Source organism: Streptomyces sp. NPDC029164 (assembly GCF_055563995.1).
The window spans coordinates 1-56,832 of record NZ_JBVHWW010000018.1 but is presented as its reverse complement, the minus strand read 5'-3'; the positions used below and the strand labels follow the sequence as shown (position 1 = coordinate 56,832).

Here is a 56,832-nt window from a genome sequence, read left to right as displayed (position 1 = left end):
GCCTACATAGTCGACGCGGTACGCACCCCCGTGGGGCGGCGCAAGGGCGGACTGTCCGCCGTCCACCCGGCCGACCTGGGCGCGCACGTCCTGAAGGCGCTGGTCGAGCGGTCCGGGGTGGACCCGGCCGCCGTGGAGGACGTGGTGTTCGGCTGCCTCGACACGGTGGGTCCGCAGGCCGGCGACATCGCGCGGACCGCCTGGCTGGCCGCGGGCCTCCCCGAGGAGGTGCCCGGGGTCACCGTCGACCGCCAGTGCGGGTCCTCGCAGCAGGCCGTGCACTTCGCGGCGCAGGGGGTGCTCTCCGGGACCCAGGACCTGGTGGTCGCGGGCGGCACCCAGAACATGTCGATGATCCCGATCGCCTTCGCCTCGCGGCAGGCGGCGGAGCCCCTGGGCCTCACGGAGGGCCCGTACGCGGGATCGGCGGGCTGGCGGGCCCGGTACGGCGACGCCCCGGTCAACCAGTTCCACGGAGCCCAGCTCATCGCGCAGAAGTGGGGGATCACCCGGCAGGACATGGAGGAGTTCGCCCTGCGCTCCCACCAGCGGGCGATCCGGGCCATCGACGAGGGGCGTTTCGCCCGCGAGACGGTGGCGTACGGGGACGTGAGCGTGGACGAGGGCCCGCGCCGGGACACGACGCTGGAGAAGATGGCGACCCTCAAGCCGGTGGTCGAGGGCGGCACCATCACCGCCGCGGTCTCCTCCCAGGTCTCGGACGGCGCGGCGGCCATGCTGATCGCCTCCGAGCGGGCCGTACGGGAACACGGGCTGCGGCCCCGCGCCCGCATCCACCACCTCTCGGTCCGCGGCGAGGATCCGATCCGCATGCTGTCCGCACCGATCCCGGCGACGGCGTACGCGCTGAAGAAGACCGGCATGTCGCCGGCCGACATCGACCTGGTGGAGATCAACGAGGCCTTCGCCCCGGTGGTGCTGGCCTGGCTCAAGGAGACCGGAGCCGACCCGGAGCGGGTCAACGTCAACGGCGGCGCGATCGCCCTGGGCCACCCCCTGGGGGCGACGGGGGTGAAGCTGATGACCACGCTCCTGCACGAGCTGGAGCGCACCGGGGGCCGCTACGGCCTCCAGACGATGTGCGAGGGCGGCGGCCAGGCCAACGTGACGATCATCGAGCGGCTCTGACCCCGGCCCCGGCGGGCCCCGACACCCCCGGCGGAACCGGGGCCCCGCCGGGACTTTTCACACGGACGACGCAGGTCACGCGGTCGCGGTCACACCGACGCACGGAGGTGTGCTAGCTTAGAGCTCGTTGCAGTTGTGGTACCCATGAACTTTATGTGCGCCTGACGGGAATGATCCTCAGGCGCTTTTATTGTTTTGCCGGACTCTCCGGATGGGGCCCTTTGCCGCCTATTCAGGAGATTTAAAATGGCACTTGGCACCGTGAAGTGGTTCAACTCGGAAAAGGGCTTCGGCTTCATCGAGCAGGACGGTGGCGGCCCGGACGTCTTCGCCCACTACTCGAACATCGCCACCCAGGGCTTCCGTGAGCTCCAGGAGGGCCAGCGCGTGTCCTTCGACGTCACCCAGGGCCAGAAGGGCCCCCAGGCGGAGAACATCATCCCCGCCTAATTCCTTCAGCATGCCGGGGTCCGCACCGTGAGGTGCGGACCCCGGCTTGTCTGCTGTTTCGACCTTGTTGTACCTGCCGGTTTCAGGAGGGCATTTCCGCATGACCAGCTCCAGCTCCGCACGACCCAGCCGCCGCCCCACCCGGGGCCGAGGCGCGGCCCAGGGACGTCCGAAGGCTGGTGCGGGACGGCAGAAGTCCGCCCCCGTTGCCAGGCCGCAGGAATTCACCATGCCCGAACCGCTGACCCCGGCCCTCCCGCCGGTGGCCGCGTTCGAGGACATGGACATGCCCGAGGCGCTGCTGAAGACCCTCGCCGCCCAGGGCGTCACCGAGCCGTTCCCGATCCAGGCCGCGACGCTGCCGAACTCGCTCGCCGGCCGTGACCTGCTCGGCCGCGGCCGCACCGGCTCCGGCAAGACGCTGGCCTTCGGCCTGGCGCTGCTGGCCCGTATCGCCGGACACCGCGCGCAGCCGAAGCAGCCGCTCGCGCTGGTCCTCGTACCGACCCGTGAGCTCGCGCAGCAGGTCACCGACGCCCTGGCCCCGTACGCCACGGCCGTCAACCTGCGCATCGCGACCGTCGTCGGCGGCATGTCGATCAACCGGCAGTCCGGCGCCCTGCGCCGCGGCGCCGAGGTGCTCGTCGCCACCCCCGGCCGTCTGAAGGACCTCATCGACCGCGGTGACGCCGACCTCTCGCAGGTGGGCATCACCGTCCTCGACGAGGCCGACCAGATGACCGACATGGGCTTCATGCCGCAGGTCACCGCGCTGCTCAAGCAGGTGCGGGCCGAGGGCCAGACCATGCTCTTCTCGGCGACGCTCGACAAGAACATCGACAAGCTCGTCAAGATGTTCCTGCACGACCCGGTCGCCTTCTCCGTCGACCCGTCCGCCGGCGCGGTCAGCACGATGGAACACCACGTCCTGTACGTCATGGACGAGACCGACAAGAAGGCCGTGGCGACGCGTATAGCCGCTCGCGACGGCCGGGTGATCATGTTCGTGGACACCAAGCGCGGGGTCGACCGCATGGTCAAGAAGCTCCTCGCGGACGGCGTCCGCGCCTCCGGCCTGCACGGCGGCCGCTCCCAGCCGCAGCGCAACCGCACCCTGGACTGGTTCAAGACGGGCGAGGTCACCGCGCTGGTGGCGACGAACGTCGCCGCGCGCGGCATCCACATCGACGACCTCGACCTCGTCGTCAACGTGGACCCGCCCACCGACCACAAGGACTACCTGCACCGCGGCGGCCGTACCGCCCGCGCCGGCGAGTCCGGCAGCGTGGTCACCCTGGTGCTGCCCGACCAGAAGCGGGACATGACCCGTCTGATGTCGGACGCCGGGATCTCCCCGCGCACCGCGCAGATCAAGTCCTCCGACGAGGAGCTGTCCCGGCTGACCGGCGCCAAGGAGCCCTCGGGCGTCCCGGTGGTGCTGGACGTGCCGCAGCCGACCGCGCCGAAGCCGCGCGGCGGCTCCGGATCCGGTTCGGGCTCCGGCTCGCGCCGCCGTTCGGGCGGGCCGCGCACCGGCTCCGCCACGGGCGGCGCCCAGCCGGCCGGCGGCCGTGGCCGCCGTTCCGGTGGCGGTACTTCCGGGCAGGCCCCGGCGGCGGCCGGATCGGGCCAGGCCCGCCGCGGCGGCCAGGGTGGCGGCGCGGCCGCCGGCTCCGGCGAGCGCGGCCGGCGCACCGGCGGCGGCGCGCCCTCCGGCGGTGCGGCCGCGGCTTCGGCGCGCAGCCGTGTCGGATCGGGTGGGCAGGGCCGCCGCCGCGCGGTCTGACCGTACGCAGTGACCACGACGCCGGGCAGTGCTTCTCGCACTGCCCGGCGTCGTGCTGTCCGCTAGCGGACCATCTTGTTCTGGAGCCTCGCCAGCGTCCACAGGTCCAGGCCGAGGCCCTCGGTCAGGTAGCCGTAGAAGCTGCCGTAGTCGGTCTCCATCCGAGCCGTCGCCGCGTCCAGGTAGTCCTGGCGGACCTCCTGGAGCGGGATCAGCAGGTCGGGGTTCTGCATGCGCCCCGACTGCTTGAGGCCCGCCCGCAGCCGGGCGTCGTAGGCGGCGCGGAAGGTGTTCGACGCCAGGTAGTCGCCCTCGGCGGTGTCCTCGGGCACGGCCAGCGCGCGCAGCAGGACGTAACTCATCCAGCCGGTCCGGTCCTTGCCGGACGTGCAGTGGTAGAGGACCGGACCCTGACCGCCGTCCGCGATCTCCCGGAGGGTCGCCGCGAACTGCGCCCGGTTCTCGGGGCTGGTCACGAACGTCCGGTAGATGTCGCGCATGTAGGCCTCGGCGCGGCCGCCGCCGAGCATCTGCTCCTGGGTGACGGGGTCGCCACTGGCGATCGCGCCGACGAGGGTTCCGTAGAGGCCCAGGTCGCTGACCGGGCGCGAGGTGGCGGTGAGCCCGGACGGCAGCCGGTCGGCGCCGTCGTACTGGAGCTCCATGGGGATGCGGAAATCGACGACCTTCGTGAGGCCGAGACCGGAGACGGTGGTGACGTCCGCGTCGGTCAGCTTGCTCAGTGCGTCGGAGCGGTAGACGAGCCCCTGGCGGACCTTGCCGCCGGTCCAGGTGCGGTAGCCGCCGAGGTCACGGACGTTGACGGCGCCCTGGAGGGGGATCTGGCGAATCGTTTCCGCTTGCGGTTGGGCCTGGTGGTGCCGGGCGCTGACCCCGGCTCCGGGCGCCGCCGCCGCATACGCGGAGGCGGGCAGGGTCCCGATGGCGAGAGCGGCGGCGGCCGCCGCGGTCGCCAGGCGGATTCGGGCACGGCTCATGGAGGCGACTCCTGTGACGGAGAAGGGGGATCACCCTGGTGGTGGCAGGGTGCGGAGCGAGTGCAGTGCTTCGAGTGCCTGTTGTGCCTCGGCCATGACGCGGGAGACGAGCTCCGCGCAGGACGGGAGATCGTCGATCACCCCCGCGACCTGGCCCGATGCCATGACGCCGAGGTCCGTACGGCCCTCGACCATGGACGCCTTGAGGAGCATGGGGGTGTTCGCGGCGAGCAGGACCTGGCTCCAGGACAGGTCCTTGCCGTGTTTCATCGCGAGGCCGTCGCGGACCATCTGCGGCCAGCTCAGCCCCGACAGCTTCCGGAAGCCCGCCGCGTGCCGGACCGCCCGGGCCAGTGCCCGGGTGCGGCCCGCCCGCTCCAGCGAGTCGACCAGCGCGGTGCGCAGCATCCGGTGCGGCAGCCCGTCCACGGCGGTGGTGACGGTGACGTCCTTGACCGTGGCCCTCAGGTACTCGGCCTTCACGGCGTCCGGGACGGTGGAGTCCGAGGTCAGCAGGAAACGGGTGCCCATGGCGATGCCCGCGGCCCCGTACGACAGGGCCGCGACCAGTCCGCGGCCGTCGCTGAAGCCGCCCGCCGCGACCACCGGGATGTCCACGGCGTCCACCACCTGGGGCAGCAGCACGGTCGTGGCCACCTCCCCGGTGTGCCCGCCGCCCTCGCCGCCCTGGACGATCACCGCGTCGGCGCCCCAGGCCGCGACCTTCTCGGCGTGCCGCCGGGCCCCGATGGACGGGATGACGACCACGCCCGCCTCCTTGAGCCGCCCGATCAGCTCCTCGGAGGGCGCGAGCGCGAAGGAGGCGACCCGCACCCCCTCGTCGATGATCAGCCGGGCGCGCTCGGCCGCGTCCCCGGCGTCCGCGCGCAGGTTGACCCCGAAGGGAGTTCCCTCCGGAACGCGGGACTTGACCTCGCGGACCGCCGACCGCAGCTGGTCCATGGTCATCGTCGCCGAGGCCAGGATCCCGAGCGCCCCCGCGTTCGCCGCGCCCGACACCAGGCGGGGGCCGGCGACCCAGCCCATGCCGGTCTGCACGATCGGGTGCTCGACGCCGACCAGCTTGGTGAAAGCCGTCTCCATCGGATCAGCCCCGCACTTCGCGCTCGCGCAGCCCCTTGGGGTCGATCACCTCGCGGATCAGCCGCAGCTCGTCGGGCGCCGGCTCCCGCGTGTACGGGACCTCCTCGGCGGCGGCCAGCTCGAACCCGGTGGCCGCCCTGACCTCCTCGACGGTGACCCCGGGGTGCACGGAGACCAGCCGCATCGCGTGGCCGGGGCCGCCGAAGTCGAAGACGCCGAGATCGCTGACCACCCGGGGGAGGCGGTGGAAGCGGGTCACCCCGGCCGCCTCGGCGCGGTCGTAGCCGACCCCGCTGACCATGTCCACCCGCTCGACGAAGACCCGGGTGGAGTGCTTGGGGACCCAGTAACTCACCGGATTGTTCAAGGTGTTGACGGGAGCCCCGCGCACTCCGAGGAGCTGGCGGGCCGGGCGCTCCCAGTCACCGATGCAGGAGATGTTCTGGTTGCCGAAGCGGTCGATCTGGCTGGCGCCCATCATCACGTGCCGCCTGCCGCCGGTGACCATCGTCAGGTGGCGCCGGTACGGGAGCCAGCCCTCGGCCGTGCCGTCGAGCCCGACGAGCAGGGCCTCGCCGTCGGTCAGGAGCAGGTCGGGGGAGAAGGTCCGCTTCGCGAGCCGGGCCCCGAAGGAGGGGATCAGGCCCATCGGGCTGGCGAGGACCTCGCCGTTGTCGCGCCAGGCCTCGGCGCAGGCGATCACGCAGTACTCGGCGCGGGTGACGGTCGCGGTGGTCGGCGTGGTGGTCACGGCTGCTGCTCCTCGTGCCAGGTCCGTACGGCGGACTGGTAGTCGTGCTCGCCCGCACCGGAGAGGAAGCGCTCGGCGAACTCGGGCCAGGGGGTGGCCGCGTAGAGCTTCTGGAAGGGCTCGTCGCGGCCGTAGTCGGGAACGCAGGAGGTGAAGTGCGCGCCGTTCGGGGTCTCCACGACCCCGGTGACGGAGTGGCGGCTGACGAGCAGCGACTGCGGGGGGCCTGCCTTGGCGAGCTCGGCGGTCTCGACGAGCTGTTCGCAGGAGACGTAGGCGGCGTCGGCGGCCTCGCAGAACAGGTCGTCGAAGTACGGGTCCGGGCCCAGGTACTGGGCGTTGCCGAGGCGGTCGGCCCGGTTCAGGTGGACCAGGGCGGCGTCCATGCGCAGGGCGGGGACGGCGACGAGCTCCTCGCCGTCGGCGTAGGGGGAGGTGACCGTGCGCAGCTCGGGGTTGACCCGCATCACGTCGGAGCCGAGGCCGGCGCGGACGGGGAGGAAGGGGAGCCGGTTGGCGGCGGCGTGCAGGCCCCACATGAACATGGCCTCGTCGAGCTCGGTGAGGGTGAAGGCGGCGCGCTCGCGGGCGGCCCGGAAGTGGGGCTCCAGCGGGATGGAGTCGAGGGTGGCGAAGGGGGCGACGAGCCGGCGGATGCGGCCGGCGGCGGCGAGCAGCCCGACGTCGGGGCCGCCGTACGAGATCACGGTGAGATCGGTGATCTCGGAACGGAGCAGTGCCCGCACCAGGGCCATGGGTTTGCGCCGGGATCCCCAGCCGCCGATGCCGACGGTCATCCCGCTGCGCAGCTGTCCGACCACCTCCTCGGGGGTCATCGACTTGTCGGTCATGAGCGCTCTCCCTTCCCGAAGGTGTCGCGGACCCGGTCGGCCACCCCGCTGAGGTTGGCCTCGAAGGTGAAGCCCTGCTCGAAGCGGTAGCTGCGGCGGACGTCCACGGGGTCGATGCCGTTGATGGCCGCCTTGGCCAGCCGGATCAGGTAGCCGTCCTTCCGGGCGATCTCGGCGGCCAGTTCCAGGGCGGCGGCGCGCAGTTCGCCCGGCGGGACCACCTTCCAGACCGAGCCGTGGGCGTGCAGTTCGGCGGCGGTGGCGGTGCGCGAGGTGTAGTACAGGGCCCGCATCAGGTGCTGCGGGACCAGGCGGGCCAGGTGGGTGGCGGCGCCGAGCGCGCCCCGGTCCAGCTCCGGCAGGCCGAAGGTGGCGTCGTCGGAGGCGACGATCGCGTCGGCGTTGCCGACGAGTCCGATGCCGCCGCCCAGGCAGAAGCCGTTCACGGCCGCGACGACCGGCACCTCGCACTCGTAGACGGCGGCGAAGGCCTCGTAACAGCCCCGGTTGGCGCCGATGAGGGCGGCGTGACCGCGGTCGCGCTGCATCTCCTTGATGTCGACCCCCGCGTTGAACCCGCGGCCCCCGGCGGCGAGGACGACGCACCGGACCTCGGGGTCGCGGCCGGCGGCGCGCAGGGCGTCGGCGAGGTCGTACCAGCCCTGCACGGGCAGCGCGTTGACGGGCGGGAAGTCGACTGTGACGCGTGCGATGCCCTTGTCCGGGCCGGAGGTGGAGACACCCATGAGTGGATCAGCTACCTTTCCACCAAACATTTGTTAGGCGAGGAAGGTAGCAGCCCATGGAGCTCGACGGGAGGGTTGTCGTCGTCACCGGAGGAACCCGGGGCGTCGGAGCCGGGATCGCCCGGTCGTTCCTCGCGGCCGGCGCGGAGGTCGTCGTCTGTGCCCGGCGGCCGCCGGAGCAACCGGTCGCGGCGGGTGGCCGGAAGGCCTCCTTCACCGCGGTCGACCTGCGCGATCCCGCCGCCGTGCAGGACTTCTTCGGCGCGGTCGCGGGCCGGTACGGGCGCCTCGACTGCCTGGTCAACAACGCCGGCGGCACCCCGTACCGGCTGCTGGGGGAGGGCGAGGCGGAACGCCACGCGCGGGTCGTCGAGCTGAACCTCATGGCGCCGATGACGGCCTCGCTGGCGGCGTACCCGTGGCTGCGCGAGGCCCGCGGCTCGGTGGTGATGATCGGCAGCGTCAGCGGCACCCGGCCCTCACCGGGGACGGCGGCGTACGGGGCGGCCAAGGCCGGCCTGGAGAACCTGGCCCGCTCCATGGCCGTGGAATGGGCGCCCGAGGTACGGGTGAACTCGCTGGTCCCGGGCATGGTGCGGACCGAGCTGACGCACCTGCACTACGGGGACGAGGCCGGGGTCGCGGCCGTGGCCGCGACCGTCCCGCTCGGGCGGCTGGCGCAGCCCTCGGACGTGGGGGAGGCGGCGGTGTTCCTGGCCTCCGGCCGGGCGGCGTACGTGAGCGGGGCGAGCCTGCTGGTGCACGGGGGCGGGGAGCGCCCGGCGTTTCTGGATGCGGCAACTGTGAACAAGGGGAGCTGAGATGACGGGACTGTGCGAGGGCCGGGTCGTGGTCGTGACGGGCGCGGGGCGGGGACTGGGCCGGGCCCATGCGCTGGCCTTCGCCGCCGAGGGGGCGCGGGTCGTCGTCAACGACCTGGGCGTGGGCCTGGACGGACTGCCCGGGCCGGACGGTCCGGCGGCACGGGTGGCCGCCGAGATCGAGGCACTCGGCGGGGAGGCGGTGGCGCACGGAGGGGACATCGCGACCTCCGGGGGCGCGGCCTCGCTCGTGGAGACGGCCCTCGGTGCGTTCGGGCGTCTGGACACCCTGGTCAACAACGCCGGGTTCCTGCGGGACCGGATGCTGGTCAACCTGGACGAGGACGACTGGGACGCGGTCATGCGGGTCCACCTGAAGGGGCACTTCCTGCCGCTGCGGGCGGCGGCCGCGTGGTGGCGGGCGGAGGCGAAGGCCGGCCGGCAGGTCGCGGCCCGGGTGGTCAACACCTCCTCGGGGGCCGGGCTGCTGGGCTCGGTCGGCCAGGGCAACTACAGCGCGGCCAAGGCCGGGATCCTCGGCCTCACCATGGTCGCGGCGGCGGAGATGGGCCGGTACGGGGTCCAGGTCAACGCGATCGCCCCGGCGGCCCGGACCCGGATGACGGAGCAGACCTTCGCGCAGACCATGGCCGCCCCGGAGGGGGGCGGCTTCGACGCGATGGCGCCGGAGAACGTGTCCCCGCTGGTGGTGTGGCTGGGCTCCGAGGCCTCGGCCGGGGTCACGGGCCGGGTCTTCGAGGCGGAGGGCGGCCGGATCACGGTCATGGAGGGCTGGCGGCCAGGCCCCACGGCCGACCGGGACTCCCGCTGGACCCCCGCCGAGGCGGGCGAGACCACGCTGAAACTCCTCGCCGCGGCGCAGGCTCCGCTGCCGGTGTACGGCGCGCGGTAACGGGGCCGGTCCGGCCCCGGCGGATAGGGTTCCTGGTCCGGGACAAGAGCCGAAGGGACACGATCCGACGATGGCCGTCACGCCGACCCCGCAGAAGATCACCACGTTTCTGATGTTCGAGGGGCGAGCCGAGGAAGCCATGGGCTTCTACCTCTCGCTCTTCGACGACGCGCAGGTGCTCTCCATCAGCCGTTACGGCCCCGACGAGACCGGACCCGGGGCCGGGCCCGAGGGAACGGTGCGGCACGCGACCTTCTCCCTGGCCGGCCAGCAGTTCATGTGCATCGACAGCCCCGCCCAGCACGCGTTCGGCTTCACGCCCGCGGTGTCGCTGTACGTCCAGTGCGAGGACGAGGCCGAGATCGACCGCCTCTACGGCGCGCTCGCCGAGCAGGGCCAGGAGCTGATGCCCCTGGGCTCGTACGGATTCAGCCACCGGTTCGGCTGGGTGAACGACCGCTTCGGCGTCTCCTGGCAGCTGAACGTCGCGGCCCCGCCCAGCGCGGGCGGGTGACGGGGCGGGCTCAGGCCCCCTTCTCGCTCGGCGCGGACGTCTTCAAGGCCGTTCCGGAGCCGACCGCGCCCCCGGCCGGCGCCGAGGCCCGGGCCACCGCCGAGGCGGAACTCGACGGGACCCGGCACACCGTGCCCTGGCCCGACGGGACCCGGCTGCTCGACGCGCTGCCCGCCGTGGGCCTGCCGGCCCCGTACTCCTGCCGGGCCGAGGGCCACGTCCTGGCCTGCCAGGCCCTCCCGCTCGGCCTGCCGTGCGGATCACGTACGGGTGAAGGGGGGTGTCGGGCAGGACGCGCGGCCGCTAGCTTCTGCGGGGAAAGCGCTTGCTGCGCACGGCAATCGGTTCGGGAAGCGGGGCTGGGCCCATGTCCGACACCATCACGCTCGCCGTCGTCGGGGCGGGGGACCGGGGGAGCGGCCACGCCGGATGGGCCCTGGCCCATCCGGACCGGGCCCGGGTCGTCGCGGTCGCCGAACCGCGCGCGCCCCGGCGGGAGCGGCTCGCCGCCGCCCACGGGATCGACGCCCACCACGTGCTCGGCGACTGGCGGGAGCTGGCCGCCCTCGGCCGGATCGCGGACGCGGTGCTCGTCTGCACCCTGGACCGCGACCACCTGGAGCCGGTCCTCGCGTTCGCCGCGCTCGGCTACCACATCATGCTGGAGAAGCCGATGGCCCTCACGGAGGACGAGTGCCGGCGCATCGTCGACGCCGTCGAGCGGGCCGGCGTCATCCTCTCCGTCGGGCACGTGCTGCGCTACACGCCCTACACGCGGACCCTCAAGGACGTCGTCGACTCCGGCCGGATCGGCGCCATCGTGAGCGTCCAGCACCTGGAGCCGGTGGGCTTCTGGCACCAGGCCCACTCGTTCGTACGGGGCAACTGGCGGCGCGCCGACGAGGCGACGACCATGCTGATGGCCAAGTCCTGCCACGACCTGGACTGGCTCCAGTACGTGCTGGGGCGCCCGCCCGTCCGGGTCTCCAGCTTCGGCCGCCTCTCGCACTTCCGGCCCGAGAACCGGCCGCCGGGTGCGGCGGACCGCTGCCTGGACTGCGCGGTCGAGCCGGACTGCCCGTACTCCGCGGCACGCGAGTACGGCGACCGGCTGGCCGACGGCCGCCACCGCTGGCCGCTGAGCGTGCTGATCGACGAGTTCACCCCGCGGGCCCTGGAGACCGCGCTGCGGGAGGGGCCCTACGGGCGGTGCGTGTACGCGTGCGACAACGACGTCGTCGACCACCAGGTGGTGGCGATGGAGTTCGACTCGGGGGCGACGGCCACCTTCACCATGACCGCCTTCACCGAGCCGGCGGACCGCCACACCCGGATCTTCGGAACCCGCGGCGAACTGCGGGGCGACGGCCGCACCCTCACGGTCTACGACTTCCTGACCCGCACCGAGGAGCAGGTCGCCATCGACCCGGGCGGGACGATGGACGCCGCGGGCGGCCACGGCGGCGGCGACGCCGGCCTCATGGACGCCTTCGTCGCCGCCATCGCCACCGGAGACCCGGGCCTGGTCAGGTCCGGCCCGCGGGAGTCGCTCACCAGCCACCTGACGGTCCTGGCCGCCGAACGGGCCCGCTGCTCCGGCACGGTGGAACCGGTGACGATCGCGCTCTAGGGGCCCAAACGAAGCGGGCCCGGCCCCCTGGCGAGGGGTCGGGACCGGGTCTTCGTTTCGTGCGGTGGGATATGACTACCCGCTACATCCACTCGCTGAACCGCAGCCGGCCCATCATGTTGTCCCTCGCCTGTTCCGAGACCGCCGGCTCAGGTCCCGCGGCCGTGCGGCGGCCGCCCGCCCGGCCCGCCCGGCGCGTACAGCTCGCGCCACACCGATCGCGCGCAGGCCGCCACCGCCGGTGCCGGCCGGGCCAGTTCACGCTCGCCCCGGCAGCGGGACACCGAGACCGCCGCGACCGCGCGGCCCGCGCCCCGCAGCGGCGCCGCCCCGGAAGCTCTCCTCCCGGTCGCAGGCCACCCCGCGCTCACGGGTGGCGGCCGCGACCTACCCGGGCCCGGGCGCCACGATCGGCCCGGCGATGGCCTTCGGCTGGGCGGCGGTCAACGCCATCGCCGCGGCGCTCGAACCCTCGGGCGGGAAACCCTCGGGTCAGGACAGCTTGCCGTTGTAGTCCGGCAGCTTGACGGTGCGTTCGGCGTGACCGCCGACGAGGTCGGTCGGGCTGTTGCCGATGTTGGCGATGATCGTGTAGCCGCGGGCCTCGATCTCCGCGCGCTTGCCCGTCTTGTAGGCGCTCACCTCGTCGAACAGGTCGGGCAGGTCACGGACGTAGAGCCCCGAGACCGGGTAGCCGACGGCCTTGAGGTTGCGCTCGGTGAGGGAGTGGATGATCCCCGGGCGGGCGGTGACGAAGAAGACGGCGACCCCGTGGGCGTTCGCGTACCGGGTCAGGTCGCGGACCTTGGCGATCGCCGGGGTCGGGAAGGTCCAGAACCAGTGGAAGTCCGTCTCCAGCGAGGTGTTGTCGATGTCGAGGACGAGGGCCGGCTTCTCGCCGGCGGGCGAGGCGGCGATGCGCTGCTCGATGCCGGGGCGGGCCGCGTCGACGGCGGCGGCCACGTCCCGCTGCCAGGTGGCGTAGTCGATGCCGAGGATCGCCGCGTTGCCACCGGGAGCGGAGGCGGACACGGAGACGGACGCGGGCGCCGGCGCCGGCGCGGCGGCGGGGGTCGCCTCGGCGGCGGCGGCCGGGACCAGCGTCATGACGGTGGCTGCTGCGGCCACGCCGGCGGCGGCGGTACGGGACATACGGGTGCGGCGGGTGCTGCGCATGTGGGGGCGCTCCTCGGTCACGAATTGACGTGTACGCGACCAGACTTGGCGAGATCCGCCCCCATGTCTACTGGCCGGTAAGAAACTTTTCGTGGCCGACCGGTGAATGAAGATCGTCCGGATGTCCCCTGGTGCTAGGTCTCGCAGTCGAGGACGGTGCGGCACAGGCCGCACCGGGCCCGGAGCCGCCCGCGCACCGGCAGCCGCAGCCGCTGCCCGCAGACCGGGCAGGGGAAGCTCACCCGCGGCCCGGGTCCGGAGTCATCGCGCTCGAAGCGGTACCCCGGTCCGTCCGCGGGTCCCTGCGCCGGGGCCATTCCGGTGCGCCGCGCCTTCGCGTACCGCCGCCGCGCCAGCGGGCCCGCGGCCGCCAGCGGAGGCCGCCGGTGGTCCCGCTCGGCCTGCGTGCGCCCGCGCACGTACGCCTCGTACGCCTGCGGGCTGGTGAACCAGGTGGACGGGTCCTCGCCGAACACGGCGGCCCGCTTGGCGAGGACGTAGCCGAACTCCTCCGGGGTGAGGTAGCCGAACTTCTGGTGGGTGAGCGCGTCCTCGCGGTAGGCGTCGAGCAGCAGCCAGCCCGCCCCGAGGTAGACGGCGGCGGTGTCGGTGAGGATCTCGTTCTCCTCGGCGCCGGGGAAGCGCAGGCCGAGCCGGTGCAGCAGGACGTGGGTGACCTCGTGGGACAGGGCCGCCGCCAGGTCCCGGCGGTGGATGCGGAAGCGGTCGCTGACCTCGACGAAGTACTCGGGGCCCGCGGCCAGTTCCACGGTGGCCGCCTGCTCCATCGGCCGGAAGGCGACCACCATGCGCGCGTCGGGCAGCCGGAGGGCGCGCACCATCGCCGAGGCCACCCGCTGCGCGCCCAGGTGCAGGTCGTCGGCGGCGTCGAAGGCGGCGTCGGCGGGCGCGACGCTCGCGGCGTAGGCGCCGATGCCGTCGGCCGACAGGCGCCGGAAGAGCGCGGTGATCGAGGCCCGCACCGTCGTCAGATGCGGAAATCCGTGCTTGATCGGACCTCCCGGCCCGCCGTTCTGCGTCATCGCGTCCCCTTCGCCGCAATCCCTGCCGTTCGAACGGATGATTGGCCGAAAATGCGTTCTTGATGGCGCCCATATCTCTGATGTGTCATGGACCCGTCATTCACCCGATGACACGCACGGCCCAACCCCCCACGAAAGGCAGTGTGTTGACTGTGACCACCCTTGTGCAGTTCATGAAGCGCAGCCTCGCCGTCGGAGCCGTCGCCCTCGCGGCCGTCAGCCTCCAGCCCGGCTCCGCCTCGGCCGGCACGGCCCCCGTCGTCGGCGGCACCCGCGCCGCGCAGGGCGAGTTCCCCTTCATGGTGCGCCTCTCCATGGGCTGCGGCGGCGCCCTCTACACCCAGCAGATCGTCCTCACCGCCGCCCACTGCGTGAACGGCTCCGGCAACAACACCTCCATCACCGCCACCGCCGGAGTCGTCGACCTCAACAGCTCCAGCGCCATCAAGGTCAAGTCCACCAAGGTCCTGCGCGCCCCCGGCTACAACGGCAGCGGCAAGGACTGGGCCCTGATCAAGCTCGCCAAGCCCATCAACCTGCCCACCCTCAAGATCGCCGAGACCAAGCAGTACGACAACGGCACCTTCACCGTCGCCGGCTGGGGCGCCACCCGCGAGGGCGGCGGCCAGCAGCGCTACCTCATGAAAGCCAACGTCCCCTTCGTCTCCGACGCCAGCTGCCAGGCCTCGTACGGCAGCTCCCTGATCCCCGGCGAGGAGATCTGCGCCGGCTTCGACCAGGGCGGCGTCGACACCTGTCAGGGCGACTCCGGCGGCCCGATGTTCCGCCGCGACAACACCAACGCCTGGATCCAGGTCGGCATAGTCAGCTGGGGCGAAGGCTGCGCCCGCCCCGACTACCCGGGCGTCTACACCGAGGTCTCCACCTTCGCCGCCGCGATCAAGAGCGCCGCGGCGAGCATGTAGCACCCCCTCGTCCTTTCGGCCGGGCGCGCACGGAGCGATCCGGCCGGAAGGACGAGGCGCCCCGCCCCGCCCGTCCGCAAGGTCGGTCGGAGCACCGCACGAGCCCCCCGGCGGTCCGCCGTGCGGTTGCGGGCCGGCGCCCGCACCGGCCCCATGGGGAGCAACCGGAGGCGGCAGCGGCGGACGAGAGCGGGGCAGGTGGCGCATGGCGATCAGAGGGGTCATCGCGGACGACCAGGACATGGCCAGAACCGGATTCCGGATGATCCTCGGAAGCCGGCCGGACATCGAGGTCGTCGCCGGGCACCGCCCCGACGTCCTCCTCCTCGACATCCGCATGCCGAAGACGGACGGCCTGGAAGTAATCCGGCGCCTGTCCGGCAGCGACACCCCGCACCTCGTCATCGTCACCACCTTCGACCTCGACGAGTACGCTCCACGGCGGAGCATCCGGCTTCCTCCTGAAGGACGCCGGCCCGGCCATGCTGGTTGAAGCGGTCCGCGCGGCGGCCGTCGGCGACTCCCTCGTCCCGCCCGCCAACACGGCGTGACGCCGCACCCGAGCAGCCCACCGCCCCCTCGGCCGAGGCCCGCCCAGCGCGCGCTCCGGGCGGGGCTTCTGGCGCCGGTGTGCTCGCTTCAGCGGCGCAAAGGCCTGCGTGCGGGCCCGCCAGCACCTTGGGCGCGTGAGGCGCGGAGCCCCTGGCACCCCGCCGGGCTCCGCCCGAACCCGCGCCTCAAACGCCGGCGAGGCTGGATGGTGTGGCGGCAAGGCCGAACGGTGCGGCTCAAAGATCGGGGCTCCGCCCCGGACCCCGCGCCTCAAACGCCGGCGAGGCTGAATTTGTGCGGCGAAGCTGGAAGGAGTAGCGGAGGCTGGAGTGGTGCGGCGGGGTTGGACGGTGCGGCCCAAGGATCGGGGCTCCGCCCCGGACCCCGCGCCTCAAACGCCGGCGGGGCTGAATTGGGTGCGGCGAGGCTGGATGGTGTGGCGGAGGCTGGAGTGGTGCGGCGGGGTTGGACGGTGCGGCCCAAGGATCGGGGCTCCGCCCCGCACCCCGCGCCTCAAACGCCGGCGGGGCTGAATTTGTGCGGCGAGCTGGATGGTGCCGAGGGGTCGCAGGGGCTGGGGTAGCAGCCGGGCCGGTTGGGACGGGGTCGGGTGTGTGTCGGGGTGTCCCCGCAGGGCGCCGAACACAACAAGGCCGATCTCTCCGACCCCTCGTCACGTTCGGCGCCCGAGGAGACACCCCGGCGCGCGCCCGGCCCCGGCACAACCGGCCCCCTCGTACCCCCGGCCCGAGCGGCGCAGCCAACCGGAGCCCGGCCCCGGCACAACCGGCCCCCACCGCACCCCGGCCCGAGCGGCGCAGCCGACCGGCCCCGGCGCAGTCGGCCCGAGGTCGGCGCCCAGCGAACGGGCCTAGCCCAGTGCGATCGCACGCAGCGCGGCGAGGTGGCGCTGGTAGACGGTCCGGCCCTCGGGGGTCAGCGAGAGCCAGGTGCGCGGGCGGCGCCCGACGCGCCCCTTGCGGACCGAGACCCAGCCCGCCTCCTCCAGCGCCGCGACCTGCTTGGACAGCGCCGAGTCCGTGACCTCGACCAGGTCCCGTACGAATCCGAACTCGGCCTTGTCCAGCGGCTCCAGGGCCGCCACCACCGACAGCCGTACGGGCGCGTTGAGCAGCGGCGCGAGGTCGTGCCGCGGATGACCGGCCCGCTTCGCCCCGGCCGCCCCGGCCGCCCCGGCCGCCCCGGCCGCCCCGGCCACCCCGGCGGCCCCGCCCGCCCCGGCGCTCGTCTCCTCGCCCGTCATGCCGCACCCCGCATCTCGGACCACGCCCCCAGCGCGAGCGGCAGCGCGCACGCCAGCGCGGCCCCCGCCGCGAACGGCACGCTGCGGCCGACCACCGTGGTGCCGAGCACGACCATCAGGGCGAAGACCACCGCCCAGGACCCCACCAGCACCCCGTGCTTCACCCCGAACCCCCGACGCACCACCCGCTGCCGCGCCGCGTACAGGCTCAGCCCGCTCACGAGCAGCACGTTGATCACCCCCATCAGTGTCACCGCGACCGGCCCGCGCCCCAGTACGGCCAGCGGTACGAGCACCAGCTGCCCGGCGGCGAAGGCCCACAGGTAACGCGCGTACCAGCCGCTCCGCGCCCGGGCCGCCTTCTCCATCCCGGCCGCCCGGCCCAGTGCCCCGGCCGCCTCCACTGCCTCGCCCATGACTCCCCCTTGATCGAACATCAGTCAATTTCCAATATGGCGACTACTTTCCACTTTGGCAAGTAACAGGCAGGCCCGGGCGCACCCGCCGCCCACCCCCGTCTCACAGACCGACTGCCCGGAGACTCACCGGCCGCCGCCACGTATTCTCGGGAACCATGAACATCAGCGACCTCGACAACGGCGCGGGCCCGGGCGCGGGCACCGGCAAGGGCGCCGCCGGCGGCATCGACGAGAGCGTCACCGCCGAACTCGCCCGCCTGCGGGACAGCATCGACAACATCGACGCGGCCGTGGTCCACATGCTCGCCGAACGCTTCAAGTGCACCCAGCAGGTCGGCCACCTCAAGGCCCGGCACCAGCTGCCGCCCGCCGACCCGGGCCGCGAGGCCAGCCAGATCGCCCGGCTGCGCCAGCTCGCCGAGAACGCCAAGCTCGACCCCGCCTTCGCCGAGAAGCTCCTCAACTTCATCATCGCCGAGGTCATCCGCCACCACGAGACGATCGCCGCAGGCGAGGAGTAGCCGCCCGGAAGCAGCGGCCGCGCAGCGGAAGGCGGAACCGGAGGACGGAACCAGAGGACGGAACCAGAGGACGGAACCGGAAGACGGAACCAGAGGACGGAACCGGAAGATCGAGCTCCGCCGCCCGCTGGGGCAGCATGGCCCCATGTCCGCACTGACGCGCACCGAAGCGCAGCTCCGAGCCCGCCTCCTCGACGTCCACCACTACGCCGTCACCCTCGACCTCACCGGCGACGACGACGAAACCTTCGACTCGACCACCGTCATCCGGTTCACCGCCCGCACCGCCGGTGACACCTTCGTCGAGCTGAAGCCGCAGGAGCTGCGCTCCGTCACCCTCGACGGAAGCCCCCTCGACCCGGCCGCCCTGGAGGACAACCGCCTCCCGCTCACCGGCCTCGCCCAGGGCCCCCACGAGCTGCGCCTCGACACCCGCATGCGCTACTCCCGCACCGGTGAGGGCCTGCACCGCTTCACCGACCCCGCGGACGGGGAGACGTACCTCTACAGCCAGATGTTCATGGACGACGTGCAGCGGGTCTTCCCGGCCTTCGACCAGCCCGACCTCAAGGCCGTCTTCGAGTTCACCGTCACCGCCCCCGCACACTGGACCGTCCTCGCCAACGGCCTCACCACCCGCCTCGCCGACCGCGACACGGACGGCGCCGGCATCTGGCAGTCCGCCCCCACGCCCGTCATCTCCACCTACCTCGCCGCCGTCGCCGCCGGCCCCTGGCACAGCGTGACGACCGAACACGCCGGTCTCCCCTTCGGCATCCACTGCCGCCGGTCCCTCGCACCCCACATGGACGCCGACGCCGACGAGATCCTGTCCATCACCAAGGACTGCTTCGACCGGTACCAGGAGAAGTTCAGCGAGCCGTACCCCTTCGACTCGTACGACCAGGCCTTCGTACCCGAGTTCAACGCCGGCGCCATGGAGAACCCCGGACTCGTCACCTTCCGCGACGAGTTCATCTACCGCTCCGCCGTCACCGACACCGAACGCCAGTCGCGGGCCATGGTCATCGCCCACGAGATGGCCCACATGTGGTTCGGCGACCTCGTCACCCTCGCCTGGTTCGACGACATCTGGCTCAACGAGTCCTTCGCCGAGTACATGGGCTACCAGACCCTCACCGAAGCCACCCGCTTCACCGACACCTGGACCGACTTCGGCGTCACCCGCAAGCCCTGGGGCTACGACGCCGACCAGCGGCCCTCCACCCACCCCGTCGCCCCCGCCCCCGACGACGTCCCCGACACCGCCTCCGCCCTCCTCAACTTCGACGGCATCTCCTACGCCAAGGGCGCCTCCGCCCTGCGTCAGCTCGTCGCCTGGCTCGGCGAGAAGGACTTCCTGGCCGGCATCAACACCCACTTCGCCCGCCACAAGTTCGCCAACGCCTCCCTCGCCGACTTCATCGACTCCCTCGCCGCCCACACCGAACGCGACGTCCGCGCCTGGGCCGACATCTGGCTGCGCACCACCGGCATCGACACCCTCACCCCACGCATCGAGGAAGCCGCCCACGGCGCCGACGGAGCCGCCGGCTGGACCCTCACCGTCGACCGCCGCGGCAGCCGCCCGCACCACATCACCGTCGGCGTCTACGACCGCGACCCCGCCGACGGCCGCACCCTGGAGCCCCGCGAGCCCCTCGCCCTCGACATCCCCTCCGACGAGGTCGTCTCGGTGAGCGGCGCCCGCCCCGCGCTGCTCCTCCTCAACGACGGGGACTTCACCTACGCCAAGGTCCGGCTCGACGCAACCTCCCTCGAAACGGTCCTGCACGGCCTGTCCGGCATCCCCGACGCCCTCACCCGCGCCGTCGTCTGGAACGCCCTGCGCGACATGGTCCGCGACGGCGAACTGGACCCGCGGGACTACCTGCTGACCGCCGAGGCGCACCTGCCGGAGGAACGCGACCTGGCCATCGTCCAGGGCGTGCTCTCCTTCGCCCGCACCCAGGTCGCCGTGCGCTACGTCGCCCCCGAGGAGCGGACCGCCGCCCTGGCCACCCTCACCACCATCGCCCGCGACCTGATCCGCCGCACCGAGGACGGCTCGGACCCCGGCCTGCGGCTCACCGCCGTACGCACCCTCATCGACAGCGCCACCCGGCCCGACACGATCGACGCCTGGCTCGCCGACGACACCGTCCCCGGCGGCCCCGCGCTCGACCCCGAGCTGCGCTGGCGCATCCTCGCCCGCCTCGCCGTCCTCGGCGCCGTCGAGGAGAGCGACATCGACGCCGCCCTCGCCGCCGACCCCAGCGCCACCGGCCAGGAAGGCGCGGCCCGCTGCCGCGCCTCCCTCCCCACCCGCGAGGCCAAGGCCGCAGCCTGGGACCGGCTCTTCCACGACGACAGCCTGTCCAACTACCTCTTCAGCGCCACCGCCCAGGGCTTCTGGCAGCCCGAACAGGCCGACCTCGTCGAGGAGTACGTCACCCGCTACTACCCCGACGCCGTCGCCCTCGGCGCCCGCCGCGGCCCCGCCATCGGCGAAGCCGCCGGCCGCTGGGCCTTCCCCGCCTACGCCATCGACGAAGCCAACCTCCAGGCCGGCCACGCCTGCCTCGCCGACTCGGACATCCTCCCCCTCCTGCGCCGCAAACTCGTCGACCAGCTCGACGACCTCACCCGCGCCCTCCGCGTCCGCACCGCCTGACCGGCCCGCCCGGCCCTGCCGGACCCCGCAGACTCCGCCCCGTGCTTTCCGCCCCTCGGGAGTTCGAGGAGCGGGGTCCGGGGCGGAGCCCCGGGTCTTCGACTCTCACCGGAAACACCGGACAAACCCCGGCGGTTACCCCATTCGGGTCGGATCGTTGTACTGGCAGGGTGCCCCGCCCCGCACCCCTCCCAGCACCGGAGGACCGATGACCGCGCCGCCCGGCTCAGGCACTGGCACACCGCCCCCGCTCGCCGGCGGAGCCGCCGGCCCCGCGGCGCTGCGGCCCCTCCTGGACACCGTCCTCGACGCCCTGCGGGCCGGAGCCCGGGACCGCGGAGGCCCGCTGCCCGCCGGCGGGCCCGAGGCGCAGGCCGCCCGCGTCCGGGCCGCACTGGGCGACGTACTGCCCGCACACGGAACCGGCGACCACGAAGCGCTCCGCACCCTCGTGCACACCCTCGCCGCAGGCGCCGCCGACCCCGCCGACCCCCTCTGCGCGGCCCACCTGCACTGCCCGCCGCTCGCCGTCGCGGCCGCCGCCGACCTCGCCGCCAGCGCCCTCAACCCGTCCCTCGACTCCTGGGACCAGGCCCCCGCCGCCTCCGCCGTCGAAGCCCTCCTCACCCGGGCCCTCGCCGCCGAGTTCTACGACACCCCCCACGCCGACGCCCTCGTCACCACCGGCGGCACCGAAGCCAACCAACTCGCCCTGCTCCTCGCCCGCGAACGCCACGGCCCCGCCCTGACCGTCCTCCACGGAGCCAACGCCCACCACTCGATCCCGCGCGCCGCCTGGCTCCTCGGCCTCCGCCCGGCCACCGAACTCCCCACCCCCGCCGGCGTCCTCGACCCCGCCCGCCTCGCCGAAGCCCTCGCCGCCACCCCCGGCCCCACCCTCGTCACCGCCACCGCCGGCACCACCGACGCCGGACTCATCGACCCCCTCCACCGCATCGCCGACCTCTGCGACCGGTACGGCGCCGACCTCCACGTCGACGCCGCGTACGGGGGCCTCCTCGCCCTCAGCCCCCGCCACCGCGACAAGCTCGCCGGCCTCGACCGCGCCCGCTCCCTCACCGTCGACCTGCACAAACTCGGGTGGCAGCCCGTCGCCGCAGGACTCCTCGTCGTCCCCGACCGGACCCTGCTCGCCCCCCTCGCCCACCAGGCCGACTACCTCAACGCCACCGACGACACCGAAGCAGGCCTGCCCGACCTGCTCGGCCGCTCCCTGCGCACCACCCGGCGCCCCGACGCACTCAAGATCGCCACCACCCTGCGCTCACTGGGCCGTGACGGCCTCGCCCGCCTGATCGACCGCACCTGCGAACTCGCCCAGGACCTCGCCGGACTCCTCGACGCCCACCCCGGCTTCGAACTCCACTCCGTCCCCACCCTCACCACCGTCCTCTTCCGGCCCACCCACGCCGACGACGACCAGCTCGCCACCCTGCGCCGCACCCTCCTGCACGAAGGCCGCGCCGTCCTCGGCCGCACCCACGCCGACGGCCGCCTGTGGCTCAAGGCCACGCTGCTCAACCCGCACACCACCGCGGGGGACATGGACACCCTCATCGCCCTCCTGGAAGGCAGCACCCACCGATGACCGCCCAGCTCGATGCCCCCCACGACCTCGTCGGAATCGGCATCGGCCCCTTCAACCTGTCCCTCGCGGCCCTCGCCCACGGCCTGCCGCAGCAGGGCGCAGGCGAACTCGCCACCGCCTTCTACGACCAGCGCCGCGACTTCCGCTGGCACCCGGGACTCCTCATCGAAGGAGCCACCCTCCAAGTCCCCTTCCTCGCCGACCTCGTCACCCTCGCCGATCCCACCAGCCCCTGGAGCTTCCTCAGCTACCTCAGGCACAAGGAACGGCTCTTCCCCTTCTACTTCGCCGAGCAGTTCCACATCCACCGCGCCGAATACGACGCCTACTGCCGCTGGGTCGCCGGCCGCGTCCCCGGACTCCACTTCGGCCACCAAGTCGACGCCGTCCGCTGGAACCCCGAACGCGACCTCTTCGAAGTCGACTTCACCCAGCTCGACGCCGGCGGCGAAGTCGAGGCCCTCGGCCGCACCTACAGCCGCCACCTCGCCCTCGGCATCGGCACCGCCCCCTACGTCCCCGAACCCCTGCGCCCCCTCGCCGAAGCCCCGACCGTCCCCGTCATCCACTCCGCCGACTACCTCGACAACCGCCAACGCATCCTCGGCGCCGACCACGTCACCGTCATCGGATCGGGCCAGTCCGGCGCCGAGGTCTTCCTCGACCTCCTCCGCGCCCGCCCCACCGGCCGCGAACGCCTCACCTGGCTCGCCCGGACCCCGTCCTTCGCCCCCATGGAGTACTCGAAGCTCGGCCTCGAACACTTCACCCCCGACTACACCCGCTACTTCCACTCCCTCCCCGAACCCGTACGCAACCAGCTCGTCCCCGCCCAATGGCAGCTCCACAAGGGCATCGACGCCGACACCATCGCCGCCATCCACCAGGAGCTCTACCGCCGCACCCTCCATGGCGGCTGGCCCGACGCCGTCCTCACCCCCGGCGTGAGCGTCCGCACCGCCGGCCGCGTCGCCACCACCAAGGTCGAACTCCACCTCGAACACGTCGAGCAGGGCACCCGCTCCCGCCTCACCACCGACGCCGTCGTCCTCGCCACCGGCTACCGGGAACGCCCCCTCGGCGGCCTCCTCGCAGGCCTCGACCCCTACCTGCGCAAGGACTCCGCCGGCCGCCCCCGCATCGACGAGCGCTACCGGATGATCCTCGACCCCACCGTCAGCGGCAGCATCTTCGTCCAGAACGGCGAACGGCACACCCACGGCGTAGGAGCCCCGGACCTCGGCCTCGCCGCCTGGCGCAGCGCCGCCATCCTGAACACCCTCACCGGCAAGGACCCCTACCCCCAGCCCGCGCGGACCGCCTTCACCACCTTCGGCCTCGAACAGCGGGAGCACACCCGCCCCCGGCCCGCGGGCGAACTGCTCCCCCTGGTCGAACACCCCTGACCCCACCGCCCAGCCCGCCGCACCGCCGCGCATACATTCCCGGCATGACGACGTTCCTCCTCGACGGCGGGCCGGTCGTCCCGGACGCCCCCGTGACCCGTACCGGCGGCACACCCCTGGCCCCCACCGGCACCGCATGGCCGACCTGCGCCGCATGTGCCGCACCCCTGCAGTTCCTCGCCCAGATCCACCTCGGCGACCTCCCCGGCCACACCGCCCCCACCCCGGGCGTACTGGCCCTCTTCATGTGCGCGAACCGCCCCGGCCGGTGCGCGCAATGGAGCCCCACCGCGGGCGGCAACCTCGCCCTGCTCCTCCCCGCCGACCGCCTGGACCCCGTACGGGCCCCCGAAGGGGCGGATCCGGAACTCCTCGGACTCGCAGCCGTCCGCGCCGCGGTCCCCGCCCCCACGGCGCCCGCCACCGCGACGGTCCTGGGCCGGCTCGGCGGCACACCCGACTGGCTCCAGTACGACGAGACACCGGACTGCCCCGCCAGCGCACGGCCGATGGACTTCGCCGCCGAGCTGAGGGAAGGCCCCGACCCGGTGACCGCCATGAACTTCGGTTCCGGCCGGGCCTACGCACACACCTGCACGCCCTGCGGCCGCGCGGCATTCCTCTGGCAGTGCCGACCCACCGGCCGACGGCCGCGGCCCGCCCCCACGCACAGCGGCCGGGACCGCGCTCCAGCAGGTCCCGGCCGCCGCACCGCCCCCGAACGGACTAGAACACCGGCACACCGGCCCGCGTCAACCGCCAGTCCACTGAGGCGAACCGCGCCGGGTCGACCGTCCCCTTCGCCTTCACCCACTGGATGATCGTGTTACGGATCTCGTCCGAGTTCGACCACAGCTGCTTGGCCTGCGCCACGTGCGGGAAGTTCCCGCCGCCCGAAGCCCGGTAGTTGTTCACCGCGAACACGAACCGCGCCGCCGGATCCACCGCCTTCCCCTGGAAGGTCAGCCCCGTGATCCGCGAACCCGCGGGCTGCGCGATGTCGATGTCGTACGCCAGCCCGTACACGGCGTCGTAGTTGTAGTCCGGGATGCTGTCGGCGTTCGTCAGCTTCGCCGGATCCACCGCGTCACCCGGCGCCGTCCGCACGAAGTACCGCGCCGAGTACTCCAGGTAGTCCTTCAGCTGCGCGCCCGTCAGCAGCCGCGCCTCCATCGTGTTCTCGAACGGGTACAGCCCCGCCGCGTCCTTGATCGTCACCTGACCGGCCGGGATCGCCGCCGTCCGCGAGAAGCACGAGGCCTGCGACAGCACCGCAAGCGCCGCCCACTCCGTACCCGCCAGCGCCTCCTTCACCGTCTCCGCCTGCACGTGGTTGATCAGATCGATGATCGCCACGTCCTTGACCGGGCCGTCCGCCGAGGACATCGCCTGCGTGGACGTGCCGATCACCTGGTTGACGTACGCCACGACCTTGCGGTGCTCGTCCGACAGCAGCCCCGTGATCTTCGGGTCCTCCGTCACCGTGTTGGAGTTCAGCACCTTCGCCGCGACCTTCGCCACCGACCAGCGGCCCTTCGCCCACGTCAGCTCGAAGTCGAACAGCGTCAGCCGCTGCCCCCACTTCAACGGCTCCGACAGCACCACGTCCTTGCCGGTCGCCTTGTTCTTCACCCGGTACTCGGGGATCTCCGTGTGCGCGTGCCCCACCAGGATCGCGTCGATCCCCGGCACCTGCTCCGCCACCAGCCCGGCCGCGTTCTCGATGTGGGGCAGCTGGTCCCCGTACGAGGACGTGCCGCTCGACCCCGAGTGCGCCGACACGATCACCACGTCGGCGCCCATGGAACGGAGCTTCGGCACGTACTTCGCCGCCTGCTCCTCCAGCCCGGGGAACGTCATCTTCCCCTGCACATTGGCCTTGTCCCAGATCGCGATGCCCGGGTTCGTCAGCCCCAGCACCGCCACCTTCACGTCCCGCCCGCAGGGCGTCCGCAGCTTGTGCATGCTGTACGGCGCGAACGCCGGCCGCAGCGTCTTCGCGTCCAGGGCGTTCGCCCCGAGGAGCGGGAAGTCGCACTGCTCCTCGAACTTCCGCAGCACCGGTATCCCGTAATTGAACTCGTGGTTCCCCAACGCCGCCGCGTCGTAGCCGATCGCGTTCATCGCCTGCGCCATCGGGTGCACCGGGCCCCGCCGCGCGGTGATCGGGTCCACCTTGGCGTAGTAGTAGGACAGCTGCGTGCCCTGGATCGTGTCACCGGCATCGATCAGCAGCGTGTTGCGCCGCCCCTTCTCCGCCCGCACCTGGTTGACCAGGGTGGAGATCTTCGCCAGGCCGACGTCGTTGTGCGCCTTGTCGTCGAACTCCTTGTCCGTGAAGTAGTCCCAGTTGAAGACGTTCCCGTGCAAGTCGGTCGTGCCCATCACCGTGAACGCGTACGTCCGCGGCGCCGGGCCCTTCACATCCTGCTGCTGCTGCGCGGCGGCCGGGGTGCTCGTGGCCCCCGCCAGCGCGACGGCCGCACCTGTCGCGGCCGTGGTCCCCAGAAAAGTCCTGCGGTCGAACGCCATGCCATCTCCCCTTTTGAGGCGTGAACAACGCGCGTAGATTCTGGCCCACCGGTAACAAGCTGCAACACCCCCGCCAGGTTTCGATCCGGTGACCACCCCCTACGGGCGACAGTGCGAGAGTGAATCCATGACCCAGGACGCATCGCACCAGCCCTACGGCACCCCCGAAGTACCCCGCGTCGCCGTCCGCGGCGAAGCCCGCATCGAAGTCGACCCCGAGATCGCCCGGATCGGCATCACCGTCAGTGCCCGTGGCGCCGACCGGCGCTCCGCACTCGAAGACCTCACCCGGCGCAACAACACGGTGCTCGACCTCATCAAGAGCTACGGCGACCCCGTCGAGAAGCTCGAAACCGGCGCCTTCTCCATCACCCCCGAACTCACCCGCCACGGCCGCGCCGAACGCGTCCGCGCCTACCACGGCCGTGTGCACATCACCGCCGAGGTAAGCGACTTCACCGCCCTCGGCGAACTCACCACCCGCCTCGCCGACCTCGAACTCACCCAGGTCGACGGCCCCTGGTGGTCCCTGCGGCCCACCTCTCCGGCCCACGGCCAGGCCCGCCGCCAGGCCGTGCTCGAAGCCGTCCAGCGCGCCCGCGAATACGCCGAGGCGCTCGGTGCCGGGCTCGCCGCCCTCGTCGAGCTCGCGGACCTCGGCGCCGAGGACGCCAACCCCTACCCCGTGCCCGCCGGCGCCGGAATGCGCACCATGGCCTTCAGCGCCGCCGAGGACGCCGGCCCCCCGCCGCTCGACCTCGAACCGCAGCGCCAGACCGTCCACGCCCAGGTGAACGCCCGCTTCACGATGACCCCTCCGCGGCTCTGAAGAACCCGGAAACCGGCACCTCGGGGGTGCTCATCAGAGCACCCCCATGCACATTCAACAGTTGTCAACAACCTTTTGCTCAAAGGTTGTTGAGTGGACACCCGGAAGCGATTACCTACTCTCTGGTAGGGGAATACGCTCGCCTCATGCGCCGAGCGAAAATCGTATGTACCCTGGGCCCCGCCACCGACTCATACGACCAGATCAAAGCCCTGGTCGAAGCCGGAATGGACATCGCCCGCCTCAACCTCAGCCACGGCACCTACGCCGAACACGAGGAGCGTTACCAGCGCGTACGCAAGGCCTCCGACGAGACCGGCCGCAGCGTCGGCATCCTCGCCGACCTTCAAGGCCCGAAGATCCGCCTCGGCCGCTTCCGCGAAGGACCCGTACTCCTTGAACGCGGCGACGAGTTCACCATCACCGTCGAAGACCACGAGGGCGACCGCCACACCTGCGGCACCACCTACAAAGGACTCGCCACCGACGTCACCACGGGTGAACGCATCCTCGTCGACGACGGCCGCGTCACCCTCGAAGTCACCGCGGTCGACGGACCCCGCGTCCACACCCGGGTCATCGAAGGCGGCATGGTCTCCGACCACAAGGGCCTCAACCTCCCGGGCGTGGCCGTCTCCGTCCCCGCCCTGTCCGAGAAGGACATCGAAGACCTCCGCTGGGCCCTGCGCATCGGCGCCGACGTCATCGCCCTCTCCTTCGTGCGCAGCGGCCGCGACATCGAAGACGTGCACCGCGTCATGGACGAGGAGGACCGCCGCCTCCCCGTCATCGCCAAGATCGAGAAGCCCCAGGCCGTCCAGAACATCGACGACATCGTCGCCGCCTTCGACGGCATCATGGTCGCCCGCGGCGACCTCGGCGTCGAAATGCCCCTGGAACAGGTGCCGATCGTCCAGAAGCGGGCCGTCAAGCTCGCCAAACGCAACGCCAAGCCCGTCATCGTCGCGACCCAGATGCTCGACTCGATGATCGAGAACTCCCGGCCCACCCGCGCCGAAGCCTCCGACGTCGCCAACGCCGTCATCGACGGAACGGACGCCGTCATGCTGTCCGGCGAGACCAGCGTCGGCAAGTACCCCGTCGAGACCGTGCGGACCATGTCCCGCATCGTCGAAGCGGCCGAAGAGGACATCCTCGTCAAGGGCCTGCCGCCCCTGACCGACCGCAACAAGCCCCGCACGCAGGGCGGAGCGGTCGCCCGCGCGGCCGCCGAGATGGGCGACTTCCTCGACGCCAAGTTCCTGGTCGCCTTCACGCAGAGCGGGGACACCGTGCGCCGGCTCTCCCGCTACCGCTCACCCATCCCGCTCCTCGCCTTCACCCCCGACCCCGCCACCCGCTCCCAGCTCAACCTCACCTGGGGCGTGGAAACCTTCCTCGGCCCCCACGTCGACTCCACCGACGCCATGGTGGCCCAGGTCGAGGAGGAGCTCCTGCGGATCGGCCGCTGCGTCCCCGGCGACACCGTCGTCATCACCGCCGGCTCGCCCCCCGGCGTCAGCGGCTCCACCAACCTCGTCCGCATCCACCACATCGGCGACGCGGTCCGCTGAACCCGCCCGCCGCGGCAGCCGCGGCTCCAGCACCACACGTATGAGACGCACCGCGTCGGGCGGCTCCCACCGGCCCGACGCGGTCACCCGCACCCGGCGCTACCAGCCGAAGCGCCGATCGACCACGGCCGCGAACTCCTCGAAGGTCAACACCTCGTCCCCGTTCGCGTCGGCCGCATCGAACAGGGCCGACGAGGCGTCCGTATCGCCCAGGCCCCAGAACGGCAGCTCCCCCCGTGCGGCCAGCGTCGGCCCCTTCGACCGCATGGCCGAGATCACTTCCACCCGGGTCAGCCGGCCGTCCTCGTTCAGATCGAGCGCGTCGAACAGCCTGCGGGCCTTCTCACTCATCACGGTTTCCCTTCATCGAACGACCTTGACCTCAACCTGACTCGGGGACTCAGCCGACCCGCCGGGCCAGCACCTGGCCAGGCCAGTCCTCGGACAGGAAGCTCTCGGTGGGAGCGAAGCCGTTCCGCTCGTAAAACGCAACCAGCTCGCCCCCGCCACCCGCCCAGCAGTCCACCCGCAACAGCTCCACGCCCGCCCGCCGGGTCTCCTCCGCGGCGTGGGCCAGCAGCGCGGCCCCGATCCCCAGCCCCGCGTGCCCCCGGTCCGAGACCAGCAGCCGTACGTACCGCTCCGGCTCCCCGGCCGGCGCGATCGGCATCTGCGGGCTGGGCCCGGAGTCCAGCACCAGGGCCCCGACCGGCGCCCCGTCCAACTCCGCGACGTAGGGCGCGTTCTCGGTCGTGTACCGCTCGACGCGGGCCACCCCGCCGGGCCGCTGCGAATAGGGCGTCGTGCCCCACTGCTCGGTATTGCCCCGCGCGTTCATCCAGGCCACCGCGGAGTCGAGCATCCGGAGAATGTCCACCACGTCGTCCGGGCCGCCCGGCCTGATCCGTATGCCATGTGTCGTGTCGTTCACGCCAGGCAGCCTAGGCAGTGGTGCCGTGCCTCAGTGCTTGGGCCCGATGTGGGCGTCCATGAGGGCCACGGACTCCTTCCGTGCGATGGACACGTTGAACGGGTCGCTGCCCCGGGCCAGGACCGTCCACCGGACGCCGACCCTGGTGAGCGTGTCCGTGCACAGCTTCCGGATGTCGTCCGACTTGTTGGTGAAGAAGTACCGCGGGTACTCGTAGCGCTTGCCGTTCCGCACGGTCCAGTTGGTGACCCGACACCCGTCGGAGTGGATCAGCCCCCGGAGGAACTCCCAGGGGTGCGAGTCGACGATCTCCTGCTGCCAGCCTTCGAGGACGATCCGCCGCTCGTGCTTCTTGCCGGGCCCGTGCTGCGGGAACAGGCACGTCCAGTGCCAGGTGTACGACTTGACCTCGACGCAGCCCTGCCGCTGCCTTCGTCCCACTTTGGGCTGAGGCATGACGAGATGCATCGCTTCTGCGGCGGCCTCGATGAGCCCTGGCCGCGACGCGTCGCAGAAGATGGACAGGTGGTGCTGCTTGTACTTCGAGACGATGTGGCCGTCGCCGAGGTAGAGGCCCAGGAGGTAGGCATACGCGGACCGGTCAATCTCCCGGCCCGTGCACTGCGGGCAGTCAGTCGGCTGCGTGTAGGCCTCGCCGCGGTGTTTGCGGTCCTCGTGCCGCCACAAGCCGACGGTGCCTCGAGGGACGCCCAAATGCTCGGCCACGACTCTGTTGGTCACGCCTCGGCGTAACAGAAGGACTGCTTCTTCGCGTATCGCGGGATTGTGCTCCACGTCCGGGAGCATCGCCGTTATTCGTCTGGTTGGCCGTAATTCGAAGTTTCGTTCACTGTGACGAGTGAAGATCGCAGGAATCGCTTGGAGACCTTGAAATTGAAGGAGAAGTACCCCGGGTCGGATTCGAACCGACGCTGAATGGGTTTTGAATCCATCGCCTCTACCGCTGGGCTACCGGGGCCCCTTCGAAACGAAGGATACCGAAGACCCTCCGTGTCACAAACATACAGGAGCTAGGTAGGCTCGGGGGAGCTGAATCGCCTTGCAACAAGGAGCCCCCCGTGACCGCCGAGCACGAGTCGACGCCCATGCCCGACGCCGACCAGTCGCACGTTCCGCCGCTGACGACCCGCGTCGTCATCGCCGAGGACGAGGCGCTCATCCGTCTCGACCTGAAAGAGATGCTGGAGGAGGAGGGGTACTCCGTCGTCGGCGAGGCCGGGGACGGGCAGACGGCCGTCGAGCTCGCGCGTGAGCACCGGCCCGACCTGGTGATCCTCGACGTGAAGATGCCCGTCCTGGACGGGATCTCCGCCGCCGAGAAGATCGCGGAGGAGTCCATCGCCCCCGTGCTCATGCTCACCGCGTTCTCGCAGCGCGACCTCGTCGAGCGGGCCCGGGACGCCGGGGCCATGGCGTACCTCGTGAAGCCGTTCAGCAAGAGCGACGTGGTGCCCGCCATCGAGATGGCCGTCTCCCGCTTCGCGGAGCTGCGCGCGCTGGAGCAGGAGGTCGCGGACCTCTCCCAGCGGCTGGAGACCCGCAAGCTGGTGGACCGGGCGAAGAGCATCCTGCAGACGCAGTACGGGCTCACGGAGCCGGCCGCGTTCCGCTGGATCCAGAAGTCCTCCATGGACCGCCGGATGTCCATGCAGCAGGTCGCCGAGGTGGTCATCGAGGACGCCGAGGCGAAGAAGAAGGACAGCGGCACGTAGGTCCGCCCCGCGCATGCGTGAGGCCCGCCTCCCCCCGAGGGGAGGCGGGCCTCACGCGTACAGGACGGCTCAGTCCTCGCCGAGGTAGGCCTTGCGGACGTCCTCGTTGTGGAGGAGGTCCCGGCCGGTGCCGGAGAGAACGACCTTGCCGATCTCCATGACGTGCGCCTGGTCGGCGAGCGAGAGCGCCGCCTGGGCGTTCTGCTCGACGAGCAGGATCGTCATGCCCGCGGCCTTGAGCTCCTTGATGGTCGCCATGATCTTCTGCATCATCAGCGGGGACAGACCCATGGAGGGCTCGTCCAGCATGAGCAGCTTGGGCTGGGACATGAGCGCGCGGCCCATGGCGAGCATCTGCTGCTCACCGCCCGAGAGGGTGCCGGCGGCCTGCTTGCGACGCTCACCCAGGATGGGGAACATCTCGTAGGCGCGCTGGATGTCCTTCTCGATGCCCTCCTTGTCGGTGCGCAGGAAGGCACCGAGCTGGAGGTTCTCGGCGATCGTCAGCCGGGGGAAGATGTGGCGTCCCTCGGGGGAGTGGGCGAGGCCCAGGGAGACGATCTTGTGAGCGGGGACGCTGGCGAGGGGCTTGCCGTCGAAGGTGACGCTGCCGCTCTTGGGCTTGATGAGCCCGGAGAGGGTGCGCAGGGTGGTCGTCTTGCCGGCGCCGTTGGTGCCGACGAGGCAGACGATCTCGCCTTCGTTGACCTCGAAGGAGATTCCCTTGACGGCTTCGATCTTGCCGTAGGCGACCTTGAGGTCCTCGACCTTGAGCAGTGCGGTCACTTGGCCTCTCCTTCCGTGCTGGTGGTGCGGGTGGTGCTGTCCGAGTCGGCGTCGGTGTCCGTGGACTCCGCGTCGGCCTCGGCCTCCGGCTCGGCTTCCGCCTCGGGCTCGGGCTCGGCGGCCTCAGGCTCGGCGGCGGCCTCGGGATCCGCCTCGGCCTCCGGCTCCGGCTCGGTGGCGGCCTGGGTCTCCGCGGCGGCTTCCGCCGCCTCGACCTCGGCGACCTCCGCGGCGCCCGGGTCGCCCTCGAAGGGCTCGCCGAGGTAGGCGGCGATGACGCGCTCGTCGCCCTGGACCTCGGCGGCGGTGCCCTCGATGAGCTTCTCGCCCTGGACGAGGCAGGCGACGCGGTCGCAGAGGTTGAAGATGAAGCGCATGTCGTGCTCGATGACGAGGACGGCGATGCCCATGTCGCGGATGGCGAAGATGAGCTCTTCGGCAGCGCGGGTTTCCTGCGGGTTCATGCCGGCGGTGGGCTCGTCCAGGAGGATGAGACCGGGGTCGCTGGCGAGGGCGCGGGCGATCTCCAGCTTGCGCTGCTCGCCGTACGGGAGGTTCTTGGCCAGGTGCTGGGCCTTGTTCTCCAGGCCGATGAACTCCAGGAGTTCCATGGCGCGCGCTTCGCTGGCGGCTTCGGCCTTCTTGAAGCCGGGGCCGCGCAGCAGGGCGGACCAGAGGCCTTCCTTCGTGCGGGTGTGGCGTCCGACGAGGACGTTCTCCAGCACGGTCATGTTGTGGAAGAGCCGGATGTTCTGGAAGGTGCGGGCGATGCCGGCCTCGGTGACCTTGTGGGGCTTGGGAGGCAGGACCGTGCCCTTGTAGCTGACGGAGCCCTCGGTGGGGACGTACAGCCCGGTGAGGCAGTTGAAGAAGGTGGTCTTGCCGGCGCCGTTGGGGCCGATGAGTCCGACGATCTCGCCCGCGTTGACCTGGAGGTCGACGCCCTTGACGGCGGTGAGGCCGCCGAAGCGCATGGTGACGCCCTTGGCTTCGAGAACCGTGGTCTTGGTGGTGGTGTCCGTGATGGTCGCGATGTTCGTCATGGCCGTTATGCCCCCGCCTTGGCGGTGGCCAGGTCCGTGGGGGCCTGGTCAGCGGTGTCGTCGTGGAACTCGAGCTGCGCGCGCTTGTTGGCGATGAGGCCTTCGGGGCGGAAGCGCATGAGCAGGATGAGGGCGATGCCGAAGGCGAGGAGCTGGTAGTCCTGGAGGAAGGCCAGCTTCGCCGGGATCAGGAAGAGGAGTGCGGCGCCGAGGATCGGGCCGCGGATGGTGCCCATGCCACCGAGGATGACGGCGGCGAGGAGGAACGCGGAGTTCGGCGGGACGGGCCCGGCGAAGACGTAGTTCTCGGGGACGACCGTGCTGTTGACGTGTGCCTGGACGGTGCCGGCGAGGCCGGCGAGCGTGGCGCCGAGGGCGAAGGCGATGAGCTTGACCTTGAAGCCGTTGATGCCCATGGCTTCGGCGGCGGTCTCGTCCTCGCGGATGGCGACCCAGGCGCGGCCGATGCGGCTGCTGCCGGCCCGGGCGAAGACCACGACGACCAGGGCCATCACGAGCAGCATCAGGAAGTAGTAGTTGGCGTAGGCGCCGAGGGTGATGCCGCCGACCACGTGGGATTCCCCGAAGTTCCACCCGAAGATTTCGAGGTGGGGGATGTTGGGGATGCCGTTGGGGCCGTTGGTGATGTCCGGGCCGGAGGTGCCGTCCAGGTTGCCCATGGCGATGCGGAAGATTTCTCCGAAGCCGAGGGTGACGATGGCGAGGTAGTCGCCGCGCAGGCGCAGCGTCGGGGCTCCGATGACCACGCCGAAGACGAGCGAGGCGAGGGCGCCGACGATGACCGCTGCCCAGAAGGGCAGGTGGATGCCGAACGCGGATGCGGTGCTTCCGGAGACCAGGGCCGCGGCGTAGGCGCCGACGCCGAGGAAGGCGACGTAGCCGAGGTCGAGGAGGCCGGCGAGGCCGACGACGACGTTGAGGCCGAGGGCGACGGTCGCGAAGATCAGGATGTTGACCGCGATGAGCGTGTAGGTGTCGCCGCTCTGCTGGATGAACGGGAAGGCGATCGCCGCGGCCGCGGTTCCGATGAGGGTGACCTGGCGGTGCTTGGCGGTGATGCCGCCGAGGCGGGCGAACAGGCCTGCCTTGTTCAGCGCGAGGGCGATGAAGCCGACGGTGATCAGGTAGGCGACGAAGAGCTGCGGTTCCTTGTCATCGGTGTCGATACCGAAGGTGATGACGAAGAGGCCGATGGCGAAGACGCCGGTGATGATCAGGATCTCGGCCCAGGAGGGCAGCTGCTTGGCGGGGGCCGCCTTGCGGGTGTCGTCCGGGATCTTGTACGCGGCGAGGGCCGGGATGAGCGAGCCGACGAGGGCGACGTACGCGCCGGGTTCCAGGTTGATCACGCCGCCGAGGACGACGGTGATGGAGATGACCGTGAACCAGGTGGCGGCGAGGCTGCCGAGGGCCAGGAACCAGATGGCCTTGCGGGATCCGGTGGGGGCGAGCCAGCCGAGGCCCTTGACGCCGAGCGCGGAGAGCGCGTAGGCGAGGGTGAGGGCGGCTCCGGCGAGGGTGACGTACTGGAGGCCGGCGGGGCTGCCGTAGTAGGTCAGGTCACCGGGGAACTCGGCGGTCCACGTCCACGCGAGGAAGGCGCTGACGATGGTGAGGAGGCTGCCGCCGATGACCGCGTAGAGGAGCGTGGTGGGCGCGGGGCCCTGCTTCACCGTGTCGGTCTGCGGGGTGGTGTTGGTGGTCATGGTTCTCACGCCCGATCCGCGACGCGCTCGCCGAGCAGGCCCTGTGGCCGCACGAGGAGGACGACGATGAGGAGTACGAACGCCCAGACGTTGGACCAGGCTCCACCGCCGAGCTGCTGCATGCCGGGGATCTCTTCGATGTACGCGATCGAGAGGGCTTCGGCGAGTCCGAGGACGACGCCGCCGACCATGGCTCCGTAGATGTTGCCGATGCCGCCGAGGACGGCCGCGGTGAAGGCCTTGAGGCCGAGGATGAAGCCCATCTCGAAGTTGATCTGGCCCTTGTCGAGGCCGTAGGCAACCGCGGCGACCGCCGCGAACGCCGCACCGATGGCGAAGGCCATGACGATGATGCGGTCGGTGTTGATGCCCATCAGCTTCGCGGTGTCGGGGTCCTGCGCGGTGGCCTGCATGGCGCGGCCGCTGCGGCTCTTCTGGACGAAGATGCCGAGGGCGAGCATGCAGAGCGGGGCGAGGATGAGGACGAAGAGGTCCGCGCGCTGGATCGCCAGGCTGTCGGTGATCTTGAAGGCCGCGCCCTTGAACTCGGGGAAGCTGACTGCCTTCTTGGCGTCCGGGTAGAACTGCCAGACGAGCTGCTGGAGCGCGATCGAGAGGCCGATTGCGGTGATGAGGGGTGCGAGCCGGGGGGCGCTGCGCAGGGGGCGGTAGGCGAAGCGTTCGGCTGCGCAGGCCACGGCGACGGAGGTGGCGGCACCTCCTACGATCATGACGGGTATCGCGATCAGCAGGGAGGTGCCGGTCGGGAGGATGGCGTAGGCGCTGAGCGCGCCGAAGCCGCCGATCATGAAGATCTCGCCGTGGGCGAAGTTGATGAGCTGGACGATGCCGTAGACCATGGTGTACCCGATGGCGATGAGGCCATAGAGAGCACCGAGGGCCAGGCCGTTGGCCAGCTGTTGCGGCAGTTCGTGCACCGCAGGGCCTCCGATGAGCGTGTCGGATAAGACTCCGCGCGAGGGCGCTGTTTGCGCCCTCGCGCGGCGTTGGTTCAGGTGGTGCGGGTGGTGCGGGGGACTAAGGGCTTACTGGTTGAAGGTGTCGCTCTTGACGTCGACCCACTTGCCGCCCTCGACCTTGTAGACCGTGAGCTGCTTGTTGGTGGTGTCGCCGTACTCGTCGAAGGCGACCTTGCCGGTCACGCCCTCGAAGGAGACCTTGCCGAGCGCCTCGACGACCTTGGCGCGGGCGTCGGCGGGCAGCTTGCCGCTGTTGGCGGCGACGGCGGCCTTGACGGCCTGGATGACGGCCCAGCCGGCGTCGTAGGAGTAGCCACCGTAGGCGGCGTACGGGTCCTTGTAACCCTCGGCCTTGTAGTCCTCGATGAACTTCTTGGCGGTGTCCAGCTTCTCGACCGGGTAGCCGATGGAGGTGGCGAGGTCGCCCTCGTTGGCCTCACCGGAGGCGCTGATGAAGGCCGGGTCCTGGATGCCGTCGCCGCCCATGAGGGGGACGTTGGCGCCGGTCTTCTTGATCTGGTCGGCGAGCAGGCCGCCCTCGGGGTACTGACCGCCGAAGTAGACGGAGTCGGCGCCGGAGGTCCTGACCTTGTCGGCGGTGGAGGAGAAGTCGGTCTCCTTCACGGTGACGTGGTCGGTACCGACGACCTCGCCGCCGAGCTTCTTGAACTCGTCCGCGAAGATCGCGGCGAGGCCGGCGCCGTAGGTCTGCTTGTCGTCGACGATGAAGACCTTCTTCTTGCCGGCGTCCTTGAAGAGGTACTGGGCGGCGAACTTGCCCTGGACCACGTCGGTGGCGGCGGTGCGGAAGTAGGTCTTGAAGCCGCGCTTGAACTCGCCCTTGCCCCAGTTGTCGCCCTGGCTGAGCGCGGGGTTGGTGTTGGCGGGGGAGACCTGCGCCAGGTTGGCGGAGGCGAAGACGCCCTGCATCTGCTGGGCGACGCCGGAGTTCAGCGGGCCGACGACGCCGAGGACGTCCTTGTTGCCGACGAGCTTGGTGGCGTTGGCCTGGCCGGAGGCGGGGACGGCCTGGTCGTCGAGGGCCTCGACCTTGAACTCGATGCCCGGGACCTCGTTGTTCTTGTTGGCCGTCTTGGCCGCGAGGTCGACGGAGTTCTTGATGCCCTGGCCGAGCGCGGAGAGCGAGCCGGTGAGCGGGGCGTCCACGCCGATGACCACGACGGTCTTCTTGCCGCCGCCGTTGTCCTTGGAGTCTCCGTCGCGCGATCCGCAAGCGGTGAGGGTCAGTGCTCCCGTGGTGATCACGGTGGTGAGAACGAGCAAAGAACGGTGTCGCACGATTCTTCCTTTCCCTGGCGCGGCTCTCTCGTGAGAGGTGCCGTTAGGTCGCCGGGCCGCACTGGGAGGTCCACGGCCGTGCTGATTCGCGCCCTGCGGCGCGGTGACTGGCCGTGACTCTAGGCCCGAGGTGGCGAGCACCGGGAGGCGGGAAAGGAGGATGTGACGCTCTTGTTATGCCAAGGCCAAGAATGTGTGGCGGGAGTGTGGACGCAACGGACATTTCGTGACGGTGAATAGTGTCCGCATCCTGAGAAATACCTGTTCGCCTAAGGGGCTTGAGGCCTCCATGCACCTGTCTTAGATCAAATTCGGCCGAATGTGGCGGTGCGTGTCTGAGGGAATCCCCCCAGTGGCGATTCTCGGAGGAAAAGACGGATTGCGTACAGCATGTGAATTACTCAGAGTAATGAGGTGCGCGATCCGCCCTTGGCGGAAGGATCTTGTCCAGGCCGACGACATGGCCTCCGACCTGCGGTTCGGCCGTATGCGCGCATCTGCCCGGAAGCCGGACAGTGCGCTCGGAATGCGGTGACCCGGGTCACGCCGGTTCTCCGAGCTGCCGGTCGCGCCGTCCTGCTCGGCGCAGCGCTGGGCCACGAAGCGGTCGATCAGCTCAACTGCTTTGTCCCGTCCGGCAGTTCGCTCCTCCGCGCGGCCCGCGGCGACGGCTTCCTCGTGGATCGCGTACTGCTCGTTCGACAGGCCCTTCTGCTCCCAGTCGAGACCGGACCACTTGGTGCCCAGGAGGGTCTCCTTCGCCCAGTACGAGACGAGGCTCGTGCAGACCTGGGCGGGCGGGGAAGGGCCGGCGGAAGGGCTCTCCGAGACCGCCGCGCGGGGTGGTGCGGAGGAAGAGCATCCGGTCAGGGCGAGCGCCGCGAGGAGGGTGTGGGCGGCGTACCGGGCCGGGCGTGGCATGGTCCCCATGAGGGGAAGGTAGGCGGTCACCATCGGTGACACAACAGATGTCACCGCGAAGCGTGCGGACTGGCGGATTCCGGGCGGTTGCGGGGCGGGGACCGGTCCGGGAACGCGCGCAGGCCGGCGACCGTGTCTCCTATGCTCCGGCGGTGAACGGATACCGGAGTTCCGAGGAGTGGGTCGAATCGGCCTGGCAGGAGCTGGGCGCCCCCGACGCGGGCCGCCGCGACGGCTGTCTCGAAGTCGTCGGCGACGTCCTGGAGACCGGCCGCCTGACACAGGACGACGCCGAGCGGGCGATCGAGCGCCTCGTGGCCGTCGCGCTCTCCGATGAGAGCCACACGCTGCGGGAGTCCGCGCTGCACGCGATCTGCACGGCCACCACGCCCTACGAGCTCCCCTACCGGGTGGTGGAGCCGCTCGCCGCCGGCGTGGACGGCTTCGAACCCCCGCTCCTGGAGTACGTCCTGGCCATCCTCGGCTGCACGGACGACCGGGCGGTGCTGCCGGTCGTCGAGCGGTTCCTCCGCCATCACCACCCGGACGTGCGCAGGGAGGCGGCGGACGCGGTGAACGAACTGCGCCGGCTCCGGGAGTCCCCCGGTGAGGGGACGGCCTGACTCCCGGGGCGCGGCGGTGCTCGCCAGGGTGCTCGTGCGGGGCGGTCAGGCTTTCGCGGGGCTCTCGGTGGCGGCCCCGGCGGACTGGCCGGCATCGCGCAGCAGGCAGGTCAGGCGGGCGGTGCAGATCCGCTTGTCCTGCTCGTCGGTGATGACGATCTCGAAGGTGGTGGTCGAGCGGCCGCGGTGCACGGGGGTGGCGACACCGGTGACGATGCCGGTGCGGGCGCCCCGGTGGTGGGTGCAGTTCAGGTCCACGCCGACGGCGATCTTGGTGATGCCGCCGTGCATCATCGCGCCGATCGAGCCGAGGGTCTCGGCCAGGACCGCGGAGGCGCCGCCGTGCAGCAGTCCGTACGGCTGCGTGTTGCCCTTGACGGGCATGGTGGCGACGACGCGGTCGGCCGAGGCCTCCAGGATGCGGATGTCCATCCGCTCGCCGAGGTCTCCCGCCGAGAACAGTGCGGGGAGGTCGATGCCCAGGGCCTCGTACTCGTCGAGTACCTCCTGCGGGAACTTCACTGCGTGCTGCTCGCCCATGGTCAGGCTCCGTTCGTCAACGCTCGTTAACCTTCTTGTCCTGAGGTCGTTCTATCAGGCCGGTTCGAACCGCACGACGACGGACTTGCTCGCCGGGGTATTGCTGGTGTCCGCGGTGGAGTCCAGCGGGACCAGCACGTTCGTCTCCGGGTAGTACGCGGCGGCGCAGCCGCGGGCCGTCGGGTAGTGCACGACGCGGAAGCCGGGCGCCCGCCGCTCCACGCCGTCCTTCCACTCGCTGACCAGGTCCGTGTACGAGCCGTCGGCCAGGCCCAGCTCCGCCGCGTCCTCGGGGTTGACCATGACGACGCGGCGGCCGCCGGTGATGCCGCGGTAGCGGTCGTCGAGGCCATAGATCGTGGTGTTGTACTGGTCGTGGCTGCGCAGGGTCTGCAGGAGCAGCCGGCCCTCGGGGATCCTCGGGTACTCGACGGGCGCGGCGGTGAAGTTCGCCTTGCCGGTGGCGGTGGGGAAGCGGCGCTCGTCGCGCGGGGCGTGCGGCAGCCGGAAGCCGCTGGGGCGGGCCACCTTGGCGTTGAAGTCCTCGAAGCCCGGGATCACGCGGGCGATCCGGTCGCGGATCGAGGCGTAGTCCCGCTCGAACTCCTCCCACGGGGTGGCGGAGGCGGCGCCGAGGACCGCGCGGGCCATCCGGGCCACGATCGCGGGCTCGGAGAGCAGGTGCGGGCTCGCCGGGGGGAGGTTGCCGCGGGAGGAGTGGACCATGCCCATGGAGTCCTCGACCGTGACGAACTGCTTGCCGGAGGCCTGCACGTCCTTGTCGGTGCGGCCGAGGGTGGGCAGGATCAGGGCGCGCCGGCCGGTGACCGCGTGGGAGCGGTTCAGCTTGGTGGACACGTGCACGGTCAGGGAGGCGCGGCGGATCGCGGCCTCGGTCACCTCGGTGTCGGGGGTGGCGCCGACGAAGTTGCCGCCCATGGCGAAGAGGACCTTGGCCCGGCCGTCGCGCAGGGCCTCGATGGAGCGGACCACGTCGAAACCGTGGCCGCGCGGCGAGGTGATGCCGAATTCCTTGTCGAGGGCGTCGAGGAAGGCCGGCGCGGGCCGCTCGAAGATTCCCATGGTGCGGTCGCCCTGCACGTTGGAGTGGCCGCGCACCGGGCAGACGCCGGCGCCCGGCCGGCCGATGTTGCCGCGCAGCAGGAGCAGGTTGACGACCTCGCGGATGGTGGCGACGGCGTGCTTGTGCTGGGTGAGGCCCATGGCCCAGCAGACGATCGTGCGCTCCGAGGCCAGGACCATGGCCAACGCCTGCTCGATCTCCGGCCGGGTCAGCCCGGTGGCGGTGAGGGTCTCCGCCCAGTCGGCCTCCTCGGCGGCGGCCGCGAACTCCTCATAGCCGTGGGTGTGCTCGCGGATGAAGGCCTCGTCGGTGGCGCCGCCCGCCTCTATGACCAGCTTGTTCAGGAGGCGGAAGAGGGCCTGGTCGCCACCGATGCGGATCTGCAGGAAGAGATCGTTCAGGGCGGTGCCCTTGAACATGCCGAGGGGCGTCTGCGGGTTCTTGAACCGCTCCATCCCCGCCTCGGGCAGCGGATTCACCGAGATGATCTTCGCGCCGGCGGACTTGGCCTGTTCGAGGGCGGAGAGCATGCGCGGGTGGTTCGTGCCGGGGTTCTGCCCGGCGACGATGATCAGGTCGGCCCGGTGGAGGTCCTCCAGGGAGACGCTGCCCTTGCCGATGCCGATGGTCTCGTTCAGCGCGGAGCCCGAGGACTCGTGGCACATGTTGGAGCAGTCGGGCAGGTTGTTCGTGCCGAACTCGCGGGCGAAGAGCTGGAAGAGGAACGCGGCCTCGTTGCTGGTGCGGCCCGAGGTGTAGAAGAGGGCCTCGTCGGGGGAGGCGAGGGCGGTCAGCTCCTCGGCGAGGACCGCGAAGGCCCGCTCCCAGCTGATCGCCTCGTACCGGTCGCCGCCCTCGGGCAGATGCATGGGGTGCGTGATCCGGCCCTGCTGCCCCAGCCAGTAACCGGAGCGGGTGGCCAGGTCGGCCAGCGGGTGCGCGGCGAAGAACTCCGGTGTGACCCGGCGCAGGGTGGCCTCCTCCGCGACGGCCTTGGCGCCGTTCTCGCAGAACTCGGCGGTGTGCCGCTTGTCGCCCTCGGGCCAGGCACAGCCCGGGCAGTCGAAGCCGTCCTTCTGGTTCACCTTGAGCAGGGTGCGGGCGGTGCGGGCCACGCCCATCTGCTGCTGGGCGATCCTCAGGGTGTGCCCGATCGCGGGCAGCCCCGCGGCGGCGTGTTTCGGGGGCGCGACCTGCGGAGCATCCTGTACCGGATCACCTGCGGGCGGCTTGGTGGCCATGACGCTCCCCTTTGAACAGTCCTGTCGTATCCACCGATCCTGTCACGCTCCGCCGACATCACGGACGGCGGATTTGCCCCTCCGCACAGGCCGTCCGGATTTGTCGGTGGGGGCGCCTAGGATCGGGGGCGTGGCAGAGACAGCATCGAAGAAGACGGACCAGACGACCGCAGCGGACCGCCCCCGCCTGATGCTCATGGACGGGCACTCCCTGGCGTACCGGGCGTTCTTCGCGCTGCCCGCGGAGAACTTCACGACCGCGACCGGCCAGCCGACCAACGCCATCTACGGCTTCGCGTCGATGCTGGCGAACACGCTGCGCGACGAGGCGCCCACGCACTTCGCGGTGGCGTTCGACGTCTCGCGCAAGACGTGGCGCTCGACGGAGTTCCCCGAGTACAAGGCGAACCGCTCCAAGACCCCCGACGAGTTCAAGGGGCAGGTCGAGCTGATCGGCGAGCTGCTCGACGCGATGCACGTGCCGCGGTTCGCGGTCGACGGCTACGAGGCCGACGACGTGATCGCGACGCTCGCGACGCAGGCGGAGGCCCTCGGCTTCGACGTGCTGATCGTCACCGGCGACCGGGACTCCTTCCAGCTCGTCTCCGAGCACACCACCGTGCTGTACCCCACCAAGGGCGTCTCCGAGCTGACCCGGTTCACCCCGGAGAAGGTCGAGGAGAAGTACGGGCTCACCCCCCAGCAGTACCCGGACTTCGCGGCGCTGCGCGGCGACCCGTCCGACAACCTGCCCGGCATCCCCGGCGTCGGCGAGAAGACCGCCGCCAAGTGGATCACCCAGTTCGGGTCGTTCGCGGAGCTCGTGGAGCGCGCCGAGGAGGTCAAGGGCAAGGCCGGGCAGAACTTCCGGGACCACCTGGAGGCCGTCAAGCTCAACCGGGTCCTGACCGAGATGGTCAAGGACGTGGAACTGCCCAAGACCCCCGCCGACCTGGTCCGCGTCGCCTACGACCGGACCGCCATGCTCGGCGTGCTGGACGTCCTGGAGATCCGCAACGCCTCGCTGCGCGAGCGGCTGCTCGCCGTGGACCCGGGCACGGCCGAGGAGGAGCCCCCGGCTCCGGCGGCCGGCGTGGAGCTGGACGCCTCCGTCCTCGGCACCGGCGAGCTGGCCCCGTGGCTGGAGGCCCACGCGGGCGGACCGCTGGGCATCGCCACCGTCGACAGCTGGGCGCTGGGCGCCGGCCGGATCACCGAGGTCGCGCTCGCCGCGGCCGGCGGAGCGGCCGCCTGGTTCGAGCCGCTGTCGCTGGACGAGACCGACGAGCTGGCCTTCCGGGCCTGGGCCTCGGACGCGGCACGCCCCAAGGTCGTGCACAACGCGAAGGCGCTGTGGCGGGTCTTCCCCGAGCACGGCTGGTCGCTGGGCGGCGTCGCCATGGACACCGCGCTCGCCGCGTACCTGGTCAAGCCCGGCCGCCGGTCCTTCGGCCTGGACGTCCTGTCCATGGAGTACCTGCACCGCGAGCTGGCGCCCGCCGCCGCCGACGGCCAGCTGGCCTTCGGCGCCGACGACACGGCCGAGGCCGAGGCGCTGATGGCGCAGGCCCGCGCGGTCCTCGACCTGGGCGACGCCTTCACCGACAAGCTCGCCGAGGTGGGCGCCGCCGAGCTGCTCCACGACATGGAACTGCCGACGTCCGAGCTCCTCGCCCGGATGGAGCGGTCCGGCATCGCCGCCGACCGCGACCACCTGGAGGCCATGGAGCAGCAGTTCGCCGGAGCCGTGCAGCAGGCGGTGAAGGAGGCCCACGCGGCCGTCGGCCACGAGTTCAACCTCGGCTCGCCCAAGCAGCTCCAGGAGGTCTTCTTCGGCGAGCTGGACCTGCCGAAGACCAAGAAGACCAAGACCGGGTACACCACGGACGCGGACGCGCTGGCCTGGCTGGCCACGCAGACCGACCACGACCTGCCCGTGATCATGCTCCGCCACCGGGAGCAGGCCAAGCTGCGCGTCACCGTCGAGGGTCTGGTCAAGACCATCGCCGCCGACGGCCGGGTGCACACCAGCTTCAGCCAGACCGTCGCCGCGACCGGCCGGCTGTCCTCCACCGACCCCAACCTGCAGAACGTGCCGGTGCGCACCGACGAGGGCCGGGCCATCCGCCGCGGCTTCGTCGTCGGCGAGGGCTTCGAGTCCCTGATGACGGCCGACTACAGCCAGATCGAGCTGCGCGTGATGGCCCACCTCTCCGAGGACGAGGGCCTGATCGAGGCCTTCGCGACAGGCGAGGACCTGCACACCACCGTCGCCTCCCAGGTGTTCGGCGTGGAGCGGTCCCAGGTCGACGCCGAGATGCGCCGCAAGATCAAGGCCATGTCGTACGGCCTCGCGTACGGGCTCTCCGCCTTCGGCCTCGCCCAGCAGCTGAACATCGAGCCCGCCGAGGCGCGCGGCCTGATGGAGACCTTCTTCGAGCGCTTCGGCGGGGTCCGCGACTACCTGGGCCGGGTCGTCGACGAGGCCCGCGCCACCGGATACACGGCGACCGTCTTCGGCCGCCGCCGGTACCTGCCCGACCTCAACAGCGACAACCGCCAGCGCCGCGAGGCCGCCGAGCGGATGGCGCTCAACGCCCCGATCCAGGGCACGGCCGCCGACATCGTCAAGGTCGCGATGCTGCGCGTGGACAAGGCGATCAGCGGAGCCGGCCTGCGCTCGCGGATGCTGCTCCAGGTCCACGACGAAATCGTGCTGGAGATCGCCCCGGGCGAGCGCGAGCAGGTCGAGGAGCTGGTGCGGCGCGAGATGGGCGCCGCCGTCGAGCTCCGGGCCGCGCTGGACGTGTCCGTGGGGGTCGGCCCGGACTGGGAGTCCGCCGCGCACTGAGGCCCGTACGGCCAGGGCAGCGCCCGTCCCCGCTCAGGCGGTGGGGACGGGCGTCCGCGTTTCCTCGTCCGTACGGGCGGCGCGGTCGCCGCCGTGCCGCAGCCGTACGAGCACCCCGTACAGCAGCAGGGCCACGGCGAGGCCGCCGCCCGCCCCGAAGCAGACCGTCGGGATGATGTCGAGCGGCGTACGGATCCGGTCGAAGAAGGTGAAGAAGCGGATCACGCGCATCGTGACCCCGGCCGCCACGCACCCCACGACCAGGGCGAGCGCGCCCCAGATCTCCGCCCGGCCGAGCACCGGCACGGACGCGGGGGCGGGGGAGGCGGGCAGCCGCCGCAGGGCGGTCACCAGGAACCAGAGCAGCGCGCAGGCCGCGACCGCCGAAGTGCCGTACTGCAGGTACGAGTAGAGGGGCAGGTCGAAAGCGAGCGGCTCCTCCAGCTCCGGCAGCGCGTTCGTCCCCCAGCGGTCGATGTGCGTGAAGCTGTCCCACACCACGTGCGTGAGGGAGCCGACCACGGCCGACACGTAGAAACAGGCGGCGAGCGCGGGCAGTCGGCGGCGCTCGCGCCACTCCTCACCGCGTACGAAGGCGTACACCCGGCCCCGCCACCCGCGCGGCAGGAGCGCGATCAGCGGCTCGCGCAGCAGCAGCCAGCACCCCACCAGGGCGGCGGTGAGCACGGCATCCAGGGTGAACACCCCCGCGAGCGAGTGCGTGAAGCTCCCGTAGGCCATCACGCCCTCGACGATCGCGTCCGTGAAGTAGAAGGTGTCCGGCGCGAACGACCCGAGGACCAGGGCCGAGGCGACCAGGGGGCCCCGCGCACGCCCTGTCCGGCGGATGGCCGGAAGTACGGCGGCCGCGTGGCTGAGAGTGAACGGCATGACACCTCTCCTGGACGTTCTCGTGGATGTTCTCGTCGATGTTCCTTACTTCGGGCCAATGCGCCCGAAGGGTCCCGACAGTATGCGTGACCTGCGCACGGACGTGGCGATGTGGTGAATTCCGGGCCTCCTTCCGTGCCCTTTACAGGGAGTTGACGTATGGTCACGCGGACGTCGAGGGGGAGGGGTCCGGATCATGTCGGCTCGAATAATCGGACGCAGGCTGCGCAAGGGGGCGGCAGCCGCCCTGGTCTCCGCGCTGGTGGCCGCCGCGCTCACCGCCTCGCAGGGGCCGGCGGGCGCGGGCGAGGACCACACGGTCGCCGTCGGTGAGGGCGAACCGGTCCTCACGGCGGAGGTGAGCGGCGGCGACTCCGACTACATCACCGAACTCCCGCCTCTGGTGAGTCCGGAGCCGCCGGCCGTGGTGCTGCCGGACGAGGCGCGGCCGGCGCAGCCGCAGGCCCCGGAGGCGGCGACGGTGCCGGTGCTCGCCGGGACCGGACCGGCCGAGGGGGCGCAGGGGATACCGGCGAGCGTGCTGGCGGCCTACGTGCGCGCGGAGAAGACGGTGGGACAGAGCGACCCCGGCTGCGGACTGCGCTGGCAACTCCTCGCGGCGATCGGCAAGGTGGAGTCCGGGCAGGCCCGCGGCGGCCAGGTGGACGCGGCCGGGACCACACTGCGGCCGATCCTGGGGCCCGTGCTCGACGGCAACGGCTTCGCGAACATCTCCGACACGGACGGCGGGGCCTACGACGGCGACGCCCGCTACGACCGGGCGGTCGGGCCGATGCAGTTCATCCCCTCCACGTGGGCGGCGTGGGGCCAGGACGCGGACGGCGACGGGCGCCGCAACCCGAACAACGTGCACGACGCGGCCCTCGCGGCCGCGCGGTACCTGTGCGCGGGCACCCGGGACCTGCGGACGGACGCGGACCTGGACCGGGCGGTGCTCTCCTACAACCACTCCACGGAGTACCTGCGGACGGTCCGGTCCTGGTTCACGTACTACCTCAAGGGCACGCACGAGGTCCCGGACAGCCCCGGCAAGGCGGCGGGCACGCCCACGGCACCGGCGCCGAAGCCCAGCCCCACGCCGCCCGCGCCCTCGCCGACCCCCGCCCCGACGCCGAAGCCGACTCCGGACCCGAAGCCCACCCCGACGCCCACGCCTACGCCGACTCCGGACCCCACACCTACGCCGACTCCGGACCCGAAGCCGGCGCCCACACCTACACCCACGCCGACTCCCAGCCCCACGCCGACGCCGACCCCGTCTCCCACCCCGACCCCCCAGCCCTCGCCCACGGCCACCACACCCCCGAAGGCCAGCCCGGCGCCGAAGCCCACGCCGTCCGCCTCCGCCTCCGCCTCCGCCTCCGCCTCCGCGTTCCCGTCCCCGTCCTCCACGCCGGAGGCGGCCCGGCCGACCCCCGGGGCCACCCCGTAGCCAAGCGGAGAGGTCCTAGGCTCCCTTCGGCGGGCGTACCGACTTGCCCGCGGACTTCAGATGGGGAGCCAGCGTCGGTCGCGCGTTCGGGCGCAGCCTGTCGAGGGCGGCCTGCAGCGCGTCCCAGGCGTCCTCACCGGCCAGGGCAGTGGTCCCGCACGCGCTGAGGTAGGCGCTGTGCCGGGCGAGGAAGCCGTCCTGCCGACGGCTGCGCCGGCGTGCCTTCAGCAGTCCCACCACGCCCCGCAGCGCGTCCAGGTACACCGGGTCCGGGTTCTTCCGGTGCAGATCCGTCAGGGGGACGCCCATGTTCACGAGGGCGTACACGACCTGGGACTCCTCGACGGACAGCGCCAGCGCCGCGCCGACCAGGAGCGCGTTGCTCTCGGGACGCCGGTCCTGCCCGGCCACCGTCCCCCACTCCAGGAGGAAGCCGAACCTCGAGTCGGGGTCGGTCATGGACGCCATCTCCTTGGCCGCCCGCTCGGCGGCCTCGCCGGCGTCCGAGAGCCGCTTGGCCGTGCGCAGGGCGGCGATGAGGCTCGTCCGGTAGCTCAGCCGGGCCGGTGCGGCGGCGACGGCCGCCTCACTGGCCGCGACGGCCTCCTGCGCGATCTGCAGCCGGGAGGACAGGTACGCGGTCGAGTAGAGGTCGTCGTCCAGGGCGCTGGTGGCGGGGGACAGCCGTACGGCCGCACCGACCACCTTGCGGATGAGCGCGACGAGTTCGTCGGGGCGCTGTGCACGGCTGATCCGGAGGGCCGCCTCCGCGATGGAGACGTGCCTCACCCAGAGGTTCTCGCCGTGGTCGGACAGGGCGGCCTCCTTGCGGAGGGTGTCCTCGACCTGCATCTCGATGTCGGTCCGCTTCGCCTCCAGGGCCTGCGCGAGAATCCGCAGTGACATCGGCCGGATGCGGCGGTTCTTGGTGTCGAAGGCGGCGTGCAGCAGGGCGATCATCAGGAAGGCCTCGCGCAGCATGGGGTGGCGCTCGATCCGCCGCAGCAACTCCTCGACGTGCTCGCCCAGCAGGGGGCCGTACCGCAGGGCCAGCATGGCCCCCACCAGCGAACTCTCCTGCCGGCCGAAGGTCGCCTGCGACAAGTCGACCAGTTTGCGGGCCCGTTCGCTTTCGGGCGCCTTGGCGAGTTCCCGCAGTGCGCCGAAGTCCCGCCAGGCGGCGACGATGTCCTCCCCGTCCTGCTCCAGGAGTCCGTGGACCTTCACGGTGCCGGCCAGGAAGCCGCCGAGGTCCTGCCAGGGGCGGCGGTTGCGCCACTCCCACTCCTGAGCCGCCAACAGCACGTGGATGTCCGTACGGCCCTGCGCCTTGGCCTGGGGCATGAGCCGTTTCAGGTCGTCGACGACGTGGGCTCCGTCGTCGCTGACCAGCAGGATGTGCTGCCCCGCGCGCTGCGGAATGGCCAGGATCGCCTCGGGGTCGACGGACGTTCCGCGCTCCCGCCAGAGAACGGTGACGTCGTCGCGCGTGCGCGCCAGATCGACGGTGGCCTGGCGCAGGGCCATCGACTTGCCCTCACCCATCGGGCCCACCGCCGCCACGATCCGCCCGTCGCCGCCGGCGCCGGCGCCGCCACCGTCGAGGCACTGGGCCACCGCCTCGGTGAGCTCCCCGACGAGGGACAGGCGCGGAATCCGGGGGTCCAGCGCCTCGGGCCAGTCCGGCTGCGCGCCGTCGAAGAAGGCGACGGCCTCCGCCTCGCCCGGTGTCCTCGAACCCAGGTCGTCGAGGAGGGAGCGGTCGATGCGGCGCCAGCCTCGGGGGCACTCGACCGCCGCCACATAGCTGTCGACCAGCCCGGGAAACAGGCGGTTGGCATCGATCCCCTGATAGAAGCTCCGCCGGGGGGCTTCGAGCAGTTCCCCCAGCAGGCCCGAGGAGAAGCTCTCGTCGGTGAGCGGGTCGTAGGAGCACCAGATCAGGTCGGTGCGCTGCATGTCCTGTTCCCGGACGAACTCGCGCAGCGAGCGCGAGAACGCGTCGTCCCAGCCGCTGTAGCCCACGACGACGACGGCGTGGCCGCTCAGCGAGCCGCGCAGGCTGCCGTGGAGCTGGGGCCGCGGCTTCTGCAGCTGGTGCACGGTGTGCAGGGTGTCGCCCTGACGCCAGTAGCCGTGGACGTGCGCGATGTCGACGGCGTCCTCGTCCTCACCCCGGCTGAGCTTTCCGTCGAGGTCGATCTGCTGCCAGCTCGCGCGGGCGCCGGCCCGGCGCACGGCGATCTCCAGCAGCGGATCGAAGTTCGTGGTGATCACCGGTCCGCGGCGCTCGCGGGGCAGCAGCTGGAGGAGACGGCCCAGCGCCTGCGTGGCGGGGTTCAGGCGCCACAGGGGGGAGCTCCGTTCGAATGCCTCCAGCTCCTTCTCGTCGGCCCGGGCGAGCCGGCTCCGCTCCTCGGGCGTGAGGTCCGGGCAAGCGCCCAGGACCGCCTGCCGGATGACGATGTTGAGCCAGTCCTGGTCCCGGAACTCCAGGGCGAAGTCGGCCGCCTGCTGGTACTTCTCCGCGTCGGACGGGCCCGTCACCCGTCCGTCGAACAAGGCGACCTCTCCCGGATCGCCGATCATCGTGCGCATCGAGGCCACGATCGCCCGCACGCCGTCGACCGCTCCCGCACTGATGCCCGATCCGACGATGAAGGCCACCGGCCGGCTGCGCTCGGTCAGCAGAGACCTCAACCGGTAGATGAGGGCCTTCTCCTCGCCGGCCTTGATTCCGATCGTGTTCATCGAACGTCCCTCGTGCGTCGCGTTGCCTTGCAGAGGCATGGGAGTCTATTGCCGCGTGCGGGTCCGCTGGGCTCCAACGAACTTGTGACGTCCGGTACTTGAGCGACATAGTGAGGGACCGGACGGGTGACGGCCGGTCGCACCCGGACAAGCGATCGACGGGGGCGAACGGTTGAGCGGGACAACACCTCGGCAGGGCGAGGAGACGGCGGAGCACACGGACGGGGCCGGCGCCGCCGCCGGCGCTCGGCAACACCACCTGCCGACGGCGGCCACCGCGGCCCTCGGCGTCCTGCTGCTGGCGGAAGTGGTGCTGCTGTGCGGCGGGTTGCTGAGCCTGTGGCCGATCCTCCTCGCCCTCGTCGCGCCCGGGACGGACGCGGCGGCCACGGCGCGGTGGTCGCCCCTGGGCCTGGGTGAATGGGCACTCACCGCCGATGTCGCGATGCTCCTCGCGGTGATCCTCTGCAGCGCCCTCGGCAGCTTCGTCCACGCGGCCACCTCGTTCGCGACGTACGTGGGCAACCGGCGGCTGTACGCGAGCTGGCTGTGGTGGTACCTGCTCAGGGCGGGCATCGGCGTCGCGCTGGCCTTGCTGGTGTACCTGCTGCTGCGGGGAGGCCTGTTCGCGGGGAGCTCCGGGGCGGGAGCGACGAACCCGTACGGCTTCTCCGGCATCGCCGGGCTGTGCGGCCTGTTCTCCAAGCAGGCGACGGACAAGCTGCGCGAGATCTGCGACACGATCCTCAGCACCAAGGGCGACGGCGACCGCGATCGACGGGACAAGCTGGCCGCCGTGCAGAACGCAGCCGTGCAGAACGCCGCCGTGCAGAACCGGGATCCGGAGCCCGCCGGGCCGTGAACCGGGCCGGCGCGAACCGGGCCAACCGCGGGGAAGCGCCCCTCCGGCATGCGTCTCGCACGCAGGTCAGGGGGCGTTTCGCGTGATCCGCCGCGCAGACGGTTCTCATCTCGCCTCCGCATTGCTACGGTGCCTCCGCCCTGACGCCCTATCAGATTCCGGAGGCCCGGCATGCGCGCATTCATCGCCGCCGCCAGCGGGCTCGTCCTCGCGGTACTCCTCGTCCTCGCCGTCACGGCGTTCGGGGCGCCCGAGGGCAAGACCTCACCCAGGCCCCTGCTCACCACCGCGCCCCCCGCGCCCGGAAAGTAGAGGAGGGCCCGGCCGTGCGACGCAGAGCGAGCCTTGTCCTGCTGGCCCTAGCCGTGTTCTGCGCAGCCCTCGCGCCGCTGCTGCGCTGGTACGCGTATCCCCGCCTCGCCAAGATCCCGCCGGGCCAGTACCAGGAGATGGTCCTGGAGGCGAAGGACGCCACCCTCCTCGACTACGCCGGCGGCATGCAGCCCAAGAAGGTCGACAAGGTCACCATCGTCCAGACCCTCAAGGGGAACGTGGAGGCGTCGAAGGAGATCGAGGCGAGCGCGGGCAAGGACGTCGTCGTCTGGGACACGCTGTCGTACATCATCGGCCCGGACGGCAAGATGGTCTCCCAGATCCCCGAGCGCTACATCTTCGACGCGCACACCCAGGATCCGGTGCACGCCACCGGGGAGATGGTCGACGGGGACGCCGTCAAGCGCGAGGGCATCGAGTTCAAGTGGCCGTTCTTCACCGAGCCGCGCGACTACCTGTACTTCGACGCGCAGACCCGCACCTCCTCGCCGATCCACTACGTCGGCCCGCGCACCTTCAAGGGCATGGACGTCTACTACTTCGAGCAGACGATCCCCTGGACCAAGGTCGCCATGCCGAAGAAGATGCCGATCGAGGGCATCGACCCGTCGACGATCGAGGCGGCCACCGGAACCACCCTCTGGTACACCGCCAAGGTCAGGTTCTGGGTCGACCCGGTGACCGGAGCGCCGGTCAACGCCGAGCAGGACATCCAGCAGGAGATGCGCGGCGGCATCGCGGCGGGCGGCCCCGACGGCAAGCTCACCGCCTTCGCCGGACACGTGACGATGCGCGAGGACTACTCCGACCACACCGTCGACCTGGTCAAGTCCAACCGTACGAAGGTCCTCGCGCTGCACACCTACGCACCGATCGGCCTGACGGCCGGAGGGCTCGCGCTGCTCGCGCTGGCGCTGTGGCTGGAGGCCCGCGGCCGCCGGGTGCGGGAGCGGGGAGAAGAGGAAGGGGTCAGCGCCTGAGACGGGCGTTGGTGTGGCGGGTGGGCTCGGCGGTGGCCGGGTCCTCCGGCCAGGGGTGCTTGGGGTAACGGCCGCGCAGCTCGGCGCGGACGGCGCGGTAGCCGCCCTGCCAGAAGGAGGCGAGGTCGGCCGTGACGGCCGCGGGCCGGCCGGCCGGCGACAGCAGGTGCACCAGCACCGGCACACCGGCCACCTTCGGGGTCTCGGCCAGCCCGAACAGCTCCTGGAGCTTCACCGCGAGCACCGGCTGCCCGTGCTCGGCGGAGTAGTCCAGCCGGATCCGGGATCCGCTGGGCACCTCCAGCCGTTCCGGAGCCAGCTCGTCCAGCCGGGCGGCCTCACCGGTGGCCCACGGCAGCAGCCGGTTCAGGGCCTGCCCGGCGTCGATCCGCCCGAGGTCCGCGCGGCGCCGGGCCCGCGACAGCTCGGGCTCCAGCCAGTCGTCGGCGCGGTCCAGCAGGGCGCCGTCCTCTGCCACGTCGGGCCACGCACCGCCGAGCGTGCGGTGCAGGAACCCCAGCCGGGCCCGGAGTGCCTGCGCGTCCGGGGACCAGCGCAGCAGCCCGAGGCCCTCGGTGCGGAGCCCGTCGAGGAGGGCGGCCCGTACGAGCGCCGGGTCCGGGGTGCGCAGGGGGCGTACGGCGAGCTCGATCGCCCCGAGCCGCTGCGCGGCGCGGGCGATCAGGTCCCCGTCCTCCCAGCGCACCTCTTCGCCTTCGGTCCACAGGTGCGCGGCGGCGGCCCGGGCGGTGTCCTCGTCGATGACGGCGGCCAGCCGGATCCGCGCGGAGGCGGAGTGCGGGGGCCTGTCGGCGACGGCGACGGCCAGCCAGGGCGCGCTGCGCAGCCCCGACCCGTCGCCGAGCTCGGCCCCGGTCCCCGAGGCCATGAGGAAAGCCCCCTGGCCCTTGGCCCTGGCGACCCGCTCGGGGAACGCGAGCGCGGCGACGAGCCCGGCGGCGCCGTCGTCAGGTGCCGCGCCACTGCCGGAGGTCCGGGGCGGAGCCCCCGTGTGGTCCGGGGCGGAGCCCCGGGACGGGGGGCTGGGGGCGGAGCCCACAGTTTCGGGAAGGGGCGGGGTGGGGGAGAGCCCCGCAGGGTTTCGTTCCGCGGCGGCACGCTCCAGCCGCCTGGCCTCCGCCCGCCACCGCGCCGCATAGGCATCGCCGCCCGCGCGGGCCCGCCGCCAGGCCGCGGCCAGGTCGTCCCCGTACTCGCGCGGCGGCTCCTCGCTCAGCAGCGCCACCAGCTCCGCCGCCCGCCGGGCCCCCAGCGCGGCCGAGCCGTCGAGCAGGGCGCGGGCCAGCCGCGGGTGCAGCCCCAGCCGCGCCATCCGCAGCCCGCGCGGGGTCGGCCGCCCCGCCGTGGACACCGCGCCCACCGCGAGCAGCACTTCCCGCGCCGCCGCCATCGCTCCGGCCGGCGGCGGATCGAGCAGCGCCAGCCCGGACGCGTCCGGGTCGCCCCAGCACGCCGCCTGCAGGGCGAACTGCGCCAGGTCGGCGATGCGTATCTCCGGCGACGGGAACGCGGGCAGCCGGCCGTCCTCCGCCTGCGCCCAGCAGCGGTACACCGCGCCCGGCGCCTCACGCCCGGCCCGGCCCGCCCGCTGGCGCCCGGCCGCGCGGGACGCCCGTACGGTCGCCAGCGCGCCCAGCCCCCGGGCATGGTCCACCCGGGGCTCACGGGCCAGCCCCGAGTCCACCACCACCCGAACCCCGGGAACGGTCAGGCTCGACTCCGCCACGGCCGTGGAAAGGATCACCCGCCGGTGGTCCGAGGCGGTCAGCGCCGCGTCCTGCACGGCCGCCGGGGCCCGGCCGTGGACCTGGAGCACCTCCGCGTCCACCCCGCCCAGCTGCCCGGCGACGCGGGCGATCTCGCCCACGCCCGGCAGGAAGCACAGGACGTCGCCGGCGCGCTCGGACAGGGCCCGCCGCACCACCGAGGCCACGTGCGTCAGCTGCGCCGGATCCACCCGCATCCCGTGCGGGGGCCGCACCGGCCGGGCCGGCGGCGCCCAGACGGTCTCCACCGGGTACGAGACGCCCGCGGCCTCCACGACCGGCGCGCCGCCCAGCACCCGCGCCCAGCCGGCGGAGTCCGTGGTCGCCGAAGCCGCCACGAGCCGCAGCTCCGGGCGCAGGGTCTCCCGTACGTCGAGGAGGAAGGCGGCGACCGTGTCGGCGTCCAGGTGCCGCTCGTGGCACTCGTCCACGACCACCACGTCGACACCCGTCAGCTCCTGGTCCCGCTGGAGCCGCTGGAGCAGTACGCCCGTGGTCACGACCTCGACCACCGTCTCCGGTCCCGCCACCCGTTCCCCGCGCACGGTGAAGCCCACCGAACCGCCGACGGCCTCGCCCAGCAGCCAGGCCATCCGCCGCGCCGCCGCCCGGGCGGCGATCCGGCGCGGCTCGGCGACCACGACCCGGCGCCGGGGCCCACCGCCCACCAGCCCCGCCAGCACCAGCGGCACCAGCGTGGTCTTGCCGGTGCCGGGCGGGGCGCAGAGCACCGCGGCGCCGTGGCCGTCCAGCGCGGAGACCAGCGCGGGCACGGCCTCTCTTACGGGGAGGGCGTCGAGGGCGGCCTGGCGGATCAAGGGATCAGTCCCTCTCGCACACGAAGATCGCGGTGCCGGGGATCAGGTTGCCGCGCAGCGGTGACCAGCCGCCCCACTCCTGGCTGTTCCACTCGGGCCACTCCGGCTCGACCAGGTCGACCAGGCGGAAGCCGCCCGTCACCACGTCGCGGACCCGGTCGCCGAGGGTGCGGTGGTGCTCGACGTACACCGCGCGCCCCTGCTCGTCCTGCTCCACGTACGGGGTCCGGTCGAAATAGGAGGCGGCGACGGACAGCCCCTCGGGGCCGGGCTCGTCGGGGAAGGCCCAGCGGATGGGGTGGGTGACGGAGAAGACCCAGCGGCCGCCGGGGCGCAGGACGCGGCGCACCTCGCGCATGACGTTGACGGGGTCGGCGACGAAGGGGACGGCCCCGTAGGCGGAGCAGGCCAGGTCGAAGGAGGCGTCGCGGAAGGGGAGGCGTCCGGCGTCGGCCTCGACCAGGGGAACGTCGTCGCCGATGCGCAGGGCGTGCTGGAGCTGGCGGTGGGAGAGGTCGAGGGCCACCGGGCGGGCGCCCTGCGCGGCGAGCCAGCGCGAGCACTGGGCGGCGCCGGCGCCGATCTCCAGCACGTCCTTGTCCTTGAGGGAGGCGGCGGGACCGAGGAGGCCCGCCTGCGCCTCGTCCAGCCCCTCGGGTCCCCATACGAAGCGGTCGTCGCCGAGGAACGCGCCGTGCTCGCTCTGGTAGTCGTCGGCGTTGCGGTCCCACCAGCCCCGGCTCGCCCGGCTGCTCTCCGCTTCCCCCGCGTCACGCCGTGTGGCCTCGGCGTCTTCCGCGGATACCGGATCGGCTTCGGACGCTACTTCGGAGGCGTAGTCCTCTTGGTTCATGGGGCCCGTCGTCGTAGTCTGCGAATGTCTTCTGAATGTGGCAGGAAGCGCCAGAAACGGCTTCCCGCCCATGAATTGTGCCGGTTGTGCGGCGATCCGCCCGGGGTGTGCGCCTTCGCGCATTGACCCTGTCCGGCTGCCCCCGTATGCTACAAGTTGCGCTGCGAGCCTGTGCTCCTCAGACCTAGCAGGCTGCGCTTGCATCTGTTGATGTCCCCTCGGTTTTCGAGGCCCCGCCGCTCTTCTGCGGATCGGGGGCCTCCTTGGCTGTCCGGTCTTCGGTGGATGCCGATAAGGGCTCCCGGCGTAGCAGTACCTACGACTTTCTGTCCGTAACCGGAGCCCTTTCCCACATGACGAGCAGCACCGAGACCACCGCCACCACTCCGCAGGTAGCGGTCAACGACATCGGCGACGCGGACGCGTTCCTCGCGGCGATCGACGAGACGATCAAGTACTTCAACGATGGCGACATCGTCGACGGCGTCATCGTCAAGGTTGACCGGGACGAGGTTCTCCTCGACATCGGTTACAAGACCGAAGGCGTCATCCCGAGCCGCGAGCTCTCGATCAAGCACGACGTCGACCCGAACGAGGTCGTCAAGGTCGGCGACGAGATCGAGGCCCTGGTTCTCCAGAAGGAGGACAAGGAAGGCCGCCTGATCCTCTCGAAGAAGCGCGCTCAGTACGAGCGTGCCTGGGGCACCATCGAGAAGATCAAGGAAGAAGACGGCATCGTCACCGGTACCGTCATCGAGGTCGTCAAGGGTGGTCTCATCCTCGACATCGGCCTCCGCGGCTTCCTGCCGGCCTCTCTCGTCGAGATGCGTCGCGTCCGCGACCTCCAGCCCTACGTGGGCAAGGAGCTCGAGGCGAAGATCATCGAGCTCGACAAGAACCGCAACAACGTGGTTCTGTCGCGCCGCGCCTGGCTTGAGCAGACCCAGTCCGAGGTTCGCCAGACGTTCCTCACCACCCTGCAGAAGGGTCAGGTCCGCTCCGGCGTCGTTTCCTCGATCGTCAACTTCGGTGCCTTCGTGGACCTGGGTGGCGTCGACGGTCTCGTCCACGTCTCCGAGCTGTCCTGGAAGCACATCGACCACCCGTCCGAGGTTGTCGAGGTCGGCCAGGAGGTCACCGTCGAGGTTCTCGACGTTGACATGGACCGCGAGCGCGTCTCCCTGTCGCTGAAGGCGACGCAGGAGGACCCGTGGCAGCAGTTCGCCCGGACCCACCAGATCGGTCAGGTCGTCCCGGGTAAGGTCACCAAGCTGGTTCCGTTCGGTGCGTTCGTGCGCGTGGACGAGGGCATCGAGGGTCTGGTCCACATCTCCGAGCTGGCCGAGCGCCACGTGGAGATCCCGGAGCAGGTCGTCCAGGTCAACGACGAGATCTTCGTCAAGGTCATCGACATCGACCTTGAGCGTCGCCGGATCTCGCTGTCCCTGAAGCAGGCCAACGAGTCCTTCGGTGCCGACCCGGCGTCGGTCGAGTTCGACCCGACCCTGTACGGCATGGCCGCGTCTTACGACGACCAGGGCAACTACATCTACCCCGAGGGCTTCGACCCCGAGACCAACGACTGGCTCGAGGGCTACGAGAAGCAGCGCGAGGCCTGGGAGACCCAGTACGCCGAGGCGCAGCAGCGCTTCGAGCAGCACCAGGCCCAGGTCATCAAGAGCCGCGAGGCCGACGAGGCCGCTGCTGCCGAGGGTGCTGCCGCCCCGGCCGCCAGTGGCAACGCCGGTGCGGGCATCTCGGGTGGTTCGTACTCCTCGGAGTCGGACGAGACCTCCGGCGCCCTGGCGTCGGACGAGGCCCTGGCCGCGCTCCGCGAGAAGCTGGCCGGCGGCCAGAGCTGATCGCAGCGCGCATCACACTCCGGTGTGAGCAGAGCTGAGCTGAGTTGAACGGTGAGGCCCGTCCCCTTCGGGGGGCGGGCCTCACCGCGTTTCCCCCTCGATCCGCCGCCGATCCGCCGCCGATTCACTGTTGGCCCGGCGGGGGGGGGGGGGGGGGGTGGGGGGGGGGGGGGGGGGGGGGGAGGGGGGGGGAGGGGGGGGGAGGGGATGAGCGGCCTACGCGTCTCCGTCGCTTCCCCCCTTTC

General features: G+C 71.7%; 48 protein-coding genes, 1 tRNA gene and 1 pseudogene (1 of these 50 only partly in view). 24 read left to right on the top strand and 26 right to left on the bottom strand.

From position 1 onward, the window contains the following. The 3 genes from ACZ4VT_RS18870 to ACZ4VT_RS18860 form a co-directional block, all read left to right on the top strand. On the top strand, window positions 1-1,149 hold the 3' portion of the coding sequence (locus ACZ4VT_RS18870) for an acetyl-CoA C-acetyltransferase (protein ID WP_351593765.1). It extends 9 nt beyond the left edge of the window; only the last 1,149 of its 1,158 coding nucleotides appear in the window; its start codon lies beyond the left edge, outside the window; its stop codon occupies window positions 1,147-1,149. 246 nt (window positions 1,150-1,395) lie between these two features. After that, on the top strand, window positions 1,396-1,599 hold the full coding sequence (locus ACZ4VT_RS18865; protein ID WP_030010141.1) for a cold-shock protein: 204 nt from the start codon (window positions 1,396-1,398) through the stop codon (window positions 1,597-1,599). 100 nt (window positions 1,600-1,699) lie between these two features. Next, window positions 1,700-3,385 (top strand): DEAD/DEAH box helicase, encoded by a 1,686-nt coding sequence (locus ACZ4VT_RS18860; RefSeq protein ID WP_467950993.1) that lies wholly within the window; start codon window positions 1,700-1,702, stop codon window positions 3,383-3,385. Between the two features lie 62 nt (window positions 3,386-3,447). On the opposite strand, the gene ACZ4VT_RS18855 is transcribed toward ACZ4VT_RS18860, so the two are convergent. Genes ACZ4VT_RS18855 through ACZ4VT_RS18835 form a run of 5 tightly spaced genes read right to left on the bottom strand, consistent with a single transcriptional unit; the run spans window position 3,448 to window position 7,835 of the window. Next, entirely contained in the window at window positions 3,448-4,383 is a 936-nt protein-coding gene (locus ACZ4VT_RS18855) for a tyrosine-protein phosphatase (RefSeq protein ID WP_467950991.1), read from the bottom strand. A 30-nt stretch (window positions 4,384-4,413) separates the two neighbouring features. Next, window positions 4,414-5,487: an NAD(P)H-dependent flavin oxidoreductase gene (locus tag ACZ4VT_RS18850; protein WP_467950989.1), complete on the bottom strand. Its 1,074-nt coding sequence runs from the start codon at window positions 5,485-5,487 to the stop codon at window positions 4,414-4,416. 4 nt (window positions 5,488-5,491) lie between these two features. Beyond that, complete coding sequence (locus ACZ4VT_RS18845) at window positions 5,492-6,238, bottom strand: CoA-transferase subunit beta (protein WP_467950987.1); 747 nt, start codon at window positions 6,236-6,238, stop codon at window positions 5,492-5,494. Then, window positions 6,235-7,089 carry a CoA transferase subunit A gene (locus ACZ4VT_RS18840; RefSeq protein WP_467950985.1) on the bottom strand — a complete coding sequence of 285 codons (855 nt, stop codon included), beginning with the start codon at window positions 7,087-7,089 and terminating at the stop codon, window positions 6,235-6,237. Before ACZ4VT_RS18840 ends, ACZ4VT_RS18845 begins: the two co-directional genes overlap by 4 nt. Next, window positions 7,086-7,835, bottom strand: coding sequence for an enoyl-CoA hydratase family protein (locus ACZ4VT_RS18835; protein ID WP_467950983.1), 750 nt, complete (start codon window positions 7,833-7,835; stop codon window positions 7,086-7,088). The genes ACZ4VT_RS18840 and ACZ4VT_RS18835 overlap by 4 nt, the downstream gene beginning before the upstream one ends. Before the next feature lie 56 nt (window positions 7,836-7,891). Here ACZ4VT_RS18835 and ACZ4VT_RS18830 point away from each other — a divergent pair, with 56 nt between their 5' ends. The 4 genes from ACZ4VT_RS18830 (at window position 7,892) to ACZ4VT_RS18815 (ending at window position 11,713) form a co-directional block, all read left to right on the top strand. After that, window positions 7,892-8,656: an SDR family oxidoreductase gene (locus ACZ4VT_RS18830; protein WP_467950981.1), complete on the top strand. Its 765-nt coding sequence runs from the start codon at window positions 7,892-7,894 to the stop codon at window positions 8,654-8,656. Between the two features lies 1 nt (window position 8,657). Beyond that, window positions 8,658-9,569: an SDR family oxidoreductase gene (locus tag ACZ4VT_RS18825; RefSeq protein WP_467950979.1), complete on the top strand. Its 912-nt coding sequence runs from the start codon at window positions 8,658-8,660 to the stop codon at window positions 9,567-9,569. A 70-nt stretch (window positions 9,570-9,639) separates the two neighbouring features. After that, window positions 9,640-10,083: a VOC family protein gene (locus ACZ4VT_RS18820; protein WP_467950977.1), complete on the top strand. Its 444-nt coding sequence runs from the start codon at window positions 9,640-9,642 to the stop codon at window positions 10,081-10,083. Window positions 10,084-10,450: 367 nt separating this feature from the next. After that, window positions 10,451-11,713: a Gfo/Idh/MocA family protein gene (locus ACZ4VT_RS18815; protein WP_467950976.1), complete on the top strand. Its 1,263-nt coding sequence runs from the start codon at window positions 10,451-10,453 to the stop codon at window positions 11,711-11,713. Between the two features lie 492 nt (window positions 11,714-12,205). Here ACZ4VT_RS18815 and ACZ4VT_RS18810 read toward each other — a convergent pair whose 3' ends face one another. Next, on the bottom strand, window positions 12,206-12,889 hold the full coding sequence (locus ACZ4VT_RS18810) for an HAD family acid phosphatase (RefSeq protein WP_467950974.1): 684 nt from the start codon (window positions 12,887-12,889) through the stop codon (window positions 12,206-12,208). Window positions 12,890-13,023: 134 nt separating this feature from the next. Next, entirely contained in the window at window positions 13,024-13,932 is a 909-nt protein-coding gene (locus ACZ4VT_RS18805) for a hypothetical protein (protein WP_467950973.1), read from the bottom strand. A gap of 173 nt (window positions 13,933-14,105) precedes the next feature. Between ACZ4VT_RS18805 and ACZ4VT_RS18800 the strand changes: the two genes are divergently transcribed. Together ACZ4VT_RS18800 and ACZ4VT_RS18795 are read left to right on the top strand one after the other, a co-directional pair. After that, on the top strand, window positions 14,106-14,858 hold the full coding sequence (locus ACZ4VT_RS18800; RefSeq protein WP_467951128.1) for a S1 family peptidase: 753 nt from the start codon (window positions 14,106-14,108) through the stop codon (window positions 14,856-14,858). Between the two features lie 205 nt (window positions 14,859-15,063). Continuing rightward, a pseudogene (locus ACZ4VT_RS18795) lies at window positions 15,064-15,403 on the top strand (response regulator); the annotation flags it as partial. 878 nt (window positions 15,404-16,281) lie between these two features. On the opposite strand, the gene ACZ4VT_RS18790 reads toward ACZ4VT_RS18795, so the two are convergent. After that, a complete protein-coding gene (locus ACZ4VT_RS18790; protein WP_467950971.1) occupies window positions 16,282-16,674 on the bottom strand; it encodes a winged helix-turn-helix domain-containing protein in 393 nt (130 codons plus the stop codon). Continuing rightward, the gene (locus tag ACZ4VT_RS18785) at window positions 16,671-17,090 is read right to left on the bottom strand and encodes a hypothetical protein (RefSeq protein ID WP_467950969.1); all 420 of its coding nucleotides are present in this window, start codon (window positions 17,088-17,090) and stop codon (window positions 16,671-16,673) included. The genes ACZ4VT_RS18790 and ACZ4VT_RS18785 overlap by 4 nt, the downstream gene beginning before the upstream one ends. 158 nt (window positions 17,091-17,248) lie before the next feature. Here ACZ4VT_RS18785 and ACZ4VT_RS18780 point away from each other — a divergent pair, with 158 nt between their 5' ends. From ACZ4VT_RS18780 to ACZ4VT_RS18760, 5 genes are all read left to right on the top strand, one after another. Next, window positions 17,249-17,614 (top strand): chorismate mutase, encoded by a 366-nt coding sequence (locus tag ACZ4VT_RS18780; RefSeq protein ID WP_234323432.1) that lies wholly within the window; start codon window positions 17,249-17,251, stop codon window positions 17,612-17,614. A gap of 145 nt (window positions 17,615-17,759) precedes the next feature. Further along, window positions 17,760-20,288, top strand: coding sequence for an aminopeptidase N (pepN, locus tag ACZ4VT_RS18775; RefSeq protein WP_467950967.1), 2,529 nt, complete (start codon window positions 17,760-17,762; stop codon window positions 20,286-20,288). Between the two features lie 208 nt (window positions 20,289-20,496). Then, window positions 20,497-21,897, top strand: a complete 1,401-nt coding sequence (locus ACZ4VT_RS18770; protein ID WP_467950966.1) for a pyridoxal phosphate-dependent decarboxylase family protein — start codon at window positions 20,497-20,499, stop codon at window positions 21,895-21,897. Next, window positions 21,894-23,303: a lysine N(6)-hydroxylase/L-ornithine N(5)-oxygenase family protein gene (locus tag ACZ4VT_RS18765; RefSeq protein WP_467950964.1), complete on the top strand. Its 1,410-nt coding sequence runs from the start codon at window positions 21,894-21,896 to the stop codon at window positions 23,301-23,303. The genes ACZ4VT_RS18770 and ACZ4VT_RS18765 overlap by 4 nt, the downstream gene beginning before the upstream one ends. Window positions 23,304-23,347: 44 nt before the next feature. Beyond that, window positions 23,348-24,124 carry a DUF1963 domain-containing protein gene (locus tag ACZ4VT_RS18760; protein ID WP_467950962.1) on the top strand — a complete coding sequence of 259 codons (777 nt, stop codon included), beginning with the start codon at window positions 23,348-23,350 and terminating at the stop codon, window positions 24,122-24,124. Here the strand turns inward: ACZ4VT_RS18760 and ACZ4VT_RS18755 are convergent. Further along, on the bottom strand, window positions 24,030-25,835 hold the full coding sequence (locus ACZ4VT_RS18755) for a bifunctional metallophosphatase/5'-nucleotidase (protein WP_467950960.1): 1,806 nt from the start codon (window positions 25,833-25,835) through the stop codon (window positions 24,030-24,032). The genes ACZ4VT_RS18760 and ACZ4VT_RS18755 overlap by 95 nt on opposite strands. Before the next feature lie 127 nt (window positions 25,836-25,962). Here ACZ4VT_RS18755 and ACZ4VT_RS18750 point away from each other — a divergent pair, with 127 nt between their 5' ends. Both ACZ4VT_RS18750 and pyk read left to right on the top strand, forming a co-directional pair. Beyond that, a complete protein-coding gene (locus tag ACZ4VT_RS18750) occupies window positions 25,963-26,664 on the top strand; it encodes an SIMPL domain-containing protein (RefSeq protein ID WP_467950959.1) in 702 nt (233 codons plus the stop codon). Window positions 26,665-26,810: 146 nt separating this feature from the next. Then, the gene (pyk, locus tag ACZ4VT_RS18745) at window positions 26,811-28,238 is read left to right on the top strand and encodes a pyruvate kinase (protein WP_467950957.1); all 1,428 of its coding nucleotides are present in this window, start codon (window positions 26,811-26,813) and stop codon (window positions 28,236-28,238) included. Between the two features lie 99 nt (window positions 28,239-28,337). On the opposite strand, the gene ACZ4VT_RS18740 is transcribed toward pyk, so the two are convergent. From ACZ4VT_RS18740 to ACZ4VT_RS18725, 4 genes are all read right to left on the bottom strand, one after another. Beyond that, window positions 28,338-28,589, bottom strand: a complete 252-nt coding sequence (locus tag ACZ4VT_RS18740) for an EF-hand domain-containing protein (RefSeq protein ID WP_467950955.1) — start codon at window positions 28,587-28,589, stop codon at window positions 28,338-28,340. Window positions 28,590-28,638: 49 nt separating this feature from the next. Next, the gene (locus tag ACZ4VT_RS18735) at window positions 28,639-29,169 is read right to left on the bottom strand and encodes a GNAT family N-acetyltransferase (RefSeq protein ID WP_467950953.1); all 531 of its coding nucleotides are present in this window, start codon (window positions 29,167-29,169) and stop codon (window positions 28,639-28,641) included. 30 nt (window positions 29,170-29,199) lie between these two features. Beyond that, a complete protein-coding gene (locus ACZ4VT_RS18730) occupies window positions 29,200-29,976 on the bottom strand; it encodes a helix-turn-helix domain-containing protein (protein ID WP_467950952.1) in 777 nt (258 codons plus the stop codon). A gap of 99 nt (window positions 29,977-30,075) precedes the next feature. Further along, window positions 30,076-30,148 (bottom strand) — tRNA-Leu (locus tag ACZ4VT_RS18725). 127 nt (window positions 30,149-30,275) lie between these two features. On the opposite strand from ACZ4VT_RS18725, the gene ACZ4VT_RS18720 reads away from it, so the two are divergent. Continuing rightward, complete coding sequence (locus ACZ4VT_RS18720; protein ID WP_467951126.1) at window positions 30,276-30,902, top strand: ANTAR domain-containing response regulator; 627 nt, start codon at window positions 30,276-30,278, stop codon at window positions 30,900-30,902. Window positions 30,903-30,971: 69 nt separating this feature from the next. Here ACZ4VT_RS18720 and ACZ4VT_RS18715 read toward each other — a convergent pair whose 3' ends face one another. The 6 genes from ACZ4VT_RS18715 to ACZ4VT_RS18690 form a co-directional block, all read right to left on the bottom strand. After that, complete coding sequence (locus ACZ4VT_RS18715) at window positions 30,972-31,688, bottom strand: ABC transporter ATP-binding protein (RefSeq protein ID WP_362814624.1); 717 nt, start codon at window positions 31,686-31,688, stop codon at window positions 30,972-30,974. Further along, complete coding sequence (locus ACZ4VT_RS18710) at window positions 31,685-32,731, bottom strand: ABC transporter ATP-binding protein (RefSeq protein ID WP_467950950.1); 1,047 nt, start codon at window positions 32,729-32,731, stop codon at window positions 31,685-31,687. The genes ACZ4VT_RS18715 and ACZ4VT_RS18710 overlap by 4 nt, the downstream gene beginning before the upstream one ends. Window positions 32,732-32,736: 5 nt before the next feature. After that, entirely contained in the window at window positions 32,737-34,458 is a 1,722-nt protein-coding gene (locus ACZ4VT_RS18705) for a branched-chain amino acid ABC transporter permease (RefSeq protein WP_467951124.1), read from the bottom strand. 5 nt (window positions 34,459-34,463) lie between these two features. Next, on the bottom strand, window positions 34,464-35,396 hold the full coding sequence (locus ACZ4VT_RS18700; protein WP_030707127.1) for a branched-chain amino acid ABC transporter permease: 933 nt from the start codon (window positions 35,394-35,396) through the stop codon (window positions 34,464-34,466). A gap of 108 nt (window positions 35,397-35,504) precedes the next feature. Continuing rightward, window positions 35,505-36,737 (bottom strand): branched-chain amino acid ABC transporter substrate-binding protein, encoded by a 1,233-nt coding sequence (locus ACZ4VT_RS18695; protein ID WP_351595245.1) that lies wholly within the window; start codon window positions 36,735-36,737, stop codon window positions 35,505-35,507. Between the two features lie 300 nt (window positions 36,738-37,037). After that, the gene (locus tag ACZ4VT_RS18690; protein ID WP_467950947.1) at window positions 37,038-37,667 is read right to left on the bottom strand and encodes a hypothetical protein; all 630 of its coding nucleotides are present in this window, start codon (window positions 37,665-37,667) and stop codon (window positions 37,038-37,040) included. Between the two features lie 143 nt (window positions 37,668-37,810). On the opposite strand from ACZ4VT_RS18690, the gene ACZ4VT_RS18685 reads away from it, so the two are divergent. Continuing rightward, entirely contained in the window at window positions 37,811-38,281 is a 471-nt protein-coding gene (locus tag ACZ4VT_RS18685) for a HEAT repeat domain-containing protein (RefSeq protein WP_467950945.1), read from the top strand. A 45-nt stretch (window positions 38,282-38,326) separates the two neighbouring features. Here ACZ4VT_RS18685 and ACZ4VT_RS18680 read toward each other — a convergent pair whose 3' ends face one another. Together ACZ4VT_RS18680 and ACZ4VT_RS18675 are read right to left on the bottom strand one after the other, a co-directional pair. Next, window positions 38,327-38,821, bottom strand: coding sequence for a PaaI family thioesterase (locus tag ACZ4VT_RS18680; protein ID WP_467950943.1), 495 nt, complete (start codon window positions 38,819-38,821; stop codon window positions 38,327-38,329). 54 nt (window positions 38,822-38,875) lie between these two features. Then, the gene (locus ACZ4VT_RS18675) at window positions 38,876-41,146 is read right to left on the bottom strand and encodes an FdhF/YdeP family oxidoreductase (protein ID WP_467950941.1); all 2,271 of its coding nucleotides are present in this window, start codon (window positions 41,144-41,146) and stop codon (window positions 38,876-38,878) included. Between the two features lie 130 nt (window positions 41,147-41,276). On the opposite strand from ACZ4VT_RS18675, the gene polA reads away from it, so the two are divergent. Continuing rightward, entirely contained in the window at window positions 41,277-43,997 is a 2,721-nt protein-coding gene (gene polA, locus ACZ4VT_RS18670; RefSeq protein WP_467950939.1) for a DNA polymerase I, read from the top strand. 33 nt (window positions 43,998-44,030) lie between these two features. Here polA and ACZ4VT_RS18665 read toward each other — a convergent pair whose 3' ends face one another. Continuing rightward, a complete protein-coding gene (locus ACZ4VT_RS18665) occupies window positions 44,031-44,888 on the bottom strand; it encodes a DUF4184 family protein (RefSeq protein WP_467950937.1) in 858 nt (285 codons plus the stop codon). Window positions 44,889-45,084: 196 nt separating this feature from the next. Between ACZ4VT_RS18665 and ACZ4VT_RS18660 the strand changes: the two genes are divergently transcribed. After that, window positions 45,085-46,341, top strand: coding sequence for a lytic transglycosylase domain-containing protein (locus tag ACZ4VT_RS18660; protein WP_467950935.1), 1,257 nt, complete (start codon window positions 45,085-45,087; stop codon window positions 46,339-46,341). 15 nt (window positions 46,342-46,356) lie between these two features. Here the strand turns inward: ACZ4VT_RS18660 and ACZ4VT_RS18655 are convergent, their stop codons facing one another. Continuing rightward, the gene (locus tag ACZ4VT_RS18655; RefSeq protein WP_467950933.1) at window positions 46,357-49,092 is read right to left on the bottom strand and encodes a P-loop NTPase; all 2,736 of its coding nucleotides are present in this window, start codon (window positions 49,090-49,092) and stop codon (window positions 46,357-46,359) included. Between the two features lie 172 nt (window positions 49,093-49,264). On the opposite strand from ACZ4VT_RS18655, the gene ACZ4VT_RS18650 reads away from it, so the two are divergent. The 3 genes from ACZ4VT_RS18650 to pgfA all read left to right on the top strand — a co-directional run bounded on the left by ACZ4VT_RS18650 (window position 49,265) and on the right by pgfA (window position 51,267). After that, window positions 49,265-49,954, top strand: coding sequence for a hypothetical protein (locus ACZ4VT_RS18650; protein WP_467950931.1), 690 nt, complete (start codon window positions 49,265-49,267; stop codon window positions 49,952-49,954). Between the two features lie 171 nt (window positions 49,955-50,125). Beyond that, window positions 50,126-50,266 carry an SPW_0924 family protein gene (locus ACZ4VT_RS18645; RefSeq protein WP_107050459.1) on the top strand — a complete coding sequence of 47 codons (141 nt, stop codon included), beginning with the start codon at window positions 50,126-50,128 and terminating at the stop codon, window positions 50,264-50,266. Window positions 50,267-50,280: 14 nt separating this feature from the next. Continuing rightward, a complete protein-coding gene (gene pgfA / locus ACZ4VT_RS18640; protein ID WP_467950929.1) occupies window positions 50,281-51,267 on the top strand; it encodes a cell envelope lipid trafficking protein PgfA in 987 nt (328 codons plus the stop codon). On the opposite strand, the gene ACZ4VT_RS18635 is transcribed toward pgfA, so the two are convergent. Next, window positions 51,257-53,872 (bottom strand): ATP-dependent RNA helicase, encoded by a 2,616-nt coding sequence (locus tag ACZ4VT_RS18635; RefSeq protein WP_467950927.1) that lies wholly within the window; start codon window positions 53,870-53,872, stop codon window positions 51,257-51,259. The two genes, pgfA and ACZ4VT_RS18635, sit on opposite strands and share 11 nt — an antisense overlap. A gap of 4 nt (window positions 53,873-53,876) precedes the next feature. After that, on the bottom strand, window positions 53,877-54,725 hold the full coding sequence (locus tag ACZ4VT_RS18630; RefSeq protein ID WP_467950926.1) for a class I SAM-dependent methyltransferase: 849 nt from the start codon (window positions 54,723-54,725) through the stop codon (window positions 53,877-53,879). A gap of 353 nt (window positions 54,726-55,078) precedes the next feature. On the opposite strand from ACZ4VT_RS18630, the gene rpsA reads away from it, so the two are divergent. Further along, entirely contained in the window at window positions 55,079-56,587 is a 1,509-nt protein-coding gene (rpsA, locus tag ACZ4VT_RS18625; protein WP_362815093.1) for a 30S ribosomal protein S1, read from the top strand. Window positions 56,588-56,832 lie beyond the last annotated feature (245 nt).

Coding starts and splice junctions, on each gene's coding strand:
- ACZ4VT_RS18865 (WP_030010141.1), top strand. CDS start 1,396: ATGGCACTTGGCACCGTGAAGTGGTTCAACTCGGAAAAGGGCTTCGGC.
- ACZ4VT_RS18860 (WP_467950993.1), top strand. CDS start 1,700: ATGACCAGCTCCAGCTCCGCACGACCCAGCCGCCGCCCCACCCGGGGC.
- ACZ4VT_RS18855 (WP_467950991.1), bottom strand. CDS start 4,383: ATGAGCCGTGCCCGAATCCGCCTGGCGACCGCGGCGGCCGCCGCCGCT.
- ACZ4VT_RS18850 (WP_467950989.1), bottom strand. CDS start 5,487: ATGGAGACGGCTTTCACCAAGCTGGTCGGCGTCGAGCACCCGATCGTG.
- ACZ4VT_RS18840 (WP_467950985.1), bottom strand. CDS start 7,089: ATGACCGACAAGTCGATGACCCCCGAGGAGGTGGTCGGACAGCTGCGC.
- ACZ4VT_RS18835 (WP_467950983.1), bottom strand. CDS start 7,835: ATGGGTGTCTCCACCTCCGGCCCGGACAAGGGCATCGCACGCGTCACA.
- ACZ4VT_RS18830 (WP_467950981.1), top strand. CDS start 7,892: ATGGAGCTCGACGGGAGGGTTGTCGTCGTCACCGGAGGAACCCGGGGC.
- ACZ4VT_RS18825 (WP_467950979.1), top strand. CDS start 8,658: ATGACGGGACTGTGCGAGGGCCGGGTCGTGGTCGTGACGGGCGCGGGG.
- ACZ4VT_RS18820 (WP_467950977.1), top strand. CDS start 9,640: ATGGCCGTCACGCCGACCCCGCAGAAGATCACCACGTTTCTGATGTTC.
- ACZ4VT_RS18815 (WP_467950976.1), top strand. CDS start 10,451: ATGTCCGACACCATCACGCTCGCCGTCGTCGGGGCGGGGGACCGGGGG.
- ACZ4VT_RS18810 (WP_467950974.1), bottom strand. CDS start 12,889: ATGCGCAGCACCCGCCGCACCCGTATGTCCCGTACCGCCGCCGCCGGC.
- ACZ4VT_RS18805 (WP_467950973.1), bottom strand. CDS start 13,932: ATGACGCAGAACGGCGGGCCGGGAGGTCCGATCAAGCACGGATTTCCG.
- ACZ4VT_RS18800 (WP_467951128.1), top strand. CDS start 14,106: ATGAAGCGCAGCCTCGCCGTCGGAGCCGTCGCCCTCGCGGCCGTCAGC.
- ACZ4VT_RS18790 (WP_467950971.1), bottom strand. CDS start 16,674: ATGACGGGCGAGGAGACGAGCGCCGGGGCGGGCGGGGCCGCCGGGGTG.
- ACZ4VT_RS18785 (WP_467950969.1), bottom strand. CDS start 17,090: ATGGGCGAGGCAGTGGAGGCGGCCGGGGCACTGGGCCGGGCGGCCGGG.
- ACZ4VT_RS18780 (WP_234323432.1), top strand. CDS start 17,249: ATGAACATCAGCGACCTCGACAACGGCGCGGGCCCGGGCGCGGGCACC.
- pepN (WP_467950967.1), top strand. CDS start 17,760: ATGTCCGCACTGACGCGCACCGAAGCGCAGCTCCGAGCCCGCCTCCTC.
- ACZ4VT_RS18770 (WP_467950966.1), top strand. CDS start 20,497: ATGACCGCGCCGCCCGGCTCAGGCACTGGCACACCGCCCCCGCTCGCC.
- ACZ4VT_RS18765 (WP_467950964.1), top strand. CDS start 21,894: ATGACCGCCCAGCTCGATGCCCCCCACGACCTCGTCGGAATCGGCATC.
- ACZ4VT_RS18760 (WP_467950962.1), top strand. CDS start 23,348: ATGACGACGTTCCTCCTCGACGGCGGGCCGGTCGTCCCGGACGCCCCC.
- ACZ4VT_RS18755 (WP_467950960.1), bottom strand. CDS start 25,835: ATGGCGTTCGACCGCAGGACTTTTCTGGGGACCACGGCCGCGACAGGT.
- ACZ4VT_RS18750 (WP_467950959.1), top strand. CDS start 25,963: ATGACCCAGGACGCATCGCACCAGCCCTACGGCACCCCCGAAGTACCC.
- pyk (WP_467950957.1), top strand. CDS start 26,811: ATGCGCCGAGCGAAAATCGTATGTACCCTGGGCCCCGCCACCGACTCA.
- ACZ4VT_RS18740 (WP_467950955.1), bottom strand. CDS start 28,589: ATGAGTGAGAAGGCCCGCAGGCTGTTCGACGCGCTCGATCTGAACGAG.
- ACZ4VT_RS18730 (WP_467950952.1), bottom strand. CDS start 29,976: ATGCTCCCGGACGTGGAGCACAATCCCGCGATACGCGAAGAAGCAGTC.
- ACZ4VT_RS18720 (WP_467951126.1), top strand. CDS start 30,276: ATGCCCGACGCCGACCAGTCGCACGTTCCGCCGCTGACGACCCGCGTC.
- ACZ4VT_RS18710 (WP_467950950.1), bottom strand. CDS start 32,731: ATGACGAACATCGCGACCATCACGGACACCACCACCAAGACCACGGTT.
- ACZ4VT_RS18705 (WP_467951124.1), bottom strand. CDS start 34,458: ATGACCACCAACACCACCCCGCAGACCGACACGGTGAAGCAGGGCCCC.
- ACZ4VT_RS18690 (WP_467950947.1), bottom strand. CDS start 37,667: ATGGGGACCATGCCACGCCCGGCCCGGTACGCCGCCCACACCCTCCTC.
- ACZ4VT_RS18680 (WP_467950943.1), bottom strand. CDS start 38,821: ATGGGCGAGCAGCACGCAGTGAAGTTCCCGCAGGAGGTACTCGACGAG.
- ACZ4VT_RS18675 (WP_467950941.1), bottom strand. CDS start 41,146: ATGGCCACCAAGCCGCCCGCAGGTGATCCGGTACAGGATGCTCCGCAG.
- ACZ4VT_RS18665 (WP_467950937.1), bottom strand. CDS start 44,888: ATGCCGTTCACTCTCAGCCACGCGGCCGCCGTACTTCCGGCCATCCGC.
- ACZ4VT_RS18660 (WP_467950935.1), top strand. CDS start 45,085: ATGTCGGCTCGAATAATCGGACGCAGGCTGCGCAAGGGGGCGGCAGCC.
- ACZ4VT_RS18655 (WP_467950933.1), bottom strand. CDS start 49,092: ATGAACACGATCGGAATCAAGGCCGGCGAGGAGAAGGCCCTCATCTAC.
- ACZ4VT_RS18645 (WP_107050459.1), top strand. CDS start 50,126: ATGCGCGCATTCATCGCCGCCGCCAGCGGGCTCGTCCTCGCGGTACTC.
- ACZ4VT_RS18630 (WP_467950926.1), bottom strand. CDS start 54,725: ATGAACCAAGAGGACTACGCCTCCGAAGTAGCGTCCGAAGCCGATCCG.
- rpsA (WP_362815093.1), top strand. CDS start 55,079: ATGACGAGCAGCACCGAGACCACCGCCACCACTCCGCAGGTAGCGGTC.